This window comes from Desulfatiglans sp., from assembly GCA_012513605.1.
Classification (GTDB): Bacteria; Desulfobacterota; DSM-4660; order Desulfatiglandales; family HGW-15; genus JAAZBV01.
This window is the reverse complement of the sequence record JAAZBV010000102.1, coordinates 1-57671: the sequence shown is the minus strand read 5'-3', so window position 1 is coordinate 57671 and position 57671 is coordinate 1. Positions and strand designations below refer to the sequence as shown.

The 57671-nt window shown below is 43.5% G+C and carries 50 protein-coding genes (1 of these 50 running past the window's edge); 14 read left to right on the top strand and 36 right to left on the bottom strand.

Translation table 11 applies throughout. The annotated features are described in order from the left end of the window. The 4 genes from GX654_14070 to GX654_14055 form a co-directional block, all read right to left on the bottom strand. Positions 1-1364, bottom strand: the 5' portion of a protein-coding gene (locus tag GX654_14070; protein NLD37991.1) for an FAD-binding oxidoreductase. It extends 58 nt beyond the left edge of the window; the window shows 1364 of its 1422 coding nt (coding positions 1-1364); the start codon lies at positions 1362-1364; its stop codon lies off the left edge, out of view. A 150-nt stretch (positions 1365-1514) separates the two neighbouring features. Further along, positions 1515-1775, bottom strand: a complete 261-nt coding sequence (locus GX654_14065) for a hypothetical protein (protein ID NLD37990.1) — start codon at positions 1773-1775, stop codon at positions 1515-1517. Between the two features lie 783 nt (positions 1776-2558). After that, positions 2559-3512 (bottom strand): L-lactate dehydrogenase, encoded by a 954-nt coding sequence (locus tag GX654_14060; protein ID NLD37989.1) that lies wholly within the window; start codon positions 3510-3512, stop codon positions 2559-2561. Between the two features lie 343 nt (positions 3513-3855). After that, positions 3856-4083 (bottom strand): hypothetical protein, encoded by a 228-nt coding sequence (locus GX654_14055; protein ID NLD37988.1) that lies wholly within the window; start codon positions 4081-4083, stop codon positions 3856-3858. Between the two features lie 614 nt (positions 4084-4697). Here GX654_14055 and GX654_14050 point away from each other — a divergent pair. Further along, entirely contained in the window at positions 4698-6170 is a 1473-nt protein-coding gene (locus tag GX654_14050) for a glutamate--tRNA ligase (protein ID NLD37987.1), read from the top strand. Between the two features lie 64 nt (positions 6171-6234). Here GX654_14050 and GX654_14045 read toward each other — a convergent pair whose 3' ends face one another. The 3 genes from GX654_14045 to GX654_14035 all read right to left on the bottom strand — a co-directional run bounded on the left by GX654_14045 (position 6235) and on the right by GX654_14035 (position 10950). Next, positions 6235-7527, bottom strand: a complete 1293-nt coding sequence (locus GX654_14045; protein NLD37986.1) for a (Fe-S)-binding protein — start codon at positions 7525-7527, stop codon at positions 6235-6237. A 237-nt stretch (positions 7528-7764) separates the two neighbouring features. Continuing rightward, on the bottom strand, positions 7765-9972 hold the full coding sequence (locus tag GX654_14040) for a molybdopterin-dependent oxidoreductase (protein NLD37985.1): 2208 nt from the start codon (positions 9970-9972) through the stop codon (positions 7765-7767). Between the two features lie 21 nt (positions 9973-9993). Next, positions 9994-10950 carry a methyltransferase domain-containing protein gene (locus GX654_14035; protein ID NLD37984.1) on the bottom strand — a complete coding sequence of 319 codons (957 nt, stop codon included), beginning with the start codon at positions 10948-10950 and terminating at the stop codon, positions 9994-9996. 173 nt (positions 10951-11123) lie between these two features. Between GX654_14035 and GX654_14030 the strand changes: the two genes are divergently transcribed. Then, positions 11124-12143, top strand: coding sequence for a peptidase M19 (locus tag GX654_14030; protein ID NLD37983.1), 1020 nt, complete (start codon positions 11124-11126; stop codon positions 12141-12143). On the opposite strand, the gene GX654_14025 is transcribed toward GX654_14030, so the two are convergent. Then, positions 12144-12983: an MBL fold metallo-hydrolase gene (locus GX654_14025; GenBank protein ID NLD37982.1), complete on the bottom strand. Its 840-nt coding sequence runs from the start codon at positions 12981-12983 to the stop codon at positions 12144-12146. It lies immediately after the preceding gene. A gap of 342 nt (positions 12984-13325) precedes the next feature. Then, positions 13326-13760, bottom strand: a complete 435-nt coding sequence (locus GX654_14020; protein NLD37981.1) for a cytochrome c — start codon at positions 13758-13760, stop codon at positions 13326-13328. Between the two features lie 325 nt (positions 13761-14085). Here GX654_14020 and tolQ point away from each other — a divergent pair, with 325 nt between their 5' ends. The 7 genes from tolQ to GX654_13985 all read left to right on the top strand — a co-directional run bounded on the left by tolQ (position 14086) and on the right by GX654_13985 (position 19627). Continuing rightward, positions 14086-14853 carry a protein TolQ gene (gene tolQ / locus GX654_14015; protein ID NLD37980.1) on the top strand — a complete coding sequence of 256 codons (768 nt, stop codon included), beginning with the start codon at positions 14086-14088 and terminating at the stop codon, positions 14851-14853. A gap of 26 nt (positions 14854-14879) precedes the next feature. Beyond that, positions 14880-15290: a protein TolR gene (gene tolR, locus GX654_14010; GenBank protein ID NLD37979.1), complete on the top strand. Its 411-nt coding sequence runs from the start codon at positions 14880-14882 to the stop codon at positions 15288-15290. Positions 15291-15300: 10 nt separating this feature from the next. Beyond that, positions 15301-16176 carry a TonB family protein gene (locus GX654_14005; protein ID NLD37978.1) on the top strand — a complete coding sequence of 292 codons (876 nt, stop codon included), beginning with the start codon at positions 15301-15303 and terminating at the stop codon, positions 16174-16176. Continuing rightward, the gene (locus GX654_14000) at positions 16133-17467 is read left to right on the top strand and encodes a hypothetical protein (protein NLD37977.1); all 1335 of its coding nucleotides are present in this window, start codon (positions 16133-16135) and stop codon (positions 17465-17467) included. The genes GX654_14005 and GX654_14000 overlap by 44 nt, the downstream gene beginning before the upstream one ends. Positions 17468-17588: 121 nt before the next feature. Then, a complete protein-coding gene (pal, locus tag GX654_13995; protein NLD37976.1) occupies positions 17589-18158 on the top strand; it encodes a peptidoglycan-associated lipoprotein Pal in 570 nt (189 codons plus the stop codon). 189 nt (positions 18159-18347) lie between these two features. Beyond that, positions 18348-19097, top strand: a complete 750-nt coding sequence (ybgF, locus tag GX654_13990) for a tol-pal system protein YbgF (GenBank protein NLD37975.1) — start codon at positions 18348-18350, stop codon at positions 19095-19097. Between the two features lie 350 nt (positions 19098-19447). Next, the gene (locus GX654_13985; GenBank protein ID NLD37974.1) at positions 19448-19627 is read left to right on the top strand and encodes a helix-turn-helix domain-containing protein; all 180 of its coding nucleotides are present in this window, start codon (positions 19448-19450) and stop codon (positions 19625-19627) included. A 90-nt stretch (positions 19628-19717) separates the two neighbouring features. Here GX654_13985 and GX654_13980 read toward each other — a convergent pair whose 3' ends face one another. Together GX654_13980 and GX654_13975 are read right to left on the bottom strand one after the other, a co-directional pair. Next, positions 19718-20887: a DUF1343 domain-containing protein gene (locus GX654_13980; protein NLD37973.1), complete on the bottom strand. Its 1170-nt coding sequence runs from the start codon at positions 20885-20887 to the stop codon at positions 19718-19720. Positions 20888-20919: 32 nt separating this feature from the next. After that, positions 20920-22650 carry a LysM peptidoglycan-binding domain-containing protein gene (locus GX654_13975; protein ID NLD37972.1) on the bottom strand — a complete coding sequence of 577 codons (1731 nt, stop codon included), beginning with the start codon at positions 22648-22650 and terminating at the stop codon, positions 20920-20922. Positions 22651-23031: 381 nt separating this feature from the next. Between GX654_13975 and GX654_13970 the strand changes: the two genes are divergently transcribed. Both GX654_13970 and GX654_13965 read left to right on the top strand, forming a co-directional pair. Beyond that, positions 23032-23763: a hypothetical protein gene (locus GX654_13970; protein ID NLD37971.1), complete on the top strand. Its 732-nt coding sequence runs from the start codon at positions 23032-23034 to the stop codon at positions 23761-23763. A gap of 11 nt (positions 23764-23774) precedes the next feature. Beyond that, positions 23775-24836 (top strand): hypothetical protein, encoded by a 1062-nt coding sequence (locus GX654_13965; protein ID NLD37970.1) that lies wholly within the window; start codon positions 23775-23777, stop codon positions 24834-24836. 85 nt (positions 24837-24921) lie between these two features. On the opposite strand, the gene GX654_13960 is transcribed toward GX654_13965, so the two are convergent. The 5 genes from GX654_13960 to GX654_13940 all read right to left on the bottom strand — a co-directional run bounded on the left by GX654_13960 (position 24922) and on the right by GX654_13940 (position 30595). Continuing rightward, on the bottom strand, positions 24922-25614 hold the full coding sequence (locus GX654_13960; protein ID NLD37969.1) for a hypothetical protein: 693 nt from the start codon (positions 25612-25614) through the stop codon (positions 24922-24924). Positions 25615-25632: 18 nt separating this feature from the next. Further along, on the bottom strand, positions 25633-26802 hold the full coding sequence (locus tag GX654_13955; protein NLD37968.1) for a PilT/PilU family type 4a pilus ATPase: 1170 nt from the start codon (positions 26800-26802) through the stop codon (positions 25633-25635). A 51-nt stretch (positions 26803-26853) separates the two neighbouring features. Then, complete coding sequence (locus tag GX654_13950; GenBank protein NLD37967.1) at positions 26854-27936, bottom strand: type IV pilus twitching motility protein PilT; 1083 nt, start codon at positions 27934-27936, stop codon at positions 26854-26856. Between the two features lie 30 nt (positions 27937-27966). Continuing rightward, on the bottom strand, positions 27967-28437 hold the full coding sequence (locus GX654_13945; GenBank protein ID NLD37966.1) for a GNAT family N-acetyltransferase: 471 nt from the start codon (positions 28435-28437) through the stop codon (positions 27967-27969). Positions 28438-28777: 340 nt separating this feature from the next. After that, the gene (locus tag GX654_13940) at positions 28778-30595 is read right to left on the bottom strand and encodes a phosphoenolpyruvate carboxykinase (GTP) (protein NLD37965.1); all 1818 of its coding nucleotides are present in this window, start codon (positions 30593-30595) and stop codon (positions 28778-28780) included. 365 nt (positions 30596-30960) lie between these two features. On the opposite strand from GX654_13940, the gene icd reads away from it, so the two are divergent. After that, the gene (gene icd, locus GX654_13935) at positions 30961-32175 is read left to right on the top strand and encodes an NADP-dependent isocitrate dehydrogenase (protein NLD37964.1); all 1215 of its coding nucleotides are present in this window, start codon (positions 30961-30963) and stop codon (positions 32173-32175) included. Between the two features lie 237 nt (positions 32176-32412). On the opposite strand, the gene thiM is transcribed toward icd, so the two are convergent. The 3 genes from thiM to GX654_13920 all read right to left on the bottom strand — a co-directional run bounded on the left by thiM (position 32413) and on the right by GX654_13920 (position 34060). Beyond that, a complete protein-coding gene (gene thiM, locus GX654_13930) occupies positions 32413-33219 on the bottom strand; it encodes a hydroxyethylthiazole kinase (GenBank protein ID NLD37963.1) in 807 nt (268 codons plus the stop codon). Positions 33220-33413: 194 nt separating this feature from the next. Further along, positions 33414-33803, bottom strand: coding sequence for a type II toxin-antitoxin system VapC family toxin (locus tag GX654_13925; protein ID NLD37962.1), 390 nt, complete (start codon positions 33801-33803; stop codon positions 33414-33416). Continuing rightward, entirely contained in the window at positions 33803-34060 is a 258-nt protein-coding gene (locus GX654_13920) for an antitoxin (GenBank protein ID NLD37961.1), read from the bottom strand. Before GX654_13920 ends, GX654_13925 begins: the two co-directional genes overlap by 1 nt. Positions 34061-34106: 46 nt before the next feature. Between GX654_13920 and GX654_13915 the strand changes: the two genes are divergently transcribed. Next, positions 34107-34475 (top strand): hypothetical protein, encoded by a 369-nt coding sequence (locus GX654_13915; GenBank protein ID NLD37960.1) that lies wholly within the window; start codon positions 34107-34109, stop codon positions 34473-34475. Positions 34476-34623: 148 nt separating this feature from the next. Here GX654_13915 and GX654_13910 read toward each other — a convergent pair whose 3' ends face one another. From GX654_13910 to GX654_13900, 3 genes are all read right to left on the bottom strand, one after another. Then, on the bottom strand, positions 34624-36930 hold the full coding sequence (locus tag GX654_13910) for a PAS domain S-box protein (GenBank protein ID NLD37959.1): 2307 nt from the start codon (positions 36928-36930) through the stop codon (positions 34624-34626). 7 nt (positions 36931-36937) lie between these two features. Next, complete coding sequence (locus GX654_13905; protein ID NLD37958.1) at positions 36938-38092, bottom strand: amino acid ABC transporter substrate-binding protein; 1155 nt, start codon at positions 38090-38092, stop codon at positions 36938-36940. Between the two features lie 387 nt (positions 38093-38479). Further along, positions 38480-39334 (bottom strand): alpha/beta hydrolase, encoded by an 855-nt coding sequence (locus GX654_13900; GenBank protein ID NLD37957.1) that lies wholly within the window; start codon positions 39332-39334, stop codon positions 38480-38482. Between the two features lie 629 nt (positions 39335-39963). Here GX654_13900 and GX654_13895 point away from each other — a divergent pair. Beyond that, positions 39964-41655: an AIPR family protein gene (locus tag GX654_13895; GenBank protein NLD37956.1), complete on the top strand. Its 1692-nt coding sequence runs from the start codon at positions 39964-39966 to the stop codon at positions 41653-41655. A 121-nt stretch (positions 41656-41776) separates the two neighbouring features. Here GX654_13895 and GX654_13890 read toward each other — a convergent pair whose 3' ends face one another. The 14 genes from GX654_13890 to GX654_13825 form a co-directional block, all read right to left on the bottom strand. After that, positions 41777-41989 carry a hypothetical protein gene (locus GX654_13890; protein ID NLD37955.1) on the bottom strand — a complete coding sequence of 71 codons (213 nt, stop codon included), beginning with the start codon at positions 41987-41989 and terminating at the stop codon, positions 41777-41779. 95 nt (positions 41990-42084) lie between these two features. Beyond that, positions 42085-42402 (bottom strand): nucleotidyltransferase domain-containing protein, encoded by a 318-nt coding sequence (locus GX654_13885; GenBank protein NLD37954.1) that lies wholly within the window; start codon positions 42400-42402, stop codon positions 42085-42087. Further along, complete coding sequence (locus GX654_13880) at positions 42378-42770, bottom strand: HEPN domain-containing protein (protein ID NLD37953.1); 393 nt, start codon at positions 42768-42770, stop codon at positions 42378-42380. The genes GX654_13885 and GX654_13880 overlap by 25 nt, the downstream gene beginning before the upstream one ends. Positions 42771-43018: 248 nt before the next feature. Then, positions 43019-43543 (bottom strand): hypothetical protein, encoded by a 525-nt coding sequence (locus GX654_13875; GenBank protein ID NLD37952.1) that lies wholly within the window; start codon positions 43541-43543, stop codon positions 43019-43021. Position 43544: 1 nt separating this feature from the next. Further along, the gene (locus tag GX654_13870; protein ID NLD37951.1) at positions 43545-44168 is read right to left on the bottom strand and encodes a recombination-associated protein RdgC; all 624 of its coding nucleotides are present in this window, start codon (positions 44166-44168) and stop codon (positions 43545-43547) included. Between the two features lie 426 nt (positions 44169-44594). Continuing rightward, positions 44595-46115 (bottom strand): TolC family protein, encoded by a 1521-nt coding sequence (locus tag GX654_13865; GenBank protein ID NLD37950.1) that lies wholly within the window; start codon positions 46113-46115, stop codon positions 44595-44597. A gap of 2 nt (positions 46116-46117) precedes the next feature. Beyond that, positions 46118-49195 (bottom strand): efflux RND transporter permease subunit, encoded by a 3078-nt coding sequence (locus GX654_13860; GenBank protein ID NLD37949.1) that lies wholly within the window; start codon positions 49193-49195, stop codon positions 46118-46120. Continuing rightward, the gene (locus tag GX654_13855; GenBank protein NLD37948.1) at positions 49192-50403 is read right to left on the bottom strand and encodes an efflux RND transporter periplasmic adaptor subunit; all 1212 of its coding nucleotides are present in this window, start codon (positions 50401-50403) and stop codon (positions 49192-49194) included. The genes GX654_13860 and GX654_13855 overlap by 4 nt, the downstream gene beginning before the upstream one ends. A 266-nt stretch (positions 50404-50669) precedes the next feature. Then, on the bottom strand, positions 50670-52415 hold the full coding sequence (locus GX654_13850; GenBank protein ID NLD37947.1) for a TonB-dependent receptor plug domain-containing protein: 1746 nt from the start codon (positions 52413-52415) through the stop codon (positions 50670-50672). 37 nt (positions 52416-52452) lie between these two features. Beyond that, complete coding sequence (locus GX654_13845) at positions 52453-53463, bottom strand: hypothetical protein (GenBank protein NLD37946.1); 1011 nt, start codon at positions 53461-53463, stop codon at positions 52453-52455. A gap of 145 nt (positions 53464-53608) precedes the next feature. Next, entirely contained in the window at positions 53609-55042 is a 1434-nt protein-coding gene (locus GX654_13840) for a HAMP domain-containing protein (GenBank protein NLD37945.1), read from the bottom strand. Continuing rightward, positions 55026-55697: a response regulator transcription factor gene (locus GX654_13835; protein NLD37944.1), complete on the bottom strand. Its 672-nt coding sequence runs from the start codon at positions 55695-55697 to the stop codon at positions 55026-55028. Before GX654_13835 ends, GX654_13840 begins: the two co-directional genes overlap by 17 nt. A gap of 159 nt (positions 55698-55856) precedes the next feature. Then, positions 55857-56549, bottom strand: coding sequence for a hypothetical protein (locus tag GX654_13830; GenBank protein ID NLD37943.1), 693 nt, complete (start codon positions 56547-56549; stop codon positions 55857-55859). A gap of 149 nt (positions 56550-56698) precedes the next feature. After that, on the bottom strand, positions 56699-57139 hold the full coding sequence (locus GX654_13825) for a GNAT family N-acetyltransferase (GenBank protein NLD37942.1): 441 nt from the start codon (positions 57137-57139) through the stop codon (positions 56699-56701). Positions 57140-57671 lie beyond the last annotated feature (532 nt).

The following is a 57671-nucleotide window of genomic DNA, read 5'->3' as shown; positions in this document are numbered from 1 at the left end:
TTTAAAATCCCGTTCAGGTCAAACAGCTCCTTTATCTTTTTCATCCATATCAGGCTGTTCCCATGCTCTTCAGCCATAAATGCACGTTTACCAATGCCAACCCCATGCTCACCAGTGGCAGTACCGTCAAGGGATATGGCCTTTGATATTATCCTGTGATTTATCTCGTCTATTGCCTGCCACTCTTCCTTGTCCCCTTTTCTGCCTGCAAATTTCAGATGGAGATTTCCATCCCCTGCATGGCTGAATATATAGGCAGTAATCTCACTCTTTTTTATCTCTTCCCTTGCCAGTGCAATTATCTCAGGGTAAGCGGAGACCGGGACAGCTGTGTCGCCTGAAAGAAATGAGTAACCGGGGTGATTCTGGACAATCATCTCACTTAAATGATGCCTTGCACTGAAAAAATTATCCCTTTCATCCCTGCCTATGCCTGAACTGAAATTTATACAACCATTACCAAGGCAGAATTCCTTTGCTGCATCCATAACCTCAGAGAGGTAATTTACAGATGGGCCGTGAAATTCCATAAAGAGGGTTGGCTCCTCCTCAAGGCCCATATCCCTGTTACGGTTAATGAGCTTAACGCACTCCCTGTCAAGAAGTTCAAGCGCAGCAGGATCAAGGCCATATTTCATGATCTCAAAAACGGCATTACCTGCTTTTTCAATGGAAGGAAATGAGGCAATGGCGGCTGAAGATTCTGCGGGCAGGCCTCTAAGCCTGATCGTGGCACCTGTTACTATCCCGAGGGTGCCCTCTGAGCCTGTGATCAGGTTTATAAGATCATAACCTGATGATGTCTTTGATGCGCGTGTGCCTGTCTTTATAATCTCACCATTTGCGAGTACTACCGAGAGACGAAGGATATTTGCCCTGGTTGCCCCGTATTTAACTGTGCGGATCCCGCTTGAATTGTTTGCTATCATGCCTCCTATGGTAGCGTCAGCTCCGGGGTCAGGGGCAAAAAAGAGCCCCCTGTGTTTGAGCTTCCTGTTTAACTCCTTGTATATAACGCCAGGCTCCACATCTGCCTGAAAATCCTCTTCCCTTATATCTAAAACCCTGTTCATCATAGAAAAATCAAGTACTATGCCGCCAAACACAGGCAGGGGATTCCCCTCAAGGCTGCTCCCGGCCCCCCAGGCAGTAACAGGGATTCGCTGTTCATTGGCATGTTTAAGGATATTTGATACCTCAGATTCATTTAGCGGCCAGAGCACTGCCTCTGGCAGCATGCAAACATGGCGGGATTGATCCCTTGCATGAAGCGTTTTAACTGACTCACCGGTAGAAAACCTGTCAGGGGCAGTAAGACCCTTAAGCATTTCAATATCGTGGTTGTCAAGGCGTTTATATCTCAAGATTATTACCTTTTTCTGATCGGTGAAATAACATACTGTATATTTTTGAGTTTAATCTATAAAGACAAAAAATTGTAAAGGGTAAATGCGCTCAGGCAGTTTTATAAAGTCAGCATAGTAACGTATGACAGCCTTTGAGCAGGGACATCTTCAGTTAAGAATATATCCCAGGACTATATCGCAGAGGGGATCATCATCCATATATTCTATCTGGTCATTAAAAGTCACCTTCCCGTGATACTCCCTTTTAAGCTCATATTCGCCGTCATGTGCCATATGAAGCAGTATTTCAGAGCAGGCAGGACAAAGGGGGCCATGCTCATCATTTTCGTCAAAAAATGAAAGGGTCCAGTTCTCAGCAACCAGATCTTCAACATTATCAGCAGAAACACCACAAATGGTACAATTCATGATTCCTTTAACAACTCCCGTATAAATGGTTCCCGAACTCTTTTCAGAATTCCAAAACTTGAAAGGGAGGTTATAACAGAATATTTTGCATTACAAGAAAATTTTTCCAATATATAGACAGGTAAATATCAGATGTGGTTTCAATGCCTTACCTTATACCTCTTGAATAGTTAACGAGTATTACCCTGTGTTTTTTTGTGTCGTTTTCTATCCCCTTAAGAAGTTCTATTATTTTTTTATCCGTGGTCTTTATCATCTTTGTAAAATTTATATAAATGCGATAATGTGAGCGAGTCAAGTCATACTATCGCTAATAAAATCAGATGACTGATTGGTATTAACATGTCCCTGTTCTAAGTGTTATCGCTGTTTTTTTAGCCATATAAGCAACTCGCCTCTGCCGGAATTATAAAATTTGTCTCCCGATATCTGCCTTGATCCGGGATAGACCCCCGGTATATTCTTCTTCATCTAGAAGTCGAAACATCACGCTTTTTTCCGCAACCAAAATCCAATATTGTCGTAGACCCTGAGAAAGAGATTCGTTCGGCAAACCTTGATATCAGAATATCTGAATGACTTCGGGTATTGTCATATGTACTGCTGGCTTTATTGTAGTTAATCATATTTTCCATAAGCAATGATCTTTCTGCTGGAAAGGAATTAGTCGTAGGTTGGGTTAAGCGAAGCAACACAACAATATTTCCATCAGGATTTCATATAATTAATTTTTAATAAGGACATTTTTACCTTTTTCAGCCATTAATTTAAAAAGAGGTCGGGTTATAACCCGACCTTTATAATGGCCTCCTTGAGGAGTGCAGCAGAATTTGATAGTGCCAATAATTCATCTTCAGGAAGATTGCTCTCTACAATTCTTTCTACTCCACTGGACGATATGATACATGGGACACTCAGGCAGACATCACTAAGCCCGAATTCACCTTCGAGTCTCGTGGAAACGGTCAATACGCTCTTTTCATTGCGCAGGATTGCTCCTGCAATACGCACCAGCGCCATACCCACCGCAAAACAGGTAGCGCCTTTATAGCCGATGATGTGGTAGGCTGAGTTCCTCACCTGTTGTTCTATCTCATTGCGTCGCAACTTCCAGTCTTCGCACCTGCCGCAGATCGGACAAAACTCATCAATCTTCATACCTGCTAAATGCGTCAATGACCAGGCAGCGAATTGAGAATCACCATGCTCGCCTAAAACGTAAGCATGCACGTTGTGAACATCAACTCCACAATGCTTGCCAAGAAGATGCCGGAGACGGGCGCTATCCAGGACCGTGCCGGAGCCAAAAATTCGGCTCCTTTTGCTTCCCGCACCCTGGATAGCAACATGGGTCATTACGTCCACTGGATTACTGACAATAACCATGACGCACTCATCGTTATGCTTCATGACTTCATTAACTATGCTCCGAACGATGACCGCATTCTTATTTAGAAGCTGCAGTCGCGTTTCACCGGGTCGCTGGGCAGCCCCCGCTGTGATCACAACCAAACGGGCGTCGGAAAAGTCCGATGGATCCCCTTCACGAATAGCCACAGCAGGAAAGAATGGCTGCCCGTGGGCAAGGTCCAACACCTGTCCCCGTGCGAGTTCTTCGTTCTTGTCAATAAGTATGATGTCGTCTGCCAACCCGCTTTGAGCAAGGGCGTATCCAAATGTTGCGCCAACAGCTCCTGCGCCGGCAATAACCACTTTTCTCTGGTTTTTGGATGTCATATTGATTTCTCCTCCAACTGTAAAAGGGATTTTGACCTTCTTCTATAATATATTCAAGTAGTTCTATCTGAAATTAATTCATTGCTTTATTGCAGTTTAAAAGCAACGGTTGTCAAGATTTTTGAAGTATAAGTTTATACTTATTTGAAATTAAATTAGTAATCATGAACAAAAACACAATCAGGAAAGATTTTTTTCGGGGGCTTCAGCAGCCTGTTTCATTTAATCCTTAAATATGAATTTCAAGGGTTTAAAATTTCTCCGGATACATTCCCTTTTATGCCTGATAGTTCACAGTATTGACCTATCTGGAGGAACGATTTGATGCTGAATCGACAGATTTCTATGCGATATCAATAAGTGAAAGAAGTGCATCATTCACCGCTTTCGCATTCGGAAAGGCTTGAGCTACCTCTGGCTTTAAGACCACGATATTGGACTCCTCTTTCAATCGTTTTGCATACTTACCCCGCTTTAAACCGCCAGGGAAATCGGACCGCCTGTACTCGGGGCGCAGTTCGTTTTTTTCTGTTTCTTTAACCTTCTTAGGAGTATCCCAATTAATTTTCATGGTTTTGATTATACGCTGATCAAATATTTTTACCAGAATTATTGCAAATAATTAACAATTATTCTTTCTTGTTACACCATATCATCCCAATTACTGGTGAGACAGGATGCCCTGCCTTTTTCAAGATACCTTTCTGACAGTACAGTTTTACCTGACTGAAGTGGGCCAGAGAGAAACACCATGTGACTGCCTGTCAATGTCTCAGCAAAGGCATAATTTCCCATATTTCATAGGATACTTTTTTTGAATAGTGGAGAATAATATCGCTCTCATATGTGAGAGTCAATTCATAATACCGCTTAATAAAGCATATATTAAGATACTCAATTGTCGTTTAGCATGGTTATCAGATGAAGGAGATCACATGCTTAGGGTCCATAAAAACGGTCGATTTTAAGATTAAAGCTGTTATCGATTAGCGTTCAGTTTTCAGTAAAAGGCTTTCAATCCAGAGAGTTAGCTGACATCTGATCGTTGACCTCTGAAAGCCTCCTCCAGGCTTTATTTCTTTCTGGGTGAAGACTACTTAATTTTCACCATATCTATTGTCCCATCAAAAGAATAGTGCTATTATCCGCAACCTGCTTCAGCATAACGAAAAAAGAGGAATAAAAATGGATAACAATATCAGAGTACGTTTTGCCCCCAGCCCCACAGGATATCTTCATATCGGGGGTGCAAGAACAGCCATTTATAACTGGCTGTATGCAAAAAAAATGGGTGGTAAATTTATATTAAGGATAGAAGATACAGACACAGAAAGATCAACAGATGAATCAGTTAGGGGGATACTGGATGGTCTTGAGTGGCTCGGCGTTACCTGGGATGAAGGCCCTTTTTACCAGTCTGAATATATCAGCCAGCATGTTGAGACTGCAAAAAAACTTGTTGAGTCCGGCCATGCATATAAATGTTTCTGCTCAAAGGATACGCTAGAAGAAAAGAGGGAAGAAGCAACCCAGAGCAAGGCTGACATGAGGTATGACGGCACATGCAGAAACCTCTCCCCGCAGGAAATAGCCGAAAAGGAGGCAAAGGGTTTGCCTTATACCATCCGCCTCAAGGTGCCGCAGGATGGCGGCTGTGTAAAATTCAAGGATGAGGTTTATGGCTATATAGAAAAGAGGTATGAGGATATTGAGGATTTTATAATACTCAGATCAAACGGTCAGCCCCTCTATATACTCTCTAATGCGGTAGATGATATACGTGACGGTGTTACCCATATAATAAGAGGCCAGGATGGCCTTGCAAATACACCGAAGCAGATACTTATATATGAGGCGCTCAAGGCCCCTATACCTGCGTTTGCGCACATTTCACTCACACTGGATAATAAAAAGGCAAAGATAAGCAAACGCAAACACGGGGAGCAGGTGGCAGTCCATTTTTACAGGGATCACGGGTTTATCCCCTGGGCCTTTGTAAATTTCCTGGTGCTTTTAGGCTGGTCAACCCCCGAATCTCAGCAGTTTTTTTCAAAGGAGGAGCTTATAGAAAAGTTTTCTCTTGGTGGCATTAATAAATCAAACTCCATATTTGACCTTCGCGCTGATGACCCGAAATTTTTTACAGACCCAAAGGCCATAAGCATAAATGCCCACTATATAAGGAATATGCCGATTGAAGAACTCGCACCATATGTAAAGATCGAGTTTGAAAAGGCGGGTATCTGGGATAAGGATTATGAGGGCAGCAAAAGGGAGTGGTTTTTAAATGCCATCAATCTATTAAGAGAGCGGTATCACTACACCACCGATTTTGTTACCCTTGGCAGGGCCTTTTTTACTGATGATTATGTTTATGATGACAAGGCAGTTGAGAAGAATCTCCTCAAGAATGAAATTCTTAAAACCATGCTGCCTGAACTCGCCAGCAGGTTTGAGGCAATGGCAGGCTTTGATGAGAGGGATATAGAGGAGATAATGAGAAAGATTATCGAGGAGCAGGGTGTAAAGGCTGGTGTTCTGATAAACGGTGTGCGTACAGTAGTTACAGGTCAGGCGGTTGGCCCCGGTATATTTGAACTGCTTGCTGTGCTTGGAAAAGAAAGGGTGATTGAGCGGCTTAAAAGGTGGCCTGCTTAGCCCGACTCCCATTTATACACAAGGCTTTAGTCGCCTCTTTACAAAACCAATCGCAAAAGAGGCGCTATAATCCTGCCTCGGCAAGATCCGGCCCGAGATATCCCCTTTCATTCTCACCAAGGCACCCGAGTGCAAGGCAAATGATAGTCCAGAGATGGATCGTGTGATAACCGCCTTTATAGTGCTCATTAAGATCACGGATCTGGGTGTGACAGTTATGACATGCTGTAATACAGTAATCCGCACCTGTAGCCTTTATTTGGTTGAATTTTTTAGCCCCGAATTTGTGGCGGGCCTCAGTGAACCCGGACTGCAGATACCCGCCGCCTCCCCCGCAGCAGTAATTAAGAGAACGGTTGGGTATCATATCAATAAAATTTTTTTCACCAACCACTGTTTTTACAACATACCGGAGATCCTCTGCAACAGGGTCGCCAAATGACTTTCTTACTAGCTGACACGGATCATGGACTGTAAATTTTATATTAAGCTCTTTGTTCCAGTCTGAATTCACCGCCAGCTTTCCCTCCTTAATCCACTGGGCGTAATACTGTACAATGCTTTTAACCGCAAAATTATGAGGGATACTGAATCTTTTAAGGCCGCTCCTGAAGGCATACATTTCATGAGCGCATTCAGTATTGAGCCACACCTTGCAGCCTAAGTTCTCTACGGCCTTTGCCTTTACCCTGACTATATGCTCCCAGCCTTTAAGGTCCCGGGCGAACATGCAATAATTTTCAGCGGCCCAGCCCTTAGTGCCATACGTCCAGTCAGCCCCGGCAAGATGAAGTATCTTCCACAGCGGGACCATTTCATCAGGTTCCATAGCAGGTTCTCTGGAGTTCTGGTTAAGAAAGAAACAGGCACCTTTCCTGTTAACAGAAGCATCAAGGTTTTTCCACCCCTCCTGTTCATCCCGCACCTCTTCGAGCGTCTCTTCAACACTAAACCGGAAGTCTTCTCCGGATATACCCATGGCGCTGCACGTGTCGCTTTTTAATGCCATATCGCAGGAGCCTGTAATCCCCTTTGGTTTTTTTTCTTTGGGCCATGCCTCTCTCGCAAGTCCTACCACTCCCGCTATATCTGCCTTCGCGGGACATACTGATCGGCACCCCTCGCACATGCTGCACATCCACACCCAGGGCGTGGTGATGGCCTCTTCATCCTTGCCCTCAGCTACCATTTTAATGAATTTCTTCGGGTCCATCTCCTCAAGACCTGTTGCAGGGCATGCCTCTGCGCAGGCATTACAGGTCAGGCAGAGGTCAAGGTCGCAGCCTTGAAGAAGTTGGTTTACATTCTTTCTGAATTCGGTCTTTAGTTCGGCCATGTTGCTATCTTTTTCTTCCATATTATTCCTATTTGATTACCAGATGCCTGTAAAAAAGGTCGGGTATAAAACCCAATATTGTTTCAACCGAATCTCCTCTCCCTGGATGGGAGAGGTCGGGAGAGGGTGGAAAAGACAGATGCTACAGGAATTTTATCCCCCTCCCCCGGCCCCTCCCACCAGGGGCTGGGAGTCTTTTGTATTACCTGTATTTTCCAAAAACCTTGCGCCCTGAACCCTGAACCTTAAACCCTGCTTTTACCCCACACACCCCAGACTGGGGTCCTGAACCACAATAGTCCGCTGCCGACGCTTCTTTTTGACCTGACACAGCAGGGTCTTGTAGGTCGGAAAACCTGAAATCGGGTCAAACTGTTTCAGGTCAGTCAGCACATTTATATTGGCCCTTCTCCAGGATTCTGTCCCCTGTGGCCCGCCGCCTCCCACAGGGGCATAGACATATCCTTCCATGATATCCCCGGTAACATCCGCGGTCATCTCTACAAAACCCCGGATAGTCTTTACAACAACAGAATCGCCTGTTTCAATATCCCTCTCTTTTGCATCCTCAGGATTCATCTGCACCATGGGGTTGGGATATCTCTCCATGAAGTCAGGTATGGCCCTCAAGCAGGACTTCATATCGGGTTTAAATGGGCCTGTGCCCAGGATAAGGGGAAAGCGGTTGAGCATCTGCGGCTGACTCACAGGGGTTTCATAGGATTCCTCGTATACTGGAAGTCCGTCGTACCCCATCTCCTCCAAAACCTTTGATTTGATCTCAAACCTTCCTGATGGGGTCTCAAACCCTGGTTTCCCATCCTTTCTAAGTCCGCCGGTTTCCCACTTCCTGTACCTCATCGGCTCGGGATTTTTCCGGACAGTATGTAAAGGCGCCTGTTCCAGTTCGGCCCTTGTAATTCCAGTACCTTTCAGTACTTTATCGAGGAGCTCCATCTCGTTTGCAGGAAATCTCTCTCCATAACCAAGCCTCTCCGCGAGTTCGGTGAGGATGGTAAAGCATGGTTTGCTGTCGCCAACAGGGTCTATCATCTTTTCCCGAATCCGTATGGCATTACCATAAAAACAGTAGGAGGCCTGCTCAAAGGCGGTGGTGGCCGGCAGCACAATATCGGCCCATGCAGCGTCCCTTGTGAACTGGAGGTCTATCGATACCATGAAATCCAGTTCATTAAATGCCTTCTGCCACTGGATAGGGTCGGGCCATGCAGTGAGGATGGAGGCGCCCATTATAAACAGTCCCCTTATTTTATAGGGATCCGAATGGAGGAGCGCACGTGGAAGCAGGCTAGCATGGGGTTCTCCGCCGCAGAAATGAGAATAGAGGGGGAAATGGCCTTTACCTATTGATCTGTCAAATCCGGGGGTTTCAACCTGGTGATCCCTGTTCAGTTTTATCCGGTTTTCCTGCTGGACAAAGCAGCGGCCTCCCTCTACATCGAGCTGCCCTGCCAGGGCCCAGAGCACCATGACCGCCCTTATGTTATGCACGCCGGATTTAGTATACTCGAGACCTGTGTACATTACATAGCTTGCGCCCTCTGCGTTGGCTATCTCATGGGCCAGCTCTTCTATTACCTCCGGGGATATTCCTGTAATGCCCGAGACCTTTTCCGGGGTAAACTCCTTTACATACCCTTTAAACTCTTCATATCCCAGTGTCCAGTTCTCCACAAACTCATCATCAGTGAGTCCATCACGGATAAGGATATGAGAAAGCCCCAGTGCAAGCGCCCCGTCGGTGCCAGGCCGGATCTGCACCCACATGCTGCCTTGCAGTTTTGCCGAGGCAGTCCGCCTTGGGTCAATGACTATAATTCGGGCGCCCTCGTTTGCAGCCCTGACAATGCGGTGGAACATTTCAGGAGGTGTGGAGGTTGAGGGGTCGGTCCCCCACACAACTATCAGGTCCGAGTTATCAACATCGGAAAACATATCGATATGCAGGTTGCCAAAAGTAACCTTTGGCGCTAAAACGCCCAGGGATGTGTAGCACGGCGCCCCCACACCGAATGTATTGGGTGACCCGAAAGGAAAGAGAATGCTGGATGCGAGGTAGATCTCAGAACCTTTTAGCTGAAATGCATCTTTAAATGCCCGTTCATAGGTCCCGGTACCCGCGTAAAAACCTATGGATTCAGGGCCGTGGGCAGCCTTCAATTCCTTCAATTTATTCACAATGATGTCATATGCCTCATCCCAGGTTATGGGCTCAAAATCGAGTTTACCCTTTGGCCCTTTCCGTTTCATGGGTTGTTTGATCCTGCTTTCCGAATATATGATCTGTGCTGCGCTCCCGGCCATAGGGCATAGCACCTTTCCCATGGGGGCTTCAGGATCAGGGGTAAGCCTCACTATTTTCCCTTCATCATCAAAGTGGACTATTGCCCCGCAGCCGGGGCTGTGGAAGCATATCCCGCAGATTCCATGTTTTTCTTTTGTCACGCCGGGGTTCTCCTTATATCGTTAACCTCTCTGTGCTATCAGGAACTGTGAGGTGATGTGTTCCCGCAGGTTCCTTGTCTTTCTTATTTTCCATTGAATAGCGCCTCTCTCCTGAATGGTGAATGGAGGCGAAAATATACCATCGCCTTCACGAAGCATCCGGGAAATATTATCTATACCAAAGCCCTTGAATGGGCCTTTATTTCTTCCTCCCAGCCAGAGATCAGGGTGGCTTACGGTTTCATCCCACGAAAAGGGGTCTGAAAAGAGAAAACATGCATTTGTCTTATCCATTACCCTGTTAGCCTCTGAAAGGTGTAAAGAGGGATCAGGCACCTTTTCCAGTATATTAACTGAACTTGCCGTGGCAAAACGATCCGTGCGGAAAGGCAGCGCCATTGCGTCCGCCACAATAAAATCCGCATTTTCAAACCTGAAGCCAGGGTCCAGCCTGCCGGACCTCCTTTCAGTGATCTCTCCCTCTAATATCAAATCAAATTCCAGACCCCTTTGATGCATCAGTTTTCGGGCAGACCGGATAAAAGAGAGGGATGTATCTATGCCAACAGCCCTCTCATGGCTCTTTGTCATCTCCAGGGTGAGCCTTCCCACTGCACAGCCGATATCAAGTGCCCACCCCTTACCAGGGTTTAATGCCTCTGCCCACCTTTTATAGGCGTCTGTCTGATCGGGATCATTTAAAAATTCAGAGTAATGGCTCCACAGATAGGATGAACTCATGGAGAATGAGCCGTACCCGGTTATGTTTCTTATTATGGGCAGGCTCTTTTCCGGTACTACCACGGCAATACCATCATTGATATCATAACCTCTTCCGCAGAGCGGACAGGTAAGAAGGCCCTCTAAAATATCGTCATCAGTTTCCTGCCTGATTTCCAAGGTCAGCCGGATCTCTTCATCAGCATGTCTGTTTAAGCATTCCGGGCAAATAAGCTCTTCACTCAGCCATTTTTTCATCTCAGCTCCTTCACCTGTTTCCGGTCATTTTTCCTGTTTTCCATAATTAATCATATTTTGAGGATTTGGCAACACCACTTCTGTTTTTTTACACGTAAGCGCATTAAAAACCTTTTGACATCCATCCCCTCTCTTGTAGGATATGACTGATAAAAGATAATGGAGGTGTTTTGATGAGTGACAGGCTTATAATCTTGCCTGATGAGAATTTGATTGCAGAGCTTACGGCAGAATATAAAAAAGAGGAGCCAGAGCCAGACCTCTTTTATGTAGACGGTCATGTTGATCTCCCCTGTTACATGGCACACTATGCCAGGGGTAAAAGGTTTGATGAACTTGAGCAGGGGCCTGTGACCAGTGAAACCTTAAAGAGGTCAGGTGTAAGGCTCTTTGCCACTGCCATATACTGCCAGGATAAATATAATGATGAAATGTCAAAGGCCCAATTTCAGCAGAATTATGATTTTACCATGAAGGTGATTGAAGATATTACCCGTGTGAGAAGCATGAACGATATCTCCGCGATAAAAGAAAACAGGGAGTTAATCGGCACCATCCTCCTCCTTGAAAATGCGGATGTGCTGGCAGATAACATCGGCCTTGCCCTTAGCCTGAGAGAGCGGGGCATTTTTATTGTCGGCCTTACCCATGCGGGTAAAAACAGGCTTGCGGATGGCAACTCTGTGGTTCACTCTGACGGCATTACACCCGCTGGCCGTGAGGTTATCCACATGCTTAATGATAATAATATCCTGATAGACGTTGTGCACCTTCACCCTGCCTGCTTTTACCAGCTCATGGACCTTGTAGAAAGGCCATGCGTTTCAACCCATACAGGGATACGGGAAAGATGCAACCTCCAGAGAAACCTTGACCTATCGCAGGTGCGCCACCTGTGCGAGAGAGAGGGGCTAGTCGGTATCACATTTAACCCTGAGATGCTTACGCTAACAGGTGAAGCAGAGATAGAGGATATCTTTATTCATCTTGATTCTGTTGTGCAGAAATTCGGGCCAGATTATGCGGCCATCGGGTCTGATTTCTACGGGTTTGATATACCTGCCAAAGGCATGGAGAATCACACCGGCTTAAAGGCATTAAAGAAAATCATGAAGACGCATGGTTATACGAAGGAGGCAATTGATAAGATCATGGGGCTCAACTGGCTAAGGATATATGAAGGGATTTTATAACTACACCTCAAAGGTCATATCCATGCCGACCGCAAAACACTCAAGGGCTGCGCCTCTTTCAGATATGATCTTTCGGCACTGCTCTACAATCTCATCAACAGCCCTGTCTGATCTCCCCTGGTTAAGATGAAAAAGGCCAAGCCTCTTCACCCCTGCCTTTATAGCCAGGTCAAGGGCGTCCACGTAGGTTGAATGGCCCCACTGTCTTACAGATGGATACTCTTCAGGGGTGTATTCTGCATCATGCATCAGGAGGTCTGCCCCACTGCAAAACTCCACATAATCATCAAAACCAAGGCCCCCTTTATGCTGAAAGGCAAGCTCATTATCCGTGAGGAACACAAAACTGGTGCCATTCTCCCTGAATTTATACCCGCTGCCCCTGTTAGGGTGGCTTATGGGTACAGGCGTTATTGTTAATGCGCCTATATGAAGAGTAAATGGGCACTCAGGCAGATAATCAAAGGATGCCTTCAGATCTGAATATTCTATAGGAAAATTGGGCTGCGACATGACCTTGCCCAGCATGCTCTCTATAAATTTCTGGGCAAAGGGGCATCCCTTCATGCTGATCCTGAAGTTTTCATTGTATATGGGCGCAAAAAAGGGAAAGCCCATAAGGTGGTCCCAGTGCGCATGTGTGAAGAGCATATCAACAGAGTAACGCTTTTGGGCAAGGAGGTCCAGGCCGAGCCGCCTTATACCTGTCCCTGCATCCAGTATAACTAGATCATCTTTGTCTGAACGTATCTCCAGGCAGGTGGTGTCACCGCCATATTTTACGTAATCAATACCTGATACCGGCACCGACCCCCTAGAACCCCAGCATTTTATATACATTGTATAGTTCGTTGCACCTTTCTAAAGGCTGTAAAATTTATTGAAGAATCACAGGTAAATGACCTATTTATCTTCTTTGCATGGCAGCCCTTAAGTATTTTGATGACAATTCAAGGTACTTATCGGCAGATCATGGCTAAATATTAAATATTATTCTACATGTTATCCGTGCTCTCCGTGTGTTCGTATGGTTGAAGTGACAGACTGAAATTGAACCGCAAAGACGCAAAGGGTGCTAAGAAAAACAAAAATTATTATTGATAAAATAATAAAAAGCTTTTCTCAGTGCTCTCCGTGTACTCCGTGGTGAGAAAGTTTCTATTGTATTTATGCCAATGTACTCTATGGCGCAATGATTTTTCCCTTTTCACTCTTCCTTATGATCTCTGTAACGATCCGTTTTGCATCCTCACGGGTTATAATTTCTTTATATCCAGGCATTGCCAGCCCGAAAAATTTGCCATTAAGAATTACCTTGATCATCTTTTCATCATCAGTGTTCTTCTGCCATCTGGGGTCTGTAAAGTCCTCACCCTTTAGCTTTTTGCCGTCTACCCCTATTGCAGAGCCGTCTGCCCCGTGGCATCTTACGCAGTTAACCTGGTAGAATTTCTTCATATCACCTGTTTTTCCATCCTGTGCATGGGAATAGGCCACAGAAAAGATAAAAGAGATACAAAAGGCAAAGGCAATAAAGGCAAGCCAGTTTTTCCCTGCTTCTTCATGTTTTTGCCATGCCCTCTCTTTTACTGCTGCAAATAGATTGTTCCATCCCATATCTCTTTCTCCTGTATAATATGTTTAAAGATTCAAGCTAAACCCGACAGGCCATACTTATACACAATAATGAATCATACAGATAATGTTAAATAGTGTCCATCCAAAATCTGATATTTTTGGATTCAAGCGGTGAGCCCTTTGGTTTCAGCTTTCAGCAAAAGGTTTTCAAACTAAAGAATCATCTGACCGCTGACTGCTGAAAGCTCCATCTAAAAAATTCCCCCTGGCAAGATAAAGGTTAAGGCAGATCAAATTATCTTGCATCTGACAATAACTTATTTATACTGCATGAAATAAAATAATAAAAAAGAAGGACTATCATATGAATATCATTCAGCTATTACATTCTCATTTGCTCTCTGCCACATCTGCGGCAGGTGTAGGTTTTGGAAGCGATATTATCCAGATGTTCCTTGACGCAGGGCTTGTTGTCAAACTTGTTATGTTTACACTGATAGGGTTTTCAATAGCATGCTGGGCAATTATCTTTATTAAACTCAGGTTTTTCAGATATGCCAGGCTTGAAACCGCCTATTTCCTGGAGATATTCTGGGAGGCCACAGAGCTTACAAGCATTTATAAAGAGAGCAAAGACCTCTTTTACAGCCCGGTTGCACAGCTCTTTATAAGGGGGTATACTGAACTCATAAGGCTGAAAAAACTTAAGGGGAACGGAAACGCCACCCTGAATAACATCAGCGGGATATCCGAAGCTATTGAAAGGGCACTGAGGAGGTCTGTTATCCATGAAAACAGCAGGATGGAAAAGGCACTTGCATTCCTGGCTACAACAGGAAATGCAGCCCCATTCATAGGCCTTTTCGGTACGGTCTGGGGTATCATGGAGTCTTTCAGGAGCATTGGAATCAAGGGGTCAGCCAGCCTTGCTGTTGTTGCGCCCGGTATATCGGAGGCCCTGATCGCAACAGCAGTTGGTTTGTTTGCCGCTATACCCGCTGTTATTGCCTATAATTATTTCAACAGCAAGGCGGCGGAACTGGGCACAGAGATGGAGACATTTTCAGCAGACTTCCTTTCCCTTGTTGTACGTCAATCCATGAAGGGCGGCCTGGACAAGGTAGAGGAGTAATTTCAGGGGAGGCTTGATTTAAAATGATGACCACAGGTGGCAGCGGCAAAAAAAAGTTGATGTCAGACATCAATGTAACACCATTCGTTGATGTTATGCTGGTATTATTGATAATATTTATGGTTACAAGCCCCATGATGACTCAGGGTGTTGATGTGAACCTCCCGCAGACACAGGCAAAGGAGATAAAGACAGAGGAAGACCCGCTTATCCTCACGGTTGATATCAACAGGGAGATAACCATAGAAAAGCATAAGATAGAGTTTACCGAGCTCGAAGAGAAGCTTGCAGCCATGTTCAAGTATAGGAATAATAAGCAGCTGCTCTTCAGGGCAGACAAGGATATCCCCTATGGGTTTATCATGCAGGTTCATGCAAGGATCCAGGCGGCAGGTATAGAAAAACTGGGTCTGGTTGTCGCGCCTGAAGATAAATAAGGGTATAAAAATGTTAAAGGCCTTTTCCATGTACAGGCAAACGGATGACAGCATGATAAGGTGGAAGCCCATGCTGGGGGTTTCGCTCTTTCTGCATTGCCTTGTCTTTTCAATGCTTTTCTGGGTGCCGGGAAGCGGGAGTTCCGGGGGCTTAAGGATAGGTGAATCTGTGTACAGTGTCAGTCTTGTGGAGGGGCCGGAAGGCGGCAACCCGGGCATTGCAGGGCCGGCTCCGACAGGGAATAAGACTGGCAGTACCGCTGTTACGGTCCCTGTAGAAAACAGGCAGGCAAAAAGGATATCCATGCTCCCCAGCAAAAAAGAGGCTGTCAACATAGCAAAGAGGACAGTTGAAAAGAGCAAACCAAAGGCAGCTGCTCAGAATACAGATAACCTTCTTGACAGCGCCATATCAAAAGTAAAAGGTAAATCAGGGTCGCAGGGCGCAGAAAATGCAGACCACCTTGAAAAGGCCATCAATGCACTAAGAGAAAGCACTGGCCCCGGTAGTACCGTCGGAACCGGCACAGGGGCATTGTCCGGCAGAGGGGGCACAGGCAGCGGAGGGGCTGGAGGTGGTTTAAGCGGGGGCAACCCTGCCTTAAGGATATATCAGATGGAGGTGGAGGTGCTGATAAAAAGCCACTGGGCATACCCTGACTCCCTTTCCAACAGAAAAGATATAGAGGCAATAGTATTATTAAAGGTGAAAAATGACGGGACAGTGCTGGATACAGATTTTATTAAGCCATCCGGAAACAGGGTATTTGACCAGTCTGTTCTAAAGGCAATAGAAAAGGCCAAACCGCTTCCTCCATTACCAGAAGGATATAAAAAAAGAAATGAAGAACTTGAACTCAATTTCAATCTCAGAGATGTTGAATAACATCTGCAAGGTGTTACTCCTTTTAATTATCATTTATCCGGCACTTTCAGTAAACACTTTTGGACGTATTACTGTGGATATCAGTCAGCCCGGTGACAGAAGGCTCAAGGTTGCCATACCGGATTTCAAGAACCTTTCCCCTAACAGGGAATCACCGGAGCTCTCAACAGAACTGCCAAAGGTGATGAACAATGACCTTGACCTCTCCGGCTATTTTCTTCCGATGGAAAAAAAGGCATTTCTTGATGGAGACGGGGCGGGTATAACCATTGAAAATATCAATTTCAGGAACTGGACACTTATAGGCACAGACCTCCTTATCAAGGGGGCATATACCTGCATTGGTAATAATATTGAGGTGGATATTAGGGCCTATGACCCATTTGAGGGAAAGCAGATCTTCGGAAAAAGATACCTGGAAAAGATTACTGATTACAGGTTGCTCATGCACAGGGCAGGTAATGATATATTCCTTAAAATCACAGGGCATAAGGGTATATTCTTAAGCAAATTCCTTTTTGACAACAGGGGTTCAGGCAATAAGGAGATATATGTATGTGACTTTGACGGGTATAATCTTAAAAAGATTACTAATGAAAAGGCTATTGCACAGTTCCCGAGGTGGTCACCGGATGGAGAGGGGTTTTCCTTTACCCTGAACAGGGATGGGCACTTCATACCTCATTATATGAATATCTCAACAGGAAAGATAAAGAGGCTTTCCGACAAGGAGGGGTTCAGCTCACGCTGGCATCCCCATGGAGGAGGCATTGATCTTTCATTAAGAGACAAGGGGGGGTATGCGGATATCTATTCAGCAGATATCAATGGTGGGAATTTAAGGAAACTGACAAACAGCAGAAGCGATGACATCTCTCCATCCAGGTCTCCTGACGGTAAAAAGATGGTTTTTGTTTCAGGCAGAACAGACCTGCCCCAGATATATGTAAAGGATCTAACCACAGGGTCTGAAGAACGCATCACATATGACTTTAAATACTGCACAAGCCCGGTGTGGTCTTCACTCAATAAAATAGCTTTTGTGGTCGCTGAAAAAGGGGTGCATGACATATATACCATGAATCCTGATGGCACAGGTTTAAGGAATCTTACAGAGGGAGATGGCAATAACGAGGAGCCATGCTGGTCCCCGGACGGAAGATATATTGTTTTCAGTTCCAACCGGTCAGGGGGGTATCACCTCTATATAATGAACGCAAACGGCTTTAACCAGAGAAGGGTAACATTTTTTGATGGAGAAGATAGAAATCCATCATGGTCACCTTTTTAATGGAATTTTGTTGACTGAAATTTTTATTTTGAATATAAGTGAAAATTAATTTCAAACTAGAAATCTATATTTATTGAATATAAACAATTTATTAACTTAACTTTATTATTAGGGGGATAACATGATTAGAAAATCTATGACTGGCGTACTTTTGATTGGCTTTGTATCTACACTTTTACTGTTTACCTCTGCCTGCCAGCAGAAGAAGATTATACCAACACCTGTGGCAGTCGAAGAGCCTCCAAAGGTAGATGATTCTGCTGAGCAAGCCAGAATTGCAGCAGAACAGGCTGAGAAGGACAGATTAGCCGCTGAGGCAGCAAGGCTTGAGAGAGAAAAGGCGGCAGCAAAGGCAGCTATGGAATCAGAGAAGATCTACTTTGACTATGACAGGGCAGATATAAAGCCTGAGTATCAGGCTGTTCTTTCCAAAAAGGTCGGCTGGCTCAAGGACAATAGCTCCTACAAGCTCAAGATTGAAGGCCATTGCGATGAAAGAGGCAGCACAGAGTACAACATGGCACTTGGAGCAAGAAGGGCAGAGGCCACTGCAAAGTATATCAGCGCTGCAGGCGTATCATCTGACAGGCTTACCACAGTCAGCTATGGTGAAGAAAAACCTGTTGCAACAGGTTCTAATGAAGCTGCATGGTCACAGAACAGGCGTGCCGAGTTTGTTTTAATTCAGTAATACAGGCATTTGTTTTTCTTTAAACAACAGGTGCGGGCCGGATGATTTACCGGACCGTACCTTTACCTTTTCTTTTAAAGCGCAAAATCCATGAACAATATATATAAAAATAAATACAGGCTAATGGCAGGCGTTATATCGCTATCCCTTTTTTTGTTTTTCTCATCCTGTGCACAAAATAAGGAATATATGAGATATACCAATGATCAGATAGGTGCACTTAAAAAAAGGACAGAGGCGCTTGAAACTAACGTAGGCAGTAAAATAGATAATATTGTCTCAACTCAGGCATCTCTAATGGCTGACATAGACACACTCAGGTCAGATATGAGGGCACTAACCGGCAGGATAGAGGAAACAGAATACCTGGTAAAGCGCAATCTGGAGAAGGAGCTGGGTGATTCAAATGGCGGGGGCAGCATTGCAGAGAGAGTTAACCGCCTTGAGAGAATGGTAAAAGAGCAGCAGAGATACCTTGGCCTGGAGCCATTTGTTACTATACCCTCCGGAGGTTCGCCCGATTCAGGGGGATTTGCAGACCTTGATTCTATCAGCATGGATAATAAGCCAAAGGATGAGGCCTTATACGATACAAGCCTGATCTTGTATCAAAAGGAGCAGTTTAAAGAGGCCTTGAGCGGATTCAGATCATTTCTTGCTGAATATCCGAAGTCAGACCTGGCAGATAATGCACAGTTCTGGATCGGTGAGTGTTATATGTCCATGGGGCAGTATAAAGAGGCTGTAAAAGCCTTTGATGATGTAATAAAGAAATATCCTGACGCAAACAAGGTACCCGGTGCCTACCTTCGTCAGGCGATTGCCTGGCGGGAGCTGGATGATATAACAACCACAAAGCTGCTCCTTAACAGGCTCATTAAAACATATCCGAAAACACCTGAGGCAAAAAGGGCAGAGGAGATACTGTCAAAACTTTAAAATCAAAATTTAGGCATTTTCAACCCAAAAAACCGCTATATATCCCGTTTATCCCCTGTTGTTTTTTCTAATAAGGGGGGATTTTTCTGGTATTTTAATAAAAAACAGCAGTTTCTGCCTTTAAAATGACCCTTTTGTTTCATATTTATATTATTATTTATATAATTATCATTAATTATACAGAAAGAAGAGTATGACAATAAAAAACAGTTAAAAGATATAAATATAGAATAACTTTACCTACTATTAACCATTTATTGTATTGACTTTCTACCTTTGGAGTATTATAAATAACAACATGGATTTTTCGATAATCTCATTAATCTATATTATATAAAAAGGAGTTTACCATGCCTCAGATAATGACAACAAAAGAATTAGCAAAATATCTCAAACTGCATGAGATCACCATATGTAAGTATGCCGCAGAAGATAAAATTCCAGCCATCAGGATAGGTCGTGTATGGCGTTTTGATAAAAACGCAATTGATGAATGGATAGCAAGCGGTGGAAAAAAGAAGATTGAATGATCTCAGCAAGAAGAAAGGATACCTATTTAATGCAACGGGAGGGAGTGAACGGCAGGCTGGTTTTATCAATAAAAAATATTTACATGTTACTCAATACAAAAGATATGGCCTGCGTAACTCCTTAAATTCCTCATACCCCTTTAACCAGCACTCTCTAATATCATAAATATCCCTACCCTCCTGAATCGCCACCCTTAAATCATGATTACCCAAAATCAGATCAATCGGAAGTTTTTCATATTCATATTCATAGGGAGGGTTTTTCCACTCAAAGCAGTCTTTATGTGTATCTATTACTGCCCTAAGCATGGCAATAGCAGTATCGTAAGACCTGAATAATGCCCTGTCCGTGATATGTATCATAAACCCTTTGCATATCTCCCCCTGCCACTTGTTAAAGGTGGGCTTAAAAGAGACCTCTCGAAGGATACACCCTTTTAAGAACTCCTCATGAATCTTTTTTTTAATTGCTGAGGTATCAAGGTATGGCGCGCCGAATGTCTCAAACGGGCGGCATGTGCCCCTGCCTTCAGATATGTTTGTACCTTCCCATATCACTTGACCGGGATACACATATGCGGATTCAGGTATGGGCATGTTTGGAGAAGGCACAGCCCAGGGCAGGCCGGTCTCTTCCCAGAACATGGAACGTTGCCACCCCTCCATCATGATAACCGAGAGGTCACACCATACTTTAAGCTCTTTGTTGAACATGAGAGCAAGCTCACCCATGGTGATGCCGTGCCTCATGGGCATCCTGTATGGACCAACAAAGGAGTAGAGTTCAGTGGCAAGCAGGTTCCCTTCCATAGCCTCACCGCCAAGTGGGTTAGGCCTGTCAAGTATCACTATTCGTTTACCGTATCTTTTGGCCGCTCTCATACAGTTGAGCATGGTTGATGAAAAGGTATATACCCTTGTGCCCACATCCTGCATGTCGACAAGAAGCACATCTATTAGCTCCATCATATCTGCTGATGGTTCTCTTGAGCTGCTGTAGAGGCTGAATACAGGTATGCGCAGATCCTTATCGACCCCATGGCCTGTCTCTATCATGTTGTCCTGCTCTTCACCCGCATAGCCATGCTGAGGCCCGAACAGTGCCCTGAGATCGCCCTTTGAGACCTCTTTAATAACATCTCTGGCATGGATCAGGTCGGCTGTTACAGATGCCTGGTTTGAAAGCAGACCGATCCTGCATCCCCTGAATTTTTTATGGAATTCTGACCTGTATAGGTCAAGACCTGAAAGTACTGGCATTAATTCATATTTCCCTTTCGCAGCATTAAACCCTACCGTGTAAAGATCTTGACTTCCTGACCGGGGAAGATGGTGCTGTCCGGGTTAAGATTATTTATTGCCAGAAATTCAGAGAGATTCATGCTGTGTTTTTTAGCAATAAGATATGGGCTATCGCCCTGTTTGACCGTGTAGTTACCTTTATCTGCCTGTTTTGTATCTGAGGTCTCTCCCCCTGTTATCATAAGCACCTGCCCAACCTTGAGAGAGGGGTCCTCAAGGCCGTTAAGCGCCTTTATGGATTTGACTGTGGTTCCGAAACGGTCTGCTATCTTCCACAGGCTATCGCCCTTCCTCACAGTATATCTGGTGGGTGTGCCTGATGGGGCGGAATATGTAGCAACATAGGTATATTTGCCTACAGGTATCTTGAGTTTAGCCCCTACCCTTAGGACATTTTTACTCTTGAGGTTATTAATGGCCATGATTGCATCCATGGAGGTCTTGTGTTTTTTGGCTATAGTCGAAAGGGTTTCACCATTTTTCACATTATGAATGAGGTAGTCGGATGCAGAGGCGGTAAAGGATGATGTGCTCGGTGTGTAGGCAGGCATGTCATTCAGCTTTGCTACCAGTATCTCGCCTTTGCCCTTGGGCACCTTAAGCTCATATGTTGTTTTTGGCGTTACACTCTGCCTCAGTTCGGAGTTCAGTTCCTTGAGATGGTTGTAATCCACGAACAGCTCGGTGGCTAAAGTCTTGAGTGATATCTGTTTATTTATATTTACCTTGTCATATTCTATCTCTTTTTCAAGGGAAGGAAGCTCTATGCCATATGCCGAAGGGTTATTGATAATATGAAGCACTGCAAGAAATTTCGGTACATAAAATGCGGTTTCACTGGGCAGTTTTGCATAAAGGTCCCAGAAATTATCCATGTAGTTTATTTTCTGGGTGTTTATTACCCTTAAAACCCTTGCCTCGCCGCAATTGTATGCTGCAAGGGCGGTTGTCCATTCACCGAATATCTGATGCAATTCAGTAAGATATGCGATAGCCGCCTTTGTTGCCTTTTCAGGGTTCATCCTCTCGTCTATCCAGTTATCCCTGTTCAACCCGTATTTATAACCAGTTGATGCGATAAACTGCCACATCCCCAGCGCGCGTGCGCTTGAGATTGCAACAGTGCTGTAACCGCTTTCTATAAAAGGAAGCCATGACAGCTCTTCCGGCAGCCCTGCCTCTTTTAATTTCCTTACGATTGCCGGTCTGTATTTACCTGATCTTGCGTATACCTTCAGGAACCACTCCTTTTCTCTCCCCTTGGTGAAAAGGTCTATAGCCTTCTGCACATGGTGGTTCATAACCAGCGGTATGGCCTTGTGAGAACCATTCACAGAGGTGAACCTTGATGAGTATACCTCAAGCATCCTCTTTGCTATTGTAATGCGAAGGTCTTCCTTTTCCTGTAATATTACAGGACTTGCAGAGTTATCTATCTTGAGTGTGAGTGAATACGCCTTGTCAAGGCAGTCTATTGCATTATCCAGGTCGCCTTTTTCCCAGAAGTCGTTTGATGCCTGGCAATATTCAAGGGCTGAATCAATTAATTCCTGTTCAGTATGTGTGCTGGCGATCCTGTCCACCTCAAATGTATCCACTGACCGCTCTTCACCAGGCAGTTCAAGGGATTCATCAGAGACAAAGGTCTGTTTCATTCTGTTATCGGTCTCTTTTATACTGGACCCCTCTCTTTCAACTCTTAAAGGGAGCTGCCTGTCCATTGTTGTGCATCCTGCTAAAAGCAGGACCAGGATTAACAGATAGTGGGCTAAATTTTTCCGGATAAAAAGCATAATAATTTTCCTTTCAGGCTCATTTGAGACTAACTATTCTTTAATCATATCGGTATTCAGGCTATTTGACATAAACAAGATTAAAAAGTTCTAATTTTTTTATAAATCATGCTTTATAGTTCCTGTCCTGTATTTACCCTTCCCGGCCGGGTTAAGGGAGTATAAAAAAATCATCTAAATTGGTCAATAATTATCATAATAGCCTGGTTAATCAGGTTGATTATTCATTTATGAACATGTATTATTCGGTTTCCTGCCTGTCCGGCAGGTTTTTTATTTTTGCACAGGAACATTTTTATTAATTAAGTAATGATGTCAAAACTTATTATTTTAAAACAGGGCAATCCTGAGAGTAAAAAAAGGGCATGCCTTGCATGTGGCCGCTCTGATATTGACGGGAGAAGGAGATACTGTTCACAGGAATGCAGAAGGCAGATCATGTGGGTGCTCTCCCTTTCAAACGGGCTCTTAAGCATCTTTAATACAAGGTATGCATCCTTTTCATTCAGCGGTGCGCAGGTGGTGCTTGATATACTGCCCGCCTGGTCAAAGGAGATATCCAGGTTCACCTGCAAAAGGACCCCTGGAAGAAAGCCTGCCGATGACCTGAAAAGGCTGATCCTGGATTCCGGCAGTGAGTACTATACGATAATCGCGGACAAAAATTCCAGGAGTTACGCAAGTCAATCCTTACTTAAAAAAAACAGTAACAGCCGAATACCTGTCAAGTCGGTCAGGCCAGACAGTAGAAAGAGGCCAAGGTTTTCAAAGGCGGAAAGAGAGTCTATTAAATGCCTCAAGCTGAAGCTGGAGGAGATACTTTCCGAAGAAAAAAGTGCAAGGATAAAATCTGCCTACAAGAAGATGGCCCTGATACATCATCCTGATATGGGCGGCGATGCAGCCGAATTCAGAAGGCTTAAGGATGCGCATGAAACAATGCTTATGTGGGCGGAGAATCCAAGCTTTACATCAAAAAGGGCGCTTGAGGGGTGCTGGTCTTTTGATGCCTCATCAGGAAAATGGAAACCACCACTCTAATAAGGTTATAAATGTCTTCCCTTATATCAGTTAAAGAAATACTCGATAAAGCCAATGTAACGGCATCTGCACCATGCAGGATAGATGCTGGTGGCACATGGGACATAAAGGCAATGGCCCTTTCATTTGAAAGATACAGGCCTGTTACATTCAATGTTGCCATTGATCTGAGGACAGCTGTAACGCTTCTCCCATATAAAACATGCAGGGTCAGGATCACTTCAGAGGGGTTCCCTGAAGGAGTAGAATACAAGAGTAAAGAGATGGATATTACCGGTACATTCTCTATCTTTTTTGCTGCTGTTAACTATTTTGGTTTTACCGGGCTTGAAGTAAGAATATCTTCAGGTTCCCCGGTTAAGTCCGCCCTCGGGGGGTCAAGCACCGCCCTTACCGCCCTTATAAAGGCCCTTTCAAAGCTCACCATGCTTGCAGGCGTAAAAAAGGGTTTATCAAAAAGGGAGCTCCTTATGATCGGGTATCATCTGGAGGACGGCATAAGCGGGGGAAACTGCGGGATGCAGGATCAGGCGGCAGCGGTCTATGGCGGTGTAAACGGGTGGCACTGGAACTACAGTAATGCTAAGTCACCTGTGGTCAGGGAGCCCCTTCTTGACAGCGCAGGCATGGAGCTGCTTTCTGACCGAATCATGGTTGCATATAGCGGCAAATGGCATGTGTCGCTCACAACCAACAGGATATGGCTCAATAATTTTCTTAATGGAAAGACAAGGGATGGCTGGCTTGATGCAAATGATGTTATTAAAGGGCTGATATCAGCAGTAAGGTCTATGGATTGGAAAGAGGCGGTCGAATGCATAAGGAAAGAGATGCGAATCAGGAGGCGAATAACCCCTGATGCCCTTATATCAGAGACAGGGCATCTTATCAAAGAGGCAGAGCGTTTTGGGTGTGGGGCCAGATTTACAGGTGCAGGAGCAGGCGGTTCTGTCTGGGCCATAGGCGCGCCTGATGATATCGCAAATCTTAAAAAAAGATGGGAAAAGTCTCTTGTTCAAATAAAGGGCGCATGTATACTGCCATGCAAGGTTGACCCGAATGGCGTAAAATAGATTTCAAATTTGAGATTTCAAATTTCAAATCCTTAATCTTAAACCTTGAACCTTGAATCTTGCGCCCTGTGCCTTGCGCCCTTTTTTACCCCTTCCCCTCCTCCTGAAGGATATCCATAAATACCTTGTAGAATTGTTCATATTCCTGAAGCCCCCTCTTGAGCAGTATGGCAAGGTTCCCTATGTCCCTCATGTTAACAACCATATTTGCGCTCAGTGAATAGGCCATCATCTCATCCATGGTCTTGTATTTATCGCTGATCAGGGCAACAAAAATCCTGCGTCTCCCGGACATGGACATATGGTTCAGGTAATTCATGATTGGTCCGCCGTGAATCTCCTGCCCATCAAAACCATCTGCAAGGATTATCAGGTCAAAGTGGTGATACCTGAGCTTCAGGAGTGCCTCCCTTATGCTGGGCGCAGTAATAAACTTGTATTTCTGCTCTTCAACAGCAGGTTTGATGATCCGGCTAAGATTCTCATCAGCCATAACAAGGGCAAGCTTCACATCTTCATAATACTCGATCGTGTAATCGTCTTCCGACTCAATAGCGGCAGGCAGAGATTTCTTCATTCCTTCCCTTGAGGTAAAAATTTGAACCCCGTCATTCTCTGATTCCGGATACATATCACCCTTATCTTCCCAGGTCCCCTGCGATTCAATAGTGAGTCTGGTTTTACACCTCGGGCAGTTTATCTTTACGATCTGATCCTTTGGCAGCTTTTCATCAGGGATATTTAATTTTGTGTTGCAGCCCGTGCAGATTATTTCCATATGAGCCTCCGGTAAATTCTAGCGTTTCTTTTTACTATACAGTTCATCTATCTTAAGCCCCTCTATCTCGGTGGTCTTTTCTCCACGTTCAGACTTGACTGAATCGATCATCCTGCCAACCACTCCCTTCCTTGATGAATAGCTCATGGCGGTCTCTTCAGATACCTTTCCGGCCCTGTAATGGTCTACAATGCTCTGGTCGAATGTCATCATACCGAAGGGGCGGCTCGCTTCTATGATCTCATAAAAGCTCTTGCCCTCTGCCTCTCCGTTCAGGATAGTATCTTTAACCCGCAGGTTTGTACCAAGTATCTCATGGGCAGCCTGACGCCCTCCCCCAACCTTTGGAAGCAGCCTCTGGCAGACAATCCACCGAACAGTATCAGCGAGCCTTATCCTGATCTGCTTTTCCTCCTCCTGTTCAAACATGCCGACTATCCTGTTTATTGTCTGTCCCGCATCAACAGTATGAAGGGTGCTCAAAACAAGGTGGCCGGTCTCTGCTGCAGAAAGACCGATCTCGACAGTCTCCCTGTCACGCATTTCACCTACAAGAATAACCTTTGGCGCCTGTCTCATGGCTGCCCGTAATCCTGATGCAAAGGAATCAAAATCATGGCCCAGCTCCCTCTGGTTAAAGGTGGCCTTTTTCTGGGAATGGATAAATTCAACAGGGTCTTCAAGGGTAATGACATGGACAGAACTTGTCTCATTGATCTCGTTTAAAACCGCGGCAAGGGAGGTGGACTTACCGCTTCCTGTAGCGCCTGTAACAAGGATTATGCCGTTTCTCTCCTTTGGCATCCTTTTGAATGCATCAGGGAGGCCCAGCTCTTCTATTGTAGGTATCCTCGTGGCAAGCTGCCTCATTACGGTTGAGTAATAACCTTTCTGCGAAAAGGTGTTTACCCTGAAACGGGCCTTTCCGGCAAGCTGGTATGAGAGGTCGCATGATCCTCCCCTTATAAGGTCTCTTGTGAGCCTCCTGTCTGAGTTGATCAGGTTAAGTGAAAATACCTCTGCCTGGAATGGTGTTATTGAATCTATGGGGGGATTCAGGTTAACTGACTTAAGCAATCCTGTTGCCTCCACCTGGAAAGGCTTGTCAACGGTTGCCAGAAGGTCTGAAACCCCTTCATGGGATTCAAGCATTGCAGTCAAAATGTTGTCTATCTGTTGTTTTTTCATTATATTTTCTCCTCCCTTATAAGGAAAAGGCTGTAACTAAACCCCGCCTTACTATGCATCTGTAAAATCTGTAGGCGGATTCTTGAGATAGGGCTTGAAGGTATCCTTATTATTGCATTTTGCATAGGCGTCATCAGGGCTGATACGCTTTGCCTTTAATAGTTCCATAATAGCATCATCAAGTGTCTGCATCCCATATTTTTTACCGGTCTGCATTGAGGATGGTATCTGGAAAGTCTTTGCCTCCCTGATGAGGTTTCTAATTGCAGGTATGGCTATCATGATTTCAAGTGCGGCAATCCTGCCCTTTTTGTCTATACGCTTAAAGAGGTTCTGGGCAATAACCGCCCTTAAACCATCAGAAAGGGTGTTTCTTATCTGCTCCTGCTGGTTTGCCGGAAATACCTCTATAATGCGGTCAACCGTCTTTGCGGCGCTGCTCGTGTGCAGGGTGCCAAAGACAAGGTGGCCTGTAGATGCAGCCTCAATGGCAAGGCTAATAGTTTCAAGGTCGCGCATTTCTCCTACAAGTATGATATCAGGGTCTTCTCTGAGTGCCCCCCTTAGGGCGGCCGCAAAAGACCTGGTATGAAGGCCTACCTCCCGGTGGTTTACAACCGCCTCCTTGCTCCTGTGAACAAACTCTATGGGGTCTTCAACCGTGATGATATGGTCTTTGCGAGTCCTGTTTGCCTCATCTATTATAGCTGCAAGGGTGGTTGATTTACCGCTTCCGGTTGGTCCTGTCACCAGTACAAGCCCCCTTGGAAGGGAGGCGAGTTTGCGCACAACAGGCGGAAGGCCGAGCTGTTCACATGTAAGGATCTCGGAAGGGATCTCCCTGAATACCGCTGCTATGCCATACTTCTGATCGAAAAAATTGGCCCTGTAGCGTGCAAGCCCCGGAATTTCATAGGCAAAATCAACATCACCCGTTTCCTCGAAAAGCTTTACCTTTTCTTCAGGCGCTATCTCATAAAGCATCTCCTTTAAGGGGTCATTTTCAAGGATTTTATATTTTATCCTGGTAAGTTCCCCATTTATTCGGATAATCGGCTGCTGTCCAGTTACAAGATGCAGGTCTGATGCACCCTGTTCATTCATGAGTTTAAAAAAGGCATCTATCTGTGCCATCCTATGCTTCCTCCAATATCGTACCTAAAGTTAGAGTTTTTTTGCCATCACACAGGCATCCTGCCCAAGCGGATAAAATCCCTTTTTGACCTGCCAGACCCTGTAGCCTGAGTCTGAAAACAGCTTTCTGGCATTTCTGTTATCGATTGAGGTATGAAGAAACAGCGTCATAATTCCTGCTTTAAGCGCCACATTCTCAATCTCTTTTAAAAGGAACTTCCCTACCCCTCTCCCCTGCCACAATGCCTCCACTGCAATGGCAAGAAGCTCGCTGGAATTGTCCTGATCATACCTGTTTGATGGTTTACTGATCATCGCAAAACCCAGGGGCACTCCTTCAAAACAGGCAATCACCGTAATGCTATTGCCTGAAATATGCCATTCAGGGACAACTTCCCCGTAATCCCCATATGGCCTGAATGCCACTATGCTGAGCTCCCTGATAAAAACAGAGTCAGCTGCCCTGGAGAAACGTAACTCTATTTCGGGATTTTTGTCCATTTTATACCTGTTTTATGCAAAAAATGTACCCTTATTTTTAAATGCTGAAAGAAATTAAGGCAAACATGAAAAATGTCTTTTGTATCTCCTGTTCTTTTATAATCGAAAGGGGAATATTGGCAACATTGTAAAAAGGCAAGTTATCACGCAAAGCCACAAAGAACACCAAGAAAAACAATTTATTTTTAGTAGGTGCCTTTGTGTGAGATTCAGCTCTTTTACGAAACCATCAATATTTGCAATAAAAGGGCATATTTATAAATAAATATTTACACCCTGAAACCTGATTTCCCTTCTGTAATTACAGATGCAGGGAAATCAGGTTAAAACTATTGGGAATTTATACCTTTAAAAGCCTGGCCTCAAGTGCGGCAAGTTGATCAGAAAGTTCTCCTGGGAACCTGTTGCCGAAATTGGCATAGTGCTCTTTAATCATCTCTATTTCTCTCGCCCAACCTTCACGGTCAATAGAGAGCAGCAGTTTCATATCATCCGCGCTCACATTAAGACCGGTTGTATCGATTGCATTAAGCGCGGGCATATAACCAATTGGTGTTTTTACTGCGGAACCTTTGTCATCGCAGCGCTCAAAAACCCACTTGAGGACGCGGCTGTTCTCGCCATAACCGGGCCAGAGCCACTTGCCCTCTTTGGTTTTGCGGAACCAGTTTACAGAAAATATTTTAGGTAATTTATCCGCATCAGCCTTTGCGCCGAGTTTAATCCAGTGTTTAAAATAGTCTCCCATGTGATATCCGCAGAAGGGGAGCATGGCCATGGGGTCGCGCCGGACAGTGCCGATCTTCAGGTCAAGGGCAGCAGCGGTTATCTCTGAACCTATGCATGAGGCCATGAACACACCGTGAATCCAGTCAAATGCCTGATAAACAAGGGGGATTGTACTGGGCCTTCTGCCCCCGAATAGAAACGCACTTATGGGCACACCGTTCGGATCTTCCCATTCAGGCGCTATCACAGGACAGTTTTTTGCCCTGGCCGTGAAGCGTGAGTTGGGGTGCGCTGCCGGGGCGGTTGCTGTGGATATCTCCCACTCGTTACCTTTCCAGTCTATGACTTTGCCGGGGGCATCCATGCCCATGCCCTCCCACCAGACATCCAAGTCTTCGGTCATGGCGACATTAGTGAAGATGGTCTCCCTGTCGCAGGCGTGCATTGCATTTGGATTGGATAACTTAGAGGTATTCGGGGCTACCCCGAAGAAACCGGCCTCAGGGTTAATAGCGTAGAGCATGCCGTTTTTACCGAATTTCATCCATGCAATATCGTCGCCTATGGTCTCCACCTTCCAGCCCGGGACTGTGGGTATAAGCATGGCCAGGTTGGTCTTTCCGCAGGCTGATGGGAAGGCCCCTGCGACATATTTTACCCTGCCCTCAGGGTTTGTCAGTTTGAGGATGAGCATGTGCTCGGCGAGCCAGCCTTCATCCCTGGCCTGCACAGAGGCTATTCGCAGTGCAAGGCATTTTTTACCTAAGAGTGCATTACCCCCATATCCTGATCCGTAAGACCATATTTCACGAGTCTCAGGAAAATGAGAGATGTATTTTTTGTCAAGCGGCGCACAGGGCCATAACCCATTGTCACTCTCCCCTTTTGCAAGGGGCTTTCCAACCGAGTGCATGCAGGGAATAAACTCGCCGTTATCTCCGAGCGCCTCAAGCACCTTTGTGCCGACCCTGGTCATTATATGCATGTTGATAACAACATAAGGCGAATCTGTAATCTCTATGCCTATCTTGGCGATGGGGGAGCCTACCGGGCCCATACAGAAGGGGATAACATAGAGGGTGCGCCCCTTCATGCAGCCTGTGTAAAGATCGAGCATGGTTTTTTTTAGCTCTCCGGGGTCTACCCAGTTGTTGGTAGGGCCTGCGTCATCTTTTTTTTCTGATGCAATATAGGTGCGGTTTTCAACCCGTGCCACATCTGACGGGTGAGAACGGTATAAAATACAATCAGGGCGTTTTTCTTCATTCAGCATTTTGGCAACGCCGGATTCAATCTGCTCTTTTACCAGACGGTCATATTCCTCCTGTGAACCATCACACCAGTGAACATTATCAGGCGCACAGATATCTGTCCATTCCTCAACCCATGTCATCAATTTTTTGTGCCTGGTTATCGGTTTTTCATTCATTGTTTTTAATCTCCTGACAAAGGAGGCAATTAGCGTTCAGCCCTTTTATTTTAATAGGAATGCTGAAAGCCAATCCCCTTTTATAATTTTTTTTAAATTTTAAACCAAGTTTAAGCCTTTTATTGCAACAATTCGTTATTCCTGAAAAGATACAAAACGTTAATTTAAAAATTAGAGGCCCAAAAAGCAAGCAAAAAGCTCCTGGCAGGGGTCAGGTGGGAGATGAGCCCCATTTTTATCAGGCAAAACAGGATTTTTACCTGTACTCACGCCTCCCAATTAATGGTTGACCGCTAATGAAAAATGATATCTTATACGCCATGTTTCAGTCTGGAACATATAAATCCAAATACAAGGAGTTTTAATTGGAATCTGACATAATATCCTTTTCAGAAGGAAAGCTAAATGTGCCTGACATGCCTGTAATCCCGTTTGTAGAGGGTGACGGCACAGGGCCGGATATATGGAAGGCCGCTTCCAGGGTAATAGACAGGGCAGTAGAGATCTGCTGGCAGGGCAAACGAAAGATAGCATGGAAAGAGGTGCTTGCCGGTGAAAAGGCCTTTAACATGACAGGGGAGTGGCTCCCTGAAAAAACCATTGACGAGTTCAGGAGATACCGGGTCGGCATAAAAGGCCCCCTCACAACACCGGTGGGAGGTGGCATAAGAAGCCTTAATGTTACACTCAGGCAGGTGATGGACCTTTATGCATGCGTGAGGCCTGTAAGGTATTTTAAGGGGGTCCCAAGCCCTGTAAAAGAGCCTCACAGGGTGGATATGGTTGTCTTCAGGGAGAATACCGAGGATGTATATGCTGGGCTTGAACTTAAGTCGGGTAGCAGTGAGGTAAAAAGGCTCATTGATTACCTGAGGAGCGAATATAAATGGGAGATCCGCCCTGATTCAGCTATCGGTATAAAACCAATAAGCAGGGAAGGAAGCAGGCGTCTTATAAGGTCAGCCATTGATTATGCAATAAGGTACAACAGGCGAAATATCACCCTTGTTCACAAGGGGAATATACAGAAATTTACAGAGGGCGCCTTCAGAAACTGGGGATATGAACTGGCAAAGGAGGCTTTCCCTCATGAGACAGTCATATGGGATGAATATGATGCAAAGGCAGGGGATAAAAGGATTCTTATTAAGGATTCCATTGCCGATATCTTTTTCCAGCAGGCGCTCACAAGGCCGGATGAATTTGATGTCATAGCAACCATGAACCTGAATGGGGATTATATCTCCGATGCCCTGGCAGCCCAGGTTGGCGGAATAGGGATGGCGCCCGGCGCTAACATTAATTATCAGAATGGCTACGCGATCTTTGAGGCGACACATGGCACAGCGCCCAAATATGCTGGGCTTGACAAGGTCAACCCCTCATCCCTAATCCTTAGCGGGGCAATGCTGCTTGATTATATCGGGTGGGCAGATGCAGCAAGAAGGATAGAAAAAGGCATTGAAAGGGCGATTGCCTCAAAAAAGGTTACATATGACCTTGCAAGGTTGATGGATGGGGCACATGAAGTTTCATGCTCAGGGTTTGCTGATATCATCTGCGGTTTTATGGAGGATTAATAGCAGCAACTATGCACCCCATAAATACCAGTCATTCCACATGGGAACATCCGATTTGACTCACTGCATCATATTACCATCGTAGAGACTCCCGCCGATATTTTGGCGGGCCTTGTCTCTGTCATGCTTATGCCGGTGGCCAGCATTATATATAATCTTATATTCCAGGTTACTTGCCATTGATTTTTCACTGGTTTTTGCTGAATAGTTATTATTTGTTTTGCATAGGGGGCCTGTTCAAATACCCTGTATCTTTAAACGATTCACAATATCCGATTCCTGAACATTATAAAGGGCATCCAGAAAATTAATTTTAAAACTGCCCGGCCCTGATGAACGTTCTGCCGCTATTTCCCCTGCTATCCCCATGAGCCCCATTGTATTAATGGCCGCCTTAAATGGGGATGAATTAACCGCCATGAATGCCCCTGTAATGGCGCTTGCTGTACAACCCATGCCCGTAACCATAGACATGAGCGGGTGCCCATTTGCTATCCTGACCACAGTATTTCTCTCGACAATCAGATCCACCGAACCACTTACAGAAACAACACAGTTAAAAGATGATGAAAGCTCGCGTGCATCATTTATAACATCCTCCGGCGTATGAATACTGTCCACGCCTTTTGTGCCGCTGTTCGATCGGATCAAAGATCTTATCTCAGATGCATTACCGCGTATAACCGATGGGTGAATCTCTTTTATCAATTGTCTGGCTGTATCGGTCCTGTAACCCGTGGCCCCGCTTCCAACCGGATCAAAAACTACAGGGATATTCCTTTTGTTTGCTTCAATGCCGGACTTTATCATGGATTTGATCCATGCATCGCTGAGTGTACCGATGTTAATGACCAGCGCCTGGGCAATGCCTGTCATTTCTTCTGCCTCCTCAACTGCATGGGCCATAACAGGAGATGCGCCAATAGCAATCAATGCATCAGCAGTGATGCTCATGACCACATAATTGGTGATGTTATGGATAAGAGGCGCCTTGCTTCGGATTAATTCTATCTCCGGCCAGATACTGGTTTTACCATTGTTCATGAAAAGTGACCTCATGATATGAAATTTTATCAATTATACATTCATTTTAGTACGAGAAATTGTAAAGTCGAATTAAAAATAATAATGAGAATCGGAGATTATATAGGGCTGTTTATTATAGAGTACACCACTTCAAGCATTGCCCACGGGCCAGTCCCCTGCGAATATCAGAACAGCAAGACCTCAGCATATTTTCAGGAGACAAGTACCAGCCCCGGCACATATTCAAAATGTTTATCTTTTGTGAATAATGGGAACCCGTACTGGAAGGCTACTGCGGCTATCCATATATCATTAGTTGGTATGGGTTTGCCTTTGTTTCTCAGGTTATTTATAACCGCAGAATAAAATTCAGCGGTGTTTTCATCCACTCCATAAACGTTAACCCGTGGCATATCAAGAAATTCTGACAATTCCTCTCTATTCTTTTTTTCTCTATTACCTGCCTTAAACCCTGAAAGCAGTTCACCTATGGTAATTGAGCATATGCCAATTTCCCTTGTTCGCTGGAGAACAATGATTGTTTCATGATCTCCCTTCAGGGCGGATGTATAGATATTGGTATCTATAAGTATGTTATTCATTACCATAGTTCTTTATCAATTTTACGTTCCGAATCTATTTTATCCTGAATCGTTTTGTAATCATCCTCTGACCATATGCCAAAAAGGTGATCCATGTCATTGTAAACAACGTTATGCTTTTTTGTTTTTTTAAACCCCACCCGATCCTTGAGCGTATCAAGTACGAATTGATTTAGACTTTTTCCATCTTGCTCTGCAATTTTTTTACATTTTTCGGATAACTTTTCTTCAATGCCCCTTATAGTTATTGTCTTCATAGCCTCATCCTCCCCATGATTGGTGCAGTCATAATGTGGTTGCATTATGGCATCACAATATGGCTTTGTCAACGACACTCTTGAGAAACTTAAAGCTGTAAGGAAGGACAGAAAAACCTGCCAGCCTTTCCTGGCTGGCATTTTATCCCACCATCTTGTCACATCGGAAACCTTGAATATGCAGCGCGAAGTTGTGAAATTTACTACACCACTGTCATTTCCTGGCTCCGATAAAGGAATTGGACTCAAACGTCATTCCCTCGAAGGAGGGAATCCATTTTTATCTTCTCAAAATACCCTTAACTTTACCCCGCCTCTTATAGGTGATTATCTCCCACAATTCCTTTCCCAACTTATTTCTATAAAGCAAATAAGCCTAAATATTCCATCCAAACAAACAAGAGCTAATCGGTGACCCCTTTCCCACTATGAAAAATATTTTTCAATGAAGCTGGTTTATAATAACATTTCGTGTATTTCGTGATTTTCGCGGTTATCAAACAGAGTTGGTTTTTCTGCCTTTTATTCCTTCACCTGAGAAATCCAGTTTAAGAATACGGGCTTTACATACCCTGTCTAAAATTATTAATATTTTTTGTTAGCTGTGCTGGCCTGACACCCTTCGTAATGCTCACGAGCAATTTGTTAACGGTGACAATATACTCGGTGTTCTGGCAGGGTTTGGATAGATGATCAATATACGGGTCATTCTCTTTCAGGTTCTTTATAGATTCAAGGAATTCAAGGTTCCCTGATAAGAACAGGATGGGGATTGTAGTATTTTTTTTACGGATATGGAGATAGACATCCATACCATTCAGATCGCCGGGTAAGATAAAGTCAAGACTTATAAGATCAAAGCTGTTTTCTTTAAAGAGTTCTATTGCATGTCTGCCATTTACTGCAATTTGCACTTCATGCAAACAGGGTGGCTGAGAAAGCATATGGTGTTGAACCCTGGAGATGGATATTTCATCTTCCACAATCAGAATACGCTTTCCGGAAAAGAAAACAATATCCCTTATCTTTTCCATTTCCGGCGCAGTCAGCTCCTGTTTTATCAATGGCAGGGTCAAAACCACTCGCGTATATTCTCCGAATTTGGAATCAATGGAAATGCTGCCCTTATGCTGTTGTATATATTTTTTAATGTTTGACATGCCATAGCCGGTTCCCTTGATGCCCGATTTGTAAGAACCGGTAATGTCCTTGCTTCCCTTCAGGGTGAAAGAGGGGGTGAAGATATCACCGAGATGATTTTCAGGGATGCCGCATCCGTTGTCATAGACCTCAATAAAAAACTCATCCTCAGAAAACCTGGTCTTAATGGATATTTGCGGATTACTCTTCAGCCCTAATGCATGGATGCTGTTTTGAATTAAATTTACAAGGGAATGTTCAATCATCCCCGGGTCAGCCAGCAGGAGGGGGGCATTGTCTATAAGGTCAGTATTGACAGAGATGCCTGCCAAATCTTTTTTCATTAAATTCAAGACTAATTCAATAACACTGTTTACATTAAAATATTCATGTCTGGGTTCCTGATCCTTGGCAAATGCCACCAGATTTTTCGTAAGGTTCTTACCACGAATGGTCTGATCAAAGATGATCTGCAGGGCATCTTTCGTTTCGGCCTCTTTGCATTGGTCCAGGGCCAGTTCCGAAGTGCCCATGATGACACCAAGGATATTGTTGAAATCATGGGCCATTTTCCCGGCCACTTCTCCTACCAGCGCCTGTTTGGCCTGCTCTGCGGCGATTTCCTGTGCCTGCTGTTTCTCGCGCTGGGCCACAACCTTATCTGTAATATTTTGACTGATTCCCCTATAACCACAGAAATTTCCGGCTTCGTCGAGGCATGGAAGCGCAGTGGTTTCAAAAATGACAGTATTTCCCTCTTTGTCATGCGCCTTATGGACAAAGGCATCAACTGGCTTTAATGTGCGTGCTATATCAGCGAAAATCTGCTCTAAAGCGGTTGTGTCATCTTCATGAGTGAGCCTGGAATGCTTCTCTCCGAGAATCTCAGTGTATGTATACCCCAAGACTTTAAGGATGTTTTTGCTGACAAAGGTGAAGCGGTAACTTGCATCCAGTTCCCAGACGATGAGGCTTGTGTTCTCTACTACGAGGCTGTACTTTTCTTCTGTCAGACGAATGGTGTCCATCATGCCTGCGATGGTGTTGCTTAAATATTCAAAAACATCTACACCTTTGTATTCAGGCCTTTTCTGCCGCTCAATACTGGAGATAATGGCCCTGCTTGGCCCGTGAATGGATCGGGTCACAAAGAATATCAGGAGCACTGCAATCATTACAAAAGAGCCGATAGTTAACAGTTGCAGCAGTTTGATTTTATTAATCAGTTTTGAATAGACCTGCGCGTCTCTAATGATAACGAACTGCCATTTCCATGGTGAAAAATCAGTGGCAAAGACAAAATACTCTTTATGGTCAATGGTTTTGGAAATCGGAATCACAGCCGGTTTTGCCAGTATGCTCAGTGTATGCGCGTCACCCGGCACCTCTGTCTGAAAAATAATTTCATTGTTGTTTCGGTCCAGCACAAAGCCCATATGGCCTTCCTGGGAAAAGTAGTCTTCGATCTGTTCCAGTGTCCTTGCCTTTTTGATGATTACAGCGCCAGGGTCATCAGCCATACGAGACAGGAGCAGATTATCGAAATTGGTGTTGCATATATTATATATCCTTCTTGATTCGGAAATCATGTCAGTCTGGATCTGATTCTGGGCAAAGTCAGACAGGGTGGTGGAGACAGAGAAGTAGATAATGCCGCCCAGAATAAGGATCGGCAATAAAATGGCAAGGGTGATCCTTAATGTCAGGCTTTTTGTAAATAAAAAAATCATTTTAATCTCACCTGCTGAAAACAGGCGCTACTGTTTGAATTTCCATTGGCCAGACTACCTGCTTTTTACCATTTTGCCATTGGATGATCATTGGAAACTGCCGGATCTGTTTACCGGCCTTGTCTACACCATAGTATCCAATTAAAGTGAGGGTGTTCATTGTCTGAAAAACCTGTCTCAAAGCTTCGCGGTCAAGACTCTTAGTTCTTTCCACAGCCTGTTCAATAATCATGCATGCTGCATAGGCATTAGCCGCATGGTAAGAGGGTTGCTCCTTGTATCTTTCAGTGAATAGTTGAGCGAATTCTTTACTGAACACATATTTATCAGAGACGTCAGCCTCCCAGTAAGAGGATGAAAATGTCAGTTCTGCATCTGCTCCTAAGATGTCATGAAACTCGGTAAGAGCAGGGCCCACTGATGCATAGTAGGCCTTTGGGTACCAGTTGATCTGCTTAAGGGCTTTTCGCATATCAACTGATTCATCAAGATGGCCGCATACGATAACAGCATCAGGATCAGATTTTTGAATACCCCTGGAAAATTCCAGGAGATCTTTTGTCCCCTTTTTAAACTCATTCAGATAGACGATTTCCAGGGCAAGCCGTTTGGCCCATTTTTGAGTGTTTTTCGCCAGTGTGATGGAAAAGGAGTCGTCAGCATTGAGAATGGCTATACGTTTGAATTTATAATGAACAAGCAATTCAAGAAAACCAACTGTATATTTGCTGGCCGGCGGGGTAAGGCCAAAGCCATATTGAAAGCCCTGTTCCCATATCTGATCTGCCGATGCAGCGGGCAGCAGCGTCGGATACTTATGCTTTTCTACGATAGGCATGATGGCTTCGCAAATGACGCTGGAATAGGGGCCTATCACCAGGTCGACATGATCCTTCTCAATGAGGTTGGTATAATTGATCTTTGCATCCTCCGTGGAGCTCTGATCGTCCATGATAATCAGGTTGACCTTTCTGCCTAAGAGACCGCCTTTGGAATTGACAATATGCCGCCAGAGATCATAACTGTTTTTTTGCATGTGGCCGAAGGATGAATATTTACCTGTAAGAGAAAGAGAGATGCCAATATTGACCTGCTCCTGGTCGGCAAATATGTATGAAGTTAAAATGGAAAGGTATAATAATATTATCAGAAGAATGCGCATAGGCATGCTCTTTAGCTAAGTTAGTGGTCGTTATTAATAAATTCCCTTTTTCAATGAAGGAGTATATGGAGTCAGGCGTTCTATGTCAAATTGAAAATCACCGCACCATAAAGACAAAAAACTAATAGCCTTATCTGGTCGGCATTTTATCCCGCCATGTTTTCACGTCATAGCCTTTGGCGAAGATGGAAGCTGTAAACATCGGTGGAAGCTTCCTGACCACAATAGCTTTAGCGACGGCGACAGACTAAACAGCTTCAGGCTATTCTTTAACACAGTCATCCATTTCTTTTGTAGTTTTCCAGTGAAGCATAGACGTTCCACACAAACAAGAGCTAATCGGAGATCTGACCCCTCTCGCCCCTCTCCATAGGTAATAGTCTGCAGCTAATTTTCACCGAAATTCTTCAGAATAGCCTCAACCGTCTCAGGTATTGTCTCAACGGGTATTTCATGACCAACACCTTTTAGTGTTAAGAGTTTTGCTCCGGGTATCACCTTGGCGCACACAACCCCATGGGCATAATTGATTACAGGGTCTTCAGTGCCGTGTATCACAAGTGTGGGGATGGTTAGATTTCTCAATGCCTCCAGTCGCGATGGAGAGGCCATGCCAGCCGCTGCCTGGTTCTGGGCTATCTTGGCACTCCAGCCACGGATATATGATTTTTCCATAATTGATCTTATCCATCCTTCATCAAATAGAAAACGGCTTCCGGACATCAATCGGAAGATTTTGACATTCCCTTCTATGAAGGCATCTAAGGTCTCAGGTGGCCCTGTTTCCATAATTTTTGCCAACCGAGAAATCAATTCATCACTCATAGCCGGGACATCCGGGTCATTAGACCAGTAGGTTGACATCCATGAGGTTAAAGAGAGGACGCGATCGGGATAATGGATAGCCATTAATTGGGCGATCATTCCACCCATTGACCAGCCAATGATATGGGCTTTTTCTATGTTCAGTGCATCCATAAGGCCTATGGTATCAGCGGCCATATCTTCATATGAGTATGGAGTCGCATTAAAATCATCTATCCATGTTGAAAGCCCTGTATCACGGTTATCAAAACGTATTACATGATAACTGGCATTTATTATTCCATTAATCAGCTCCATATTCCACATAATACCCTGGCAGCCTGCTCCCATTATCAACAGTACAGCCGGGTTTGTTGATTCACCAAATTCTTCGTACCATATTTCAATATTGTTAGCCTTTACCTTCCCTTCACCCATATTGCCCTCCTTCATGAAAAGATACCTGTTAATTGTATTTGTTTAGCGGTTTACATTTCCGGGGTTGTTTTTCGTAAGGTGGGATTTTTAAGAAAACGAAGTGTTATGGATATTAGCCAAATAAATAACATGTGTCAAAATTTATCTCAGTTTACCCATCGGACAGGGCAAAATGATCCAACTCGTTAAAATAAATCAAGCTATGACAAGCTGTGACATCGATAAGGGAAACTTGCGACAAACTTGTGACAAAACTTGTGACATTATAAAGATAAACCTAATCCTGATTATCTCAAAAGAGTGCCCGTCTTCAAGCCTTGCCCACAGGTCAGTCTACTATTATCCAGATTTATAAACTAAAAAGCTAAATCCTGGGTTTCCTATAGCCCGTTTTTCATGTGTTGTTTGTGGCAATGACAGTGTCTGACTCCTAGGTTTTTACTATCTCACCGTGTATTTCTTTACACACTTGAAACAAATAGATATTTTACGACTTAACCATAATATTGTCTCAAATCAGATAATATTTAATTTTTATATATTTTTTTGTTTTTTTATGTTCAATATGCACTTTATAGTATCCATTTTTTACAACGCTCATATTAAAACTTATTTATAATGGAGTAAAAATGTCAAATGATCTGATACTATTAAATAGCTTATTAAATCAATTGCAAACTCAAACAGCTATATCAATTCCTGAATCAGAATTTTTTGGTCTTTTCTCCGCTGAGCAAATGACAAAGGAATATGATTTATCTTATGATTCTTTACATGATGGGATTGTTGATGGCGGTGGTGATGGAGCAATAGATTCAATCTTTACATTTATTAATAATGAATTACTTTCAGACGATTTTGATTTATCTAATATTAAAAAGAATCCATCAATATCATTAAATTTAATACAATCAAAAACTTCAAATACTTTCTCTGAGAATCAAATATCAAAAACAATTACAAATCTTATGGATTTATTTGATTTATCGAAAACTGAGAAAGATCTAAAACAACAGTATAATTCAAGACTTTTAAATAATATTTTTATTTTCCGGAATTCATTCATTGAGCTGTCTTCCAAACATCCACAATTAGAAATAAATTATTTTTATGTTACAAAAGGGTCAACGAAGGAAATACATCCGAATGTAAAAAGTAAAGGTGATACATTAATTAAAAACATAAAATCATTTTTTAGCGATGCCACTGTTTCAGTTAAATATGTCGGGGCTCGCGAACTACTAAACATATCCAGAGTCGAAAAGAAATATACTCTTCAACTCAATTTTGAGGAGAACTATATTTCAAGGGACAATAATTATGTAATACTTTCAAATCTTGTCGATTACTTTAATTTTGTGACTGATGAAAACAAAAACCTAAGAAAATACATCTTCGAATTTAATGTTCGAGACTATGAAGGAAATGTTGAAGTTAACAGGGATATTAGTGGTACATTAAACGAAGAAAAGAGTTTAGATTTTTGGAACCTTAATAATGGAATAACAATTATATGTTCAAAAGCTTCAATAGTCGGGAAAACAATTTCAATGGATGATGTACAAATTGTGAATGGACTTCAAACAACGCATACTATTTTTAAATTTATCAGTTCACTTAATGTAAAAGAAAATGAAAAACGCTCTTTACTAATTAAGATCATTGTTACAAATGATCCTTTAAGAATGGATAAAATTATAAAGGCTACAAATTTTCAAACTATGATTCGTGACTCCTCCTTTAAAGCAACAGATGAAATTCAAAGAGACATAGAATTGTACTTTTTCCAGAACGGGTGGTTTTATGAAAGAAGGAAAAACTACTATAAGAACTTAAATAAACCATCTGAAAAAATTATAAATATTGCTTATCTAGCTCAATCAATTTTAGCCATGCTTTTAAAAGAACCAAATAATTCACGTGGTAGACCAACTACATTAATTAAACAACAAAAAGATTATTCACGTATTTTTAATAAGAACATTAAATATTCAACAATGCTGTATTGTGCAAAATTAATGAAAGAAATTGACAAATTTGTCCGTTTGAAGAAACTAAATATACCATGGCAGGATTTATCAAATATAAGATTTCATATTGCACTTCAATATCTAATAAATTTGCTTGGCGAAAATTATACCTTGAAAAACGTTGAAACAATCGAAAATAATCCTATTTTGAATGATCTTATAGAAACTGCAGCTTTGAATTCGTGGGAAAAAGTTAAATTGTATAAGGACGACATAGAAGATGATTCAACAGACAAAATTGCAAAATCGAAAATATTTATGAGTTACTTTTTAAGTTCATTGAATGAGTAACTAATAAGTATATGACATAACGATGCGGGGATGCTATTTATTTCTACTTTACAACAGTATCCCATTGGGGACAATGACATAGAAAAATCACGAAGAAAAACAGGCCTACACGTTTTACAATTTATTCCCTCACCTGTGAAATCCAGTTAAGTAAAGCAGGTTTAACAGACTCATTCCAAGCAGGTGAAAGCCTGAGGTCTATAAACTCCCCATATATTGTATCAATGGCAGATATGGCCTGCTCAATGAGGAACATTTTTTCATAGAAGATACCTTCAGGGTCATCTTTTATATCCTGTTTTACCTTGGGGGTTTTTAAGGTTTTAAGGTTCATCCACTCTGAATCAAGGGTAAATGAGTATTCATTCTCCTCAACCTTGAGCCTGAGCTGGCTCTATTTCGAAAATTAATTATAAAATTAGGGATAACTTAGATGAGCCTTATTCCTGTTTCTAAAATTTCTTTTGCCAGGGGATTTTGTAGGCCAAAATCTTCAGGTGAAAAGGGAAGCACTTCAATTTCACTGCTTACAGATAGCGTGATCTTCCTTATTTTATCCTTGTCCTCCATACGGTTTCCCACAAATATTTCTGAAACCAATGCAATATCAATATCACTCCACTCCTTATTACTTCCTTTTGCATAACTGCCAAAAAGTATTGCTTCCTTAATTGGAATATTGCCCCGGTTTAATGCCTGGAGATAATCATCTATCGTTTTTTTTACTTTAACAGGGAGTTTAACCATTTATAAAACTCCTTTATTTTTGACATGTTTTTTTCAGCATATTCCGCATCACATATCTTATAAAATTCATGCTTGTAATCAGGATAGCGTGTCTGTATGTTGAAATCATTAACCTTATCGAGGAAAAATTTTTGTTCATCATTCAATTCTATTCTTGATAATTCTGCCAACCTTACAAGATTGTGAATCTTTGGGGGAATATTGCTGTCATTCTTATCGACAAATATTGCTTTTAAAATTTTTTCCAGTGCTAAATGACCAATATACAAGCACCAGTCATATCTGCCTGAATTGAATATCGCCTCAGCAGATTCAAGATCGTGTTGAGCGCTTTCACGCCAGTATTTTATGTGTTCCTCTTTGGTCATTTTTACTTCATATGATAATGTACAACATTCAATATTGATAAAAATCTACCTCATTTTGCTTTATATTACAATAAAAACATAATCCTAAACTGGTTGATGATTTCGAATGGTTGAAGAAGTCTGTAATAGAATCATGCAGACACTAATAGCATGAGCGTATTATTACATACAAAAGGATATGCTTGGTTTACTCAAGAGGCGATATTTAAGATGGAAATAGTCAACACTGATCTTCCAGTATAATTACCCTATTCCTTCACCTGTGAAATCCAGTTTAAGAGTGCTGGTTTTACAGAATCATTCCATGCAGGTGAAAGCCTGAGTTCTATAAACTCCCCATATATTGTATCAATTGCAGATATGGCCTGCTCAATAAGAAACATCTTTTCATAGAAGATCCCTTCAGGGTCTTCCTTTATATCCTGTTTTACCTTTGGAGTCTTGAGGGTCTTAATGTTCATCCACTCAGAATCAATGGTGAATGAGTATTCATTCTCCTCAACCTTGAGTCTTAACTGGCTCTCTGTCACCTGCTTTTTTTCCATAAGGGCAAAGCGGGCCTCCTTGAGGTTGAGGTTGTCACCGGTAAAGACTATCTTTTCTGTACCCTCATCGTCATCATGCCTGAGCACTATCTTTTTATCCACCCAGAGCTCTACATCCCCATCCTCAAGCTTATATGTGCCTCCATTTACCTCACTGTTATACCAGAGCCACAACAGGAACTCCCTTGCTAAAAACTCGGTCTCTTTTACTCTTTCTATAAGCAGCATCTTATTCTTTAACTCCTGTTATGGAATAGGTGAGCCCTTCAAGCAGTTCGGGTTGTTTTCCCTTCTTATCAAGCCCCCTTGCCGCAATCAGCCAGGGGTAGAGGCTACCGATCTTTATGTTAAAACACTTATGAAAAAATGATGCGAACTCATCGCACACCTTGTGGCTTGCAGCGCCAAAGAGCACATAACCCTTTTCCAGGTTCCAGATCATGTCATAGGTCTTTGAAACCGGTATTGCCCGTTTGATAAGGGCGGCCTTTGTCATCTCCTTTATCTCGTTTCTTTTACCCTTTGGCAGAAACTCAAGACCCTCCATGTCCAGAACCTTTTTTTCCGCCTCAAGGGAGAATTGTTTTAATGCCTTTGCCGGGACATTTCTTGTGTCTATGCGCCAGGTTAAAGCAAGATAGGGCTCTTTAAGATACTGCATCCTGTTGAAATTATGGTCAAACATATCAAGGATATTTACCCAGCCGATCGCCTTTTCCGCATCAGATGATTCATCAAAACCCTTGAATGAATACCTGTCAATCAGCGCAGGAAAGGTCTCAAGGTAGTTTTCCGGTAAAGGGTCTTCAAGTATGTATCGTGTAAGACTGGATGACCCGCTTATTAAACCCATTTTTTACCCCTAATAACATGAAACATTAATTTAAAAAATAATCGCCCGGGAGAATCCTGAAATGTTGTTCTCACGGACGATGACAGCGAACATCATTAGCAAAGAAAAAGAGCTTATGTCAATAAATATAGATAAAGGTATGCGGTTTACGGTACCTGGACTGTGCTGCACAGGGATTAAAAAAAATTACTCAGGAAGAACAGAAAACCCTTTTAAAGCTTATTCCATAATACGCTTAGTTAGTGTCCATCCAAAAACTGTCGTTTTTGGATTCAAGCGGTCAGCCATTAGTGTTCAGCTTCCTGTCCCGCCATAGCCTTGTGCGACGGCGGATCAGCAAAAGACTATCAAACCAAAGAGTTAGCTGACAGCTGATCGCTAAATGCTGAAAGCTCCATCCAGAATTTGTCTCTTTCTGGATGGACATTAGTAAGCATCATTTAAAGATACCGGTTCATTCCCGGGCGCTTCAATGCCCCTTCTCACGAGGAGCGTGCCCTCCTCCTGGTAAAGATTGATCGTGGCCTTAAGATAAGTTATCAGGGCCTCTATCTCCGTGATCTGGCTTGCCACAAAATCCCGCTGGGCCCTTGCCACCAGAAGTGCGGTTGATTTACCAACCCTGAATTTTTCTGTCTCTGCCTTTACTGATTCCTCCTGGAGCCGCGTGGTGGCGGCAGTGGCAGAGACCTGCTCCCTTGCGCGGTTGATTTCTATAAGAGCGGAACGCACATCCACTTCAATAAGCTGTTCCAGGTTTTTAAGGGCCTCTTCCGACTGTTTTTTAGAAATAATAGACCGGTTGTACCTTGCTTTGTCTGCCCTGTTCCTGATAGGAAATTGGAAGGAAATCCCTGCGGATATGTCATAGTTGCCATCATCTATTTTTCCGAAAGCATCTCCAAAGGAATCCGAGTAACCGGTTTTGCCTGCTGTAATAAAAAAATCCAGTACTGGTAAAAGGCCGTTTTTTGTCTGAATCACCTCTATTTCGCCCTGTTTCAGATCAAGCTTCGCCTGGTTGATTTCTGGTCTCATTTTGAGTGCCTGCTGTATGTATTCAGACAGCGCATTTATCTCTGTATCCACAGCCACCGGCGTGTCAGATATGTTTACCCAGGTCTCGAGAGGATTACCGTCCGGGTTGTTTAAAAGGCGCCTAAGCCTGAGCCCTGTTAATGCAAGGTCGCTCCTGGCGTTTATAAGCGCCTCCTTGCGCAGGGCCACCTCTGCTTCTGCCGCATAAAGCTCTACCTTTGCGAGGGTGCCAATCTTGATTCTTTTATCGGTTTCCTCAAGCTGGTCTTGCGCAAGTTTAAGGGATTCCTGGAAGATAGAAATCCTTTTCCGGGCCAGAACATAGTCCCAGCAGGTTTTCTCAACATCAGCAACAAGTGCTTCTGCAAACCCCCTCAATTCATATTCAGATGCAAGAAGCGCCAGTTGGGCCTTTCTGAGGTTCGCAAGATTTGCGCCTCTTCCAAAACCCTCCAAAAGAGGCTGGTTAATGGAAATTACTCCTGCCGCACTGGTCTGAACCCCTGACCTTTCCGAATCAATACGCTGCATTTCAATTCCAAGAGACACTTCAGTCCCGGTTGAAAATTTCTTGGATACATCTATACTGTTATTTTTCCTTTCAATATTGGTAAGATCGACGATCCCGCTGGCAAGGGTACTTTTTGACTGATTGCTTTCAAGGTTGACAACCGGGTCAAATACAGCCTTTTGTTCCATTTCATAAGTCTTCTGTATCTCCGGGTTAATACGCTCGATCAGAAATGCGCGGTTATTTTCAAGCGCACGCAGGGTGGCCTCCTTTATGGATATCGCCTGGCTTTCAGTCGCCTCTTCACCTGAAGAGTATAATGAAACAAGGGATAGAATAAATATGCATGCAACCAGACACACCAGCATGCCCTGTTTTAACCTGTATTGCGGGATCATAGCTAATTACCTTTCCGATGAAATATTGAATAAATAACCGGGATCAATACCAGCGATATCAATGTAGATGCTGTAAGCCCCCCTACAACCGCCCTGGCAAGCGGCGCCTGGGCATCTGCTCCTTCACCGATCCCGAAGGCCAGGGGGAGAAGACCGAAGATTGTAGTAAGGGTTGTCATCAGGATAGGCCTGAGCCTTCTTCTGCCTGCCTCCATAACGGCCTCATGAACCGACTTGCCCTCTCTTTCGAGCAGGCCGGCCTGGTCTACAAGGAGAATTGCATTGTTAACAGCGATTCCACCCAGCATAATACATCCTATGTAGGATTGAATGTTCAGTGTAGTATTCGTAATGAACAGGGTCACAAGCACCCCAACTGCCCCCACAGGTACGGAAAACATAACCACCAGGGGATTTTTAAGTGATTCATACTGGCACGCAAGGACCATGTATACAAGTACAAGGGCAAGCATCAGGGAGATAATAAGTTCATGAAATGCCTCTTTCTGCTCTTCAAAATTACCCGCTACCCTTAAATCGTAACCAACGGGTTTAGCGATCTCGTAAAGCCGTTCCTGTACATCCGCTGCAACAGAACCTATGTCCCTGTCCGCAATATTGGCCGTTACATAAGCTATGCGCTGCTGATCTTTTCTTTCTATAAAGACCGGCCCCCTGCCTGACTCATCCCTTACCAGGTTCCTGAGTGAAACAAGCTCTCCTGAACCGGTTGACAGTGTCAGGTTAAGGATATCATCAATGGACATCTTTTCGGCATCCTTGAGCTGAACAAGAATCCTGTAGGAATTACCCCCTGTGCGGTATTCACCGGCCCTTGTGCCTGCAACGGCTGTTTCAAGCACCCTTGTAACATCCCTGACGCTTAAGCCCAGGTCAGCAGCCTTGTTTCTGTCCACATGTATCTCACGCTGAGGGACACCGGCCTTTCTACTCATATCTGTGTCTGTAACACCGGGGACATCCCTGATAGCGTTCAGTACCCTCTCTGTCAAGAGGTCAAGGATCTCAAGCTCATAACCACGTATTTCTATTGTAATGCCTTCCTCTCCGCTTCCAATAAGCCTGCTCAGAATAAACTGGCCCTGGGGCGCCTGAACCCTGATATCCATTCCGGGGATTCTATTCTCGAGCCGTGACCTCAGATCATTTGCTATCTCAACATTTGACCTGCTGCGATCTTTAAGCGGTGTTAGAGAGAGATTTATCTCTCCCCTCGAACCTCCTCCCCCGCGCCATGAGGACCCCACACTCACAACCGATGAGATGAGTTCAGGAACAGCCGGGTAAACAATCTCCTCCATCTTTTTTGTCTGTTCATCAGCAAGTTCAAGCCTGAGGCTGACCTCCATTTCTCCGTTTACACGCACTTCACCTTCATCACTGGGAGGGAGCAGCTCGGTTCCGATAAGGGGATAAAGGAGAAAACTGAGGGCAAGCAACAGAACTGAGATAAATATGGTTCTGCCTTTATGCGCCAGGGCGAGCTCGAGAAAACCCTGGTAGGAATTGTTTAAGGCATCTAAAAATTCTGAGGAAATATTTGTGAGGCGACTGATCCACCCGCTCTTTTTTTTGGTTTTATGCTCAGCAGCTTCAAGAAGCCTGGAGGCGAGCATAGGAACTAGACTCAATGACACAAAAAGAGAACAGATCAGGGAAAATATAATAACATAGGCCAGTTCTTTAAAAAGTATGCCTGAAATACCCCTCACAAAAATAAGGGGTAAAAATATCACCAGTGTGGTTATTGTGCTGGCTATAATTGCGCCGCCAACCTCCTTTGTGCCCTTGATAGCAGCATAAAAAGGGGTTTCATTATTTTCATCCCTGTGGCGGAAGGTGTTTTCAAGAACAACAATGGAGCCGTCCACCATCATGCCTACACCCAGCGCAAGCCCTCCCAGGGTCATGAGGTTCAGTGTAAAGTTACCAAAGTAAAGAAGTGTGAAGGTGGCAATTATTGAAATGGGGATGGCAAGTGATATGACAACAGTACTCCTTATGTTCCTCAAAAAAAACAGAAGCACCACAATTGCAAGAGCACCACCGTAGAGTACAGAATTTGCCACGTTCTGTATTGATCTTTCAATAAAGTTGCCCTGATTTATTACAGGGATAATATGCGCCTGCGGAAAATCCCTGTTTACCTTTTCTATCTCTGCCAGAACACGTTTTGCCACTTCTACAGTGTTTTCATCGGCCTCCTTCCGGATTCCAAGCCTCATTCCGCGTTCTCTGTTGACCCTTACAATCCTTTCAACCTTTTCGTATGTATCTTTTATTTCTGCGATCTGTCCAAGGGTTACCGCTGCCCCATCATGAGTAATGAGCACTGTATTTTTCAACTGATCCAGGTTCGTAAATTCGGCTGGCGCCCTCAGTGCAATATCATACTTTCCCTCCTCTATCTTTCCTGCGGGTCTGTCAAGGTTGGCGTCACGTATCGCCTGTAGAATCCGGTCGAGCGGGATATTAAGGGCCTTCAGGCTCTGGGGGTTTAGCTCAACCCTTATCTCTCTGTTATAACCGCCCCAGATATCAACCTGGGCAACACCCGGAATACGCGCGAACCTGTACCTGATCTGGTCTTCAACCAGCTCTGTCAGTTCAATGGGGTCGAGTTTACTGGATATCCCCAGTATCACCACAGGAAGACTTGATATATCAAACTTATCGACCCTTGGTCTTACAACATCTTCAGGCAGGTCATTCATTCCATCTTCGATTTTACTCTGAATATCAATTGCAACAGTATTAATGTCGGTACCCCATACAAAGGTTACCCTTATACGGCTGTTACCCTCTGAGGAATCCGAGGTCATCTCATCAACACCGGGTACAGTGGCTATTATCTCCTCCAGCGGCTGGGTCACAAGTCTTTCCATTACCTCGGGGCTTGCCCCTGCATATGAAGTGCGTACACTCAGGGTAGGCAATTCAACACTCGGAAGCATATCGAGCCGGAGCCGGCTTAATGACACTGCTCCCAGTATTACTACAATGAGCGTAACCATAGTGATCACTATGGGGCGTTTTACACTGAATTCCGCGAGTGTCATTTTTGTGTCTCCATTTTATCTATTGCTCCTGTTTTATTGCCTTCTCCTGAGATGTGAATTTCTGACCCGTCATCCACAAGCTGCTGCCCCAGGGTGACTACAAGACCTTTCGTTAACCCTTCACAACCGATTTGCACCTTTTCACCATCACGGATCCCTACTTTTACAGGGCACCACCTGACGGTTTTATTATCATCATTGACGATAAATATCCCATCTATATCATTTCTTTTTGTCAGGGACTGCTCAGGGACAATCAGGGCATTTTCCACATTTTCAAACACAATTGTGGCTCGAATGAACATGCCCGGTTTCAACCTTAACTCATGGTTTTCAATTTTGAGTTCAATTCTTGCCTGCCTGGTCGCCTGGCGGAAGATGGGGGCGATACGGCTTATCTCACCTGCAAATATTTCATCAGGGTGGGCGTCTGTGGTTAAAAAGGCTGATTGACCGGGTTTAAGATAAACATAGTCCTTTTCAGACACATAAATAATACCCATAATGGGATCGAGTTCAACAATGGAAAGAAGAGGAGAATTTGCGGATACCATGTCACCTTCATTGACAAATCTTTCCCCTACTGTCCTGGTGTCATCCCCACCTGTCCAGCCTGCTGCTATCTTTGTGTACCCCTGTTTTATTCTAGCCGTCTCAAGGGAGGCCTCTGCCCTTTTAACCTGGGCGTCCGATACTGCGAGCTTTGCCTGTTTCGCGAGCTGATCGGCCTTTGCGGAATCATATTCCGAATCTGAAGCCAGGCCGCTCTTGAGTAATTCACTTATTCTTTTTAACTCCCTTTCAGCTATTTCAGAACCGCTTTTTGCCTCTGCCAGAGTCGCCTCTGCAACAGCAAGATCCGCCTTCGCTAGAAGAACGGCCTGTTCATATTCTGCATCATCCAGCTCGGCAACTATCTGGTTGCGTTTTATCGTATCACCTATATCAACCTTAAGAAGCTCAACACGGCCGTTTATCTTGGGGGCAAGCACAAATTCGGAAGGGGACTCAAGGGTTCCGCTAAAGGCTTTTTTCAGCTCGATCGACCCTGTTTTTATTTCTGCCACCTCAACAGGCACTGCCCTTGGCCCACCCTGACGGCGCTGATCACCACCTGACTGTTCTCTGATACGTGAGATGATCTGCCATACAAATGCAATAATTAGTATGGTTGCCAGAATAATTGCTATTTTTCTTTTTCCTGTCATTTTCATATTTGCCTTCTTCCTTGTCTGTGAGATTTATGAATGCAGACACTAATATATTCCTCTGAACGACTTTCATGGAGAAGAAACAGGTACATACCCATAAATCTTAAAATGATCCTATTCTAAAATATATTGAGCTCAATATAAACAAATAAAAAATTATTACTCCCGGAGTCACATGGCCTTCATAAGGTCATTACTGATGCAAAACGCCTTGAACTGAACCTTTTTTCTGTTTCCATAAAATAACCTCCGATAAAACTATACTAAAATGAATATTTTATGCCCGTAAAATAAAACTTTGTTTTTGCAGGTATAAGAAAGGGCATTATATAATCCTTGTTAAACATATTATCGATCTGGAAAAACAGTTTATATTTTTTAATATCATATTCAACCCTCACATCAACTACATAATTGCTGGCAACACCCATAGTATTTTCACTGTTGCTGAACTCTTCGGATGAATAGTTTACTGTTGTGCTTATGGAAAGTCTTTCAATGGGTGAGGCTATAATCTTGCCCTGCAACCTGTGTTTCGCCCTCATAGGAAGCCATAAACCTGTGTCATCATCTTTGGCAGATTTATAGGTGTAGGATACTGAAAAATTGTATCTTGGATCAGGTCTAAAAGATACAGAGCTGTCAACCCCCTTTTCTGTAGCGCTCCCGACATTGACAAAGGTTCGCCTCAGACCGTTTTCAGTCATTATAGAATCCATGGCAATAAGGTTTTCAACCTCTGTATAATATGGGGTTACATTGAATGAAAGAACCTCAAAGGGGGAGTAGAGCAGTGTCAGCTTGTAGTTTGTGAACTCTTCCTTTTCCAGGCCAGGGTTTGCTATTACAAATGCATCTGACCGATACCTGTCTTTGTAACTGGGGAGCCGGTCAGTAAGGTTAAAACCAAGAATAGCGCCAAAATTGTCTTTTTTGTAACCCAGACTAATTTCAGGATTCAGGCTGTTATCAAAATTATTGTAGTATGTCCCTCTCAGCCCGAGGTACAGAGAATAGATGTTATCTTCAGATGAAACCTTGTATGTTGTGAACATCCACCCCTTTTTTTCTGTATGTTCTGCATCAGGCAACTGTACATTATTGATATTTGTTTGAACGCCTACCTTTGCATGTTCATATCCTATTCCGGTATTCAGCGCTGCCTTTCCAAAAATAGTAAAATCGGTGGTAAACTCCTGGCTGAATATCTCAGGTGTTATCTTTATTATGTGGGGTATGGGCGCCGGGGGGGCATCAATGCTCTGATCCATTGAATGGGTATAAATGGATTTGCTGTTTAACCTTTTTATACTTGAGAGGAGGTTGGCCGAAAAGCTCTCAAAGGTTGCCTCATTATAGAGAGTGGGTGCAAAATAGGGGCCTCCCAGACCTTTTATATCCTTCAGATAGTTTAATGATGGTGAGAATGAGATATCATCCTTTGGGCTGAAAGAGAGGTTAAGGCCTCCTCTTGTAACCTCTTTATGTTCATTTGCACGCCAACCATCATCGTATTCATACCCACCCATTACGCCTATCTTTATGCCATTAATCTGTGTCTGGAGATCACCGCTGTACTCTTTGTAATTCATGTTTCCGGCAGCAACCTCGATATTACCGCTAAATGTATCTGTAAGCTTAGAGGTAATAAGTATTACACCGCCTGATGCATTTTCACCATAACCAGAGCCTCCTCCCTTGATCACCTCGATCCTGCCTACATTATTGAGTGAAACCTGATCCCACTTGATACGCCCTGAAATTGGGTCTTTAATATTACGCCCATCCAGCAGCACAAGAACCTCTGTAGAGCCGTTGATGGATACATTATCATCCCCAAGCGCTGTGACACCGGGTATTGTTTCAATAACCTTGGCAACATTAGAGGCATTCATGCTGTTGATATCTTCGGCAGTAAAGATATACCCTTTAACCCCTGCCGAATTCTTTTCTTCTGCAATGCTTATTTTGCTGATAAAAGCCACCAGCAAGATGAAAAAAATAACCATTTTCATTCTGCAAATTTTCAAAACCATATTTTTCATTTTATATCCTTTTTCTTATAATAAAATATATTATGATTCCCATTATCATTATCACCAAAAGAGATATTTCAAACCAGTGAACCCTTGCCATGTGATCCACAAAAACAGCAGGGGTGTATCTGTGGTGTCTGGTCTTGTATAATCCTGCTGTAAAATCCTCCTTACGTTCAATATTGAGTGCTCCTTTTTCAATATTCACCTTAAGAAAATGATAGGCGCCATATCTTTTACGTTTATCAGGGCATGAAATCCCTGCTCCCCCGGTTACAGTATATGGTACACCCTCAAGGTCCCCCTCATAAATGCCGCTTCTTTGGGAGGCAAAGATATGGCTAACATTATATTTCAGGAAAAGCGCCAGCAGTTTTGATGAGGTATCTTCAGATATATATTGCTCCCTATTGTCAACAGCCGGATCATAAAAAGGGTTGTGCATAAATATGATTCGGCTGTCATAACCGGCGGCCCCCTTAAGCTCATTTGCAAGCCATACTATCTGTTTATTATCGAACCTGTTTTGACCTGCATTATCAATCACGATAAAAAAGTTTTTGCCCACCCGAAAGGAGTAATAAGAGGGGCCGAATATCTTCCGGTATAACTCTATACCATCTCCTGAAAGGTCATTATTACCCATGACAGTAAGCAGCGGTATTCCAAGTTTGGCTTCCAGCTCTTTAAGGAAATACTTATAATAGGATTTTTTCCCTTTAAAAACAGTATCCCCCAGATTAACAGCAAAAGCGATCTCAGGGTCATGATCAACCTGCTCCAGTATGCCCCTGAAAATATGGCTGCCAGCCCTGCCACCGGAAAAAAGTGCGAATGAAAATTTTGCAGGATCATTTATGGCTATTTTCTCCAGATTTGTTTTTATCCAGTTTTTTGCAGGCAGGGGTGTTATATGGTAGTAGATCTTTAATGCGATAAAACAACCTATGCACAGGAATATGAATAGAGATATCTTTGGATGTTGCTTTGTAACCTTTGAAAAATATTGTATACCCGGCATACGCATGTATTCTCTTCCTTGTCTATTATGTAGCGACAAGGCATGCCTTATCGCTACAGATTGCTACATAGAACCCTACTAACTATGGATTATACAAAAAGGAGTTAACCGGAAAATGACCAAAAGATTATTATTTGGTAATGTTTTAAAGAGATTTGTATGCTTGATAAGCCTGGGTATACATTTGTGGAAGTTTAACAATAAATGTGCTGCCCCTGTCCGGTTCGCTTGAAACAGATATTGATCCATGATGTAACTGAACAAATGCCTTTGCAAGGCTAAGCCCCAGCCCTATGCCCTGAAGAGACCTGCTTCTGTCACACCTGTAAAACCTGTTAAAGATTTTGGGGATATCCTCTTCAGCAATGCCGATGCCTGTATCCTTTACATAAAGGATTGCCTCATTTTGATCGCTTTTTAAAATAATTGTAACAGTTCCATTTTCAGGGGTGTATTTCAGGGCATTATCCAGGAGGTTTGCGACAAGTCTCTGTACCTTTCCCCTGTCTGCATTAATTGATGTGCCCGGCTCTATCTCCTGTATGATTCTTATTCCCCTGTCTTCTGCTATGGGCTGAAAAAGTTCACACGCCTCATTTAGGATCTTTGATAAATCCACATCGGTTAAATGGAGCTTTGATACGCCAGCCTCTGCCTCTGAGATCTCAAGCATCGTATTTATCATTGTGAGAAGATTATCGCACTCCTCAATAATGCTTCCGGCCATGGCCTCATATTCATGGTTTTCGCCCGCAGTCATAAGTGTTGTTTCAGCAATCCCTCTCATCCTTGTGATGGGGCTTCTCAGGTCATGGGCAATATTGTCGCTGATTTCCTTTATGTCAGTTATGAGGGTGTGCAGTTTTTCAAGCATCGTGTTAAAGGTGGTGGCAAGCCTGTCCAGCTCTTCTCCGTGCCCTTTTATTTTGACCCTTTTATCAAATAGGCCGTCTGTTACCTGGATGGCTGTTTCTGTCACCTCCTCTACACCAATAAGCGCACGTCTTGCCATAAACCAGCCTGTAACAGCGGAGACGAGGAGCATAAAGCCCATTATAAAAAGAAATAACTGCCTGAAGACATCAAGGAACCGGGTGATGCTGCTCATTGAAATCATTATCTGGAGGATATAATCCTCTCCAATGAGTTTGTATAATATGCGAACCTTATCCTGTCGCCCTGGTACAGAGATGGTTTCAAAAACGTATTCACTCCCATCTTTTATAATATTTAATGCCCTTCTGCCTGGCCCTGTTTTCCAGTTAGTGCTGTCAGTGGAAAAGATGGTCTCGCCATTAATATTAAGCAGGCGGATAAATATCTTTTCAACCCCTTCAGACTCTGCCTCAAGGGTCATGGCGAGCCGTACTTTATGGATATCTCTTCTCTCAATAAGCAGGGCAATCTCCTTTGCTTCATTCTTAAGGTTTTCATCGAGATCTTTATGAAGTTTGGATGTTAAAAGCAAACTGAATATAAAGAAACCGGCAAGTATTGAAACAAAAAATATAGTAGCATACCACAGGGTAAGTTTAAACGAGAGAGTATTGAAAAATCCAAATCTACTCCTTAATTGCATACCCTACTCCACGTATAGTATGAATCAGCTTTTTATCAAAGGCCCTGTCTATCTTATCCCTTAACCTGCACATCCTTGCCTCAACAACATTGGTCTGGGGGTCAAAATTATAATCCCACACATGCTCCATAATCATTGTTTTGGATACAATCTTATCTTTATTGCGAAGCAGATAAACAAGAAGGACATACTCCCTGGGTTGCAGCTCAATCTTTTCATTATTTCTTGTTACTTCATGGGTGAGGAGATTGACTTTAAGGTCAGCGATCTCCAGGAGTGATGTGTCTGACAGATTGCTGCCCCTCCTGATAAGGGCATGGATGCGGGCCAATAGTTCTGAAAATGCAAATGGCTTGGTCAGGTAGTCATCGCTTCCTGTCTGGAGCCCTTTAACCCTGTCTTCCACAGACTGTTTTGCGCTGAGGATAAGGACAGGTAAATTGCTTCCGCCTGATCTTATTTGATCAATAAGGCTAAGGCCATCCAGTTTCGGAAGCATTATATCTATGATCGCTGCATCATAGGATTCAGATGAGGCAAGATCAAGCCCTGCCTCACCGTCTGCAACATGGTCAACAACAAAACCCTCCTCCTTGAGACCCTTTACAATAAAAGAGGCAATCTTTATGTCGTCTTCAACCAGTAGTATCCGCATTAAAGTGCTCCTGACTTCATTGGTAAATTCCTAATAACCTATTGTGGCACAAATAACGTAGGTTAATATTTAACGTTAACTATAGTTTTTTACTCCGTGTTCTCCGCCTGGCCCGCCATAGCTTCAGCGAAGGCGGATGTACTCTGTGGTGAAATATCTTTACCTTTTTTTCAATGTCACACCAACACCCCCAAGCTGTACATTCTGGATAATTGTTTCAAGATCAGGGCTTTTTGTAAGCCTGTCAATATAGTCCTGATCCATGGAATCCCAGTTGTGAGACACAATAAGCCCGCCAGGACGTACCAGCGGAAGGAGCTTGTTCAGGTAATCCAGGTATCCCTCTTTGTCCGCATCAAGAAAGAGTATATCTATAGTCTCCTTTATCTTTGTAACCTCTTTATGTGCGTCGCCCTCTATCATTGTAACCAGTTTATCCACGCCTGCCTTTTTAAAATTGTCGGCTGCGAGTTTTACCTTGCCAGAGTCTATCTCAAAGGTTGTAAGCATTCCGCCGGTTGTGCGGAGGGCCAGTAAGAGCCAGAGGCTGGAGTAACCGTTTGATGTGCCGATCTCTACCACATGTTTTGCCCCCATTGTCTCGGCGAGGAGCCGCAAAAGCCTTCCATCATCCATAGGGACATTCAGCATGCCTCTCTGGTTATCGGCCATCTCAGTAAGCACATCCAGTATCTTTTTCTCCTGTGCATCCTTTGGCACAGACAGTGTTTCGCTGGACATTGAGCCCCTCCCGCGGCCATACCAGCCCCTCTGCTGCCCTTCGCTAACCAAAGGGATACATAGAGAGATAAAAAGTAAAAGTATTGCAGGGAGTGTTATTATCTTTTTCATGGTGACCTCCTTGTTTAAGTTGTCAGATTATACCATAAAAACATAACCACAATATGACCGAAAAATTACCATTTGGTAATATTTTTTACCACGGAGTACATCCGCCTTCGCTGAAGCTATGGCGGGACAGGCGGAGAGCACGGAGAAAATCAAGCTCGTTTGATCACAAATGCCTGCTTGGTTTTTCTATCGAAACCTGCTGATTCATAAAACCTTAATGTCTCCTCATTAAGTCTGCCGGTCATGAGCATAACCTTGTAACAGTCCTTTTTCCAGGCGAAATCAATAGCAGCCTTAAGCACAGATACTCCATGCCCTTTTCGCCTATGCTCTATATGGGTAACCACATTTTCAATAACCGCATAAGGACGGCACGACCTTGTTAGGTTTGGTACGATTACTATTGTACAAGAACTGATCAGATCCTCTTCCTCAAAAACACCAAAGTATTTTATGTTTTTATTGGTCTGTATCTCCGCCCAGACCTTTGAAATTACATGAGGTTCCGGTATGGTGTCATCATCATGCAGGTGAGTGTAAAGCCCAAGGAGCTTAACAAGCTCATCTGATCTTATTTCACGGATATCCATTTTTATACCCCTGTTGTAGAATTAAGATCTAACTGAAGCGCCTCTCCCTTGAGGGGAGAGGTTGGGTGAGGGTGAAAAAGATTTGCAGTATATTCGCTCTGTTTATTCATCTGCAGTTCCCCCTCCCCCAGCCCCTCCCACAAAGTGGAGGGGAGTGTTTGGAATTTCTTAATTCATCAATAGGAAAATTACCTCAGTTATAACAAGTAACATGTAATCTATCTTTATGGGCATAAAGGTTTATTAAGCTTATTCCCAAAATACACATAACATTGGTATAGTTATATTGAATATCAATGAAACCGCTTACATATTAAACGTATCACCAAAGCAATGCAAATAAAAGGCAACCAGACCCATAAGTTTTCATTCACAAGTACATCCATACCCCTTTCTTTAAAAAAACGGCTCCTCACAAGAATTTGTGGGTCAATTTTGGCATAGGTAGCTTTCCCAAGCCATGATATAGAGCCAGCTTAAATGTGTTTTCAGTACGATAACCAAAAGCCCTATGGCTAATAACTTTAGCCTT

Coding starts and splice junctions, on each gene's coding strand:
- tolR (NLD37979.1), top strand. CDS start 14,880: ATGACCACAGGTGGCAGCGGCAAAAAAAAGTTGATGTCAGACATCAAT.
- GX654_13900 (NLD37957.1), bottom strand. CDS start 39,334: ATGGGTGAAGGGAAGGTAAAGGCTAACAATATTGAAATATGGTACGAA.
- ybgF (NLD37975.1), top strand. CDS start 18,348: ATGAGATATACCAATGATCAGATAGGTGCACTTAAAAAAAGGACAGAG.
- GX654_13980 (NLD37973.1), bottom strand. CDS start 20,887: ATGCCAGTACTTTCAGGTCTTGACCTATACAGGTCAGAATTCCATAAA.
- GX654_14055 (NLD37988.1), bottom strand. CDS start 4,083: ATGAAAATTAATTGGGATACTCCTAAGAAGGTTAAAGAAACAGAAAAA.
- GX654_14035 (NLD37984.1), bottom strand. CDS start 10,950: ATGAAAAAATGGCTGAGTGAAGAGCTTATTTGCCCGGAATGCTTAAAC.
- tolQ (NLD37980.1), top strand. CDS start 14,086: ATGAATATCATTCAGCTATTACATTCTCATTTGCTCTCTGCCACATCT.
- GX654_13950 (NLD37967.1), bottom strand. CDS start 27,936: ATGGCACAGATAGATGCCTTTTTTAAACTCATGAATGAACAGGGTGCA.
- GX654_13925 (NLD37962.1), bottom strand. CDS start 33,803: ATGAATAACATACTTATAGATACCAATATCTATACATCCGCCCTGAAG.
- GX654_13985 (NLD37974.1), top strand. CDS start 19,448: ATGCCTCAGATAATGACAACAAAAGAATTAGCAAAATATCTCAAACTG.
- GX654_13955 (NLD37968.1), bottom strand. CDS start 26,802: ATGAAAAAACAACAGATAGACAACATTTTGACTGCAATGCTTGAATCC.
- GX654_13865 (NLD37950.1), bottom strand. CDS start 46,115: ATGATCCCGCAATACAGGTTAAAACAGGGCATGCTGGTGTGTCTGGTT.
- GX654_13830 (NLD37943.1), bottom strand. CDS start 56,549: ATGAAAAAGATAATAACACTCCCTGCAATACTTTTACTTTTTATCTCT.
- GX654_13975 (NLD37972.1), bottom strand. CDS start 22,650: ATGGACAGGCAGCTCCCTTTAAGAGTTGAAAGAGAGGGGTCCAGTATA.
- pal (NLD37976.1), top strand. CDS start 17,589: ATGATTAGAAAATCTATGACTGGCGTACTTTTGATTGGCTTTGTATCT.
- GX654_14005 (NLD37978.1), top strand. CDS start 15,301: ATGTTAAAGGCCTTTTCCATGTACAGGCAAACGGATGACAGCATGATA.
- GX654_13890 (NLD37955.1), bottom strand. CDS start 41,989: ATGAACCTTAAAACCTTAAAAACCCCCAAGGTAAAACAGGATATAAAA.
- GX654_13885 (NLD37954.1), bottom strand. CDS start 42,402: ATGGTTAAACTCCCTGTTAAAGTAAAAAAAACGATAGATGATTATCTC.
- GX654_13915 (NLD37960.1), top strand. CDS start 34,107: ATGGCATCACAATATGGCTTTGTCAACGACACTCTTGAGAAACTTAAA.
- GX654_13840 (NLD37945.1), bottom strand. CDS start 55,042: ATGCAATTAAGGAGTAGATTTGGATTTTTCAATACTCTCTCGTTTAAA.
- GX654_13850 (NLD37947.1), bottom strand. CDS start 52,415: ATGGTTATTTTTTTCATCTTGCTGGTGGCTTTTATCAGCAAAATAAGC.
- GX654_13835 (NLD37944.1), bottom strand. CDS start 55,697: ATGCGGATACTACTGGTTGAAGACGACATAAAGATTGCCTCTTTTATT.
- GX654_14000 (NLD37977.1), top strand. CDS start 16,133: ATGAAGAACTTGAACTCAATTTCAATCTCAGAGATGTTGAATAACATC.
- GX654_14045 (NLD37986.1), bottom strand. CDS start 7,527: ATGGAAGAAAAAGATAGCAACATGGCCGAACTAAAGACCGAATTCAGA.
- GX654_13970 (NLD37971.1), top strand. CDS start 23,032: ATGATGTCAAAACTTATTATTTTAAAACAGGGCAATCCTGAGAGTAAA.
- GX654_13905 (NLD37958.1), bottom strand. CDS start 38,092: ATGCGCATTCTTCTGATAATATTATTATACCTTTCCATTTTAACTTCA.
- GX654_13845 (NLD37946.1), bottom strand. CDS start 53,463: ATGCCGGGTATACAATATTTTTCAAAGGTTACAAAGCAACATCCAAAG.
- GX654_13825 (NLD37942.1), bottom strand. CDS start 57,139: ATGGATATCCGTGAAATAAGATCAGATGAGCTTGTTAAGCTCCTTGGG.
- GX654_14020 (NLD37981.1), bottom strand. CDS start 13,760: ATGGGATGGAACAATCTATTTGCAGCAGTAAAAGAGAGGGCATGGCAA.
- GX654_13945 (NLD37966.1), bottom strand. CDS start 28,437: ATGGACAAAAATCCCGAAATAGAGTTACGTTTCTCCAGGGCAGCTGAC.
- GX654_14025 (NLD37982.1), bottom strand. CDS start 12,983: ATGTATATAAAATGCTGGGGTTCTAGGGGGTCGGTGCCGGTATCAGGT.
- GX654_13870 (NLD37951.1), bottom strand. CDS start 44,168: ATGGGTTTAATAAGCGGGTCATCCAGTCTTACACGATACATACTTGAA.
- GX654_13895 (NLD37956.1), top strand. CDS start 39,964: ATGTCAAATGATCTGATACTATTAAATAGCTTATTAAATCAATTGCAA.
- GX654_13860 (NLD37949.1), bottom strand. CDS start 49,195: ATGACACTCGCGGAATTCAGTGTAAAACGCCCCATAGTGATCACTATG.
- GX654_13940 (NLD37965.1), bottom strand. CDS start 30,595: ATGAATGAAAAACCGATAACCAGGCACAAAAAATTGATGACATGGGTT.
- GX654_14060 (NLD37989.1), bottom strand. CDS start 3,512: ATGACATCCAAAAACCAGAGAAAAGTGGTTATTGCCGGCGCAGGAGCT.
- GX654_13920 (NLD37961.1), bottom strand. CDS start 34,060: ATGAAGACAATAACTATAAGGGGCATTGAAGAAAAGTTATCCGAAAAA.
- GX654_13965 (NLD37970.1), top strand. CDS start 23,775: ATGTCTTCCCTTATATCAGTTAAAGAAATACTCGATAAAGCCAATGTA.
- GX654_13875 (NLD37952.1), bottom strand. CDS start 43,543: ATGCTGCTTATAGAAAGAGTAAAAGAGACCGAGTTTTTAGCAAGGGAG.
- GX654_14065 (NLD37990.1), bottom strand. CDS start 1,775: ATGAATTGTACCATTTGTGGTGTTTCTGCTGATAATGTTGAAGATCTG.
- GX654_13910 (NLD37959.1), bottom strand. CDS start 36,930: ATGATTTTTTTATTTACAAAAAGCCTGACATTAAGGATCACCCTTGCC.
- GX654_13880 (NLD37953.1), bottom strand. CDS start 42,770: ATGACCAAAGAGGAACACATAAAATACTGGCGTGAAAGCGCTCAACAC.
- GX654_14050 (NLD37987.1), top strand. CDS start 4,698: ATGGATAACAATATCAGAGTACGTTTTGCCCCCAGCCCCACAGGATAT.
- GX654_14030 (NLD37983.1), top strand. CDS start 11,124: ATGAGTGACAGGCTTATAATCTTGCCTGATGAGAATTTGATTGCAGAG.
- GX654_13960 (NLD37969.1), bottom strand. CDS start 25,614: ATGGAAATAATCTGCACGGGCTGCAACACAAAATTAAATATCCCTGAT.
- GX654_13855 (NLD37948.1), bottom strand. CDS start 50,403: ATGACAGGAAAAAGAAAAATAGCAATTATTCTGGCAACCATACTAATT.
- thiM (NLD37963.1), bottom strand. CDS start 33,219: ATGAACAATGGTAAAACCAGTATCTGGCCGGAGATAGAATTAATCCGA.